41 protein-coding genes are annotated in these 42,902 nt (G+C 52.3%); 28 read left to right on the top strand and 13 right to left on the bottom strand.

Annotated features, from left to right (window positions below; translation table 11 throughout):
* Positions 1–548: 548 nt before the first annotated feature.
* Positions 549–1,796, bottom strand: a complete 1,248-nt coding sequence (locus BS640_RS19325) for an MFS transporter (protein WP_026110542.1) — start codon at positions 1,794–1,796, stop codon at positions 549–551.
* Between the two features lie 225 nt (positions 1,797–2,021).
* Here BS640_RS19325 and BS640_RS19320 point away from each other — a divergent pair, with 225 nt between their 5' ends.
* The 3 genes from BS640_RS19320 to BS640_RS19310 are packed head-to-tail and all read left to right on the top strand — an operon-like array spanning position 2,022 to position 3,590.
* On the top strand, positions 2,022–2,336 hold the full coding sequence (locus BS640_RS19320) for a YqcC family protein (protein WP_017491988.1): 315 nt from the start codon (positions 2,022–2,024) through the stop codon (positions 2,334–2,336).
* A 1-nt stretch (position 2,337) separates the two neighbouring features.
* Positions 2,338–3,108 (top strand): tRNA pseudouridine(65) synthase TruC, encoded by a 771-nt coding sequence (truC, locus tag BS640_RS19315; RefSeq protein ID WP_017491987.1) that lies wholly within the window; start codon positions 2,338–2,340, stop codon positions 3,106–3,108.
* A gap of 32 nt (positions 3,109–3,140) precedes the next feature.
* Complete coding sequence (locus BS640_RS19310; protein ID WP_017491986.1) at positions 3,141–3,590, top strand: flavodoxin; 450 nt, start codon at positions 3,141–3,143, stop codon at positions 3,588–3,590.
* A 104-nt stretch (positions 3,591–3,694) separates the two neighbouring features.
* On the opposite strand, the gene BS640_RS19305 is transcribed toward BS640_RS19310, so the two are convergent.
* The 4 genes from BS640_RS19305 to map form a co-directional block, all read right to left on the bottom strand.
* Entirely contained in the window at positions 3,695–4,084 is a 390-nt protein-coding gene (locus BS640_RS19305; protein ID WP_017491985.1) for a DUF3461 family protein, read from the bottom strand.
* A gap of 95 nt (positions 4,085–4,179) precedes the next feature.
* Positions 4,180–5,001 (bottom strand): 2,3,4,5-tetrahydropyridine-2,6-dicarboxylate N-succinyltransferase, encoded by an 822-nt coding sequence (dapD, locus tag BS640_RS19300; RefSeq protein WP_084913165.1) that lies wholly within the window; start codon positions 4,999–5,001, stop codon positions 4,180–4,182.
* Between the two features lie 57 nt (positions 5,002–5,058).
* Positions 5,059–7,740 (bottom strand): bifunctional uridylyltransferase/uridylyl-removing protein GlnD, encoded by a 2,682-nt coding sequence (glnD, locus tag BS640_RS19295; protein WP_376783576.1) that lies wholly within the window; start codon positions 7,738–7,740, stop codon positions 5,059–5,061.
* Between the two features lie 108 nt (positions 7,741–7,848).
* Positions 7,849–8,655, bottom strand: coding sequence for a type I methionyl aminopeptidase (gene map / locus BS640_RS19290; RefSeq protein WP_017491982.1), 807 nt, complete (start codon positions 8,653–8,655; stop codon positions 7,849–7,851).
* A 410-nt stretch (positions 8,656–9,065) separates the two neighbouring features.
* Here map and rpsB point away from each other — a divergent pair, with 410 nt between their 5' ends.
* From rpsB to BS640_RS19180, 21 genes are all read left to right on the top strand, one after another.
* The gene (gene rpsB, locus BS640_RS19280) at positions 9,066–9,791 is read left to right on the top strand and encodes a 30S ribosomal protein S2 (protein WP_017491981.1); all 726 of its coding nucleotides are present in this window, start codon (positions 9,066–9,068) and stop codon (positions 9,789–9,791) included.
* Between the two features lie 145 nt (positions 9,792–9,936).
* Complete coding sequence (gene tsf / locus BS640_RS19275) at positions 9,937–10,788, top strand: translation elongation factor Ts (RefSeq protein ID WP_017491980.1); 852 nt, start codon at positions 9,937–9,939, stop codon at positions 10,786–10,788.
* Positions 10,789–10,980: 192 nt separating this feature from the next.
* Positions 10,981–11,712 carry a UMP kinase gene (pyrH, locus tag BS640_RS19270; protein WP_017491979.1) on the top strand — a complete coding sequence of 244 codons (732 nt, stop codon included), beginning with the start codon at positions 10,981–10,983 and terminating at the stop codon, positions 11,710–11,712.
* 90 nt (positions 11,713–11,802) lie between these two features.
* Positions 11,803–12,360 (top strand): ribosome recycling factor, encoded by a 558-nt coding sequence (gene frr / locus BS640_RS19265; RefSeq protein ID WP_017491978.1) that lies wholly within the window; start codon positions 11,803–11,805, stop codon positions 12,358–12,360.
* Between the two features lie 234 nt (positions 12,361–12,594).
* Positions 12,595–13,791: a 1-deoxy-D-xylulose-5-phosphate reductoisomerase gene (ispC, locus tag BS640_RS19260; RefSeq protein WP_017491977.1), complete on the top strand. Its 1,197-nt coding sequence runs from the start codon at positions 12,595–12,597 to the stop codon at positions 13,789–13,791.
* A 243-nt stretch (positions 13,792–14,034) separates the two neighbouring features.
* The gene (ispU, locus tag BS640_RS19255) at positions 14,035–14,793 is read left to right on the top strand and encodes a (2E,6E)-farnesyl-diphosphate-specific ditrans,polycis-undecaprenyl-diphosphate synthase (protein ID WP_017491976.1); all 759 of its coding nucleotides are present in this window, start codon (positions 14,035–14,037) and stop codon (positions 14,791–14,793) included.
* Between the two features lie 9 nt (positions 14,794–14,802).
* The gene (gene cdsA, locus BS640_RS19250; protein WP_017491975.1) at positions 14,803–15,651 is read left to right on the top strand and encodes a phosphatidate cytidylyltransferase; all 849 of its coding nucleotides are present in this window, start codon (positions 14,803–14,805) and stop codon (positions 15,649–15,651) included.
* Positions 15,652–15,691: 40 nt separating this feature from the next.
* Positions 15,692–17,047, top strand: a complete 1,356-nt coding sequence (gene rseP, locus BS640_RS19245; protein WP_017491974.1) for a sigma E protease regulator RseP — start codon at positions 15,692–15,694, stop codon at positions 17,045–17,047.
* 37 nt (positions 17,048–17,084) lie between these two features.
* Positions 17,085–19,508: an outer membrane protein assembly factor BamA gene (bamA, locus tag BS640_RS19240; protein WP_017491973.1), complete on the top strand. Its 2,424-nt coding sequence runs from the start codon at positions 17,085–17,087 to the stop codon at positions 19,506–19,508.
* 144 nt (positions 19,509–19,652) lie between these two features.
* The gene (gene skp / locus BS640_RS19235; protein WP_017491972.1) at positions 19,653–20,153 is read left to right on the top strand and encodes a molecular chaperone Skp; all 501 of its coding nucleotides are present in this window, start codon (positions 19,653–19,655) and stop codon (positions 20,151–20,153) included.
* A gap of 2 nt (positions 20,154–20,155) precedes the next feature.
* Positions 20,156–21,178, top strand: a complete 1,023-nt coding sequence (gene lpxD / locus BS640_RS19230) for a UDP-3-O-(3-hydroxymyristoyl)glucosamine N-acyltransferase (protein WP_084913164.1) — start codon at positions 20,156–20,158, stop codon at positions 21,176–21,178.
* A gap of 171 nt (positions 21,179–21,349) precedes the next feature.
* Positions 21,350–21,838 carry a 3-hydroxyacyl-ACP dehydratase FabZ gene (gene fabZ / locus BS640_RS19225; RefSeq protein ID WP_017491970.1) on the top strand — a complete coding sequence of 163 codons (489 nt, stop codon included), beginning with the start codon at positions 21,350–21,352 and terminating at the stop codon, positions 21,836–21,838.
* A gap of 3 nt (positions 21,839–21,841) precedes the next feature.
* Positions 21,842–22,630, top strand: coding sequence for an acyl-ACP--UDP-N-acetylglucosamine O-acyltransferase (gene lpxA / locus BS640_RS19220; RefSeq protein WP_017491969.1), 789 nt, complete (start codon positions 21,842–21,844; stop codon positions 22,628–22,630).
* Between the two features lie 73 nt (positions 22,631–22,703).
* Positions 22,704–23,852, top strand: a complete 1,149-nt coding sequence (gene lpxB, locus BS640_RS19215; protein WP_017491968.1) for a lipid-A-disaccharide synthase — start codon at positions 22,704–22,706, stop codon at positions 23,850–23,852.
* Positions 23,849–24,457, top strand: coding sequence for a ribonuclease HII (gene rnhB, locus BS640_RS19210; protein WP_084913163.1), 609 nt, complete (start codon positions 23,849–23,851; stop codon positions 24,455–24,457). The genes lpxB and rnhB overlap by 4 nt, the downstream gene beginning before the upstream one ends.
* A 66-nt stretch (positions 24,458–24,523) precedes the next feature.
* Entirely contained in the window at positions 24,524–28,006 is a 3,483-nt protein-coding gene (gene dnaE / locus BS640_RS19205; RefSeq protein WP_084913162.1) for a DNA polymerase III subunit alpha, read from the top strand.
* Positions 28,007–28,018: 12 nt separating this feature from the next.
* Positions 28,019–28,978, top strand: coding sequence for an acetyl-CoA carboxylase carboxyl transferase subunit alpha (gene accA, locus BS640_RS19200; RefSeq protein ID WP_017491965.1), 960 nt, complete (start codon positions 28,019–28,021; stop codon positions 28,976–28,978).
* Between the two features lie 231 nt (positions 28,979–29,209).
* Positions 29,210–31,360 carry a lysine decarboxylase LdcC gene (locus BS640_RS19195; RefSeq protein WP_017491964.1) on the top strand — a complete coding sequence of 717 codons (2,151 nt, stop codon included), beginning with the start codon at positions 29,210–29,212 and terminating at the stop codon, positions 31,358–31,360.
* A complete protein-coding gene (locus BS640_RS19190) occupies positions 31,353–31,745 on the top strand; it encodes a VOC family protein (RefSeq protein WP_017491963.1) in 393 nt (130 codons plus the stop codon). The genes BS640_RS19195 and BS640_RS19190 overlap by 8 nt, the downstream gene beginning before the upstream one ends.
* 23 nt (positions 31,746–31,768) lie before the next feature.
* Positions 31,769–33,079: a tRNA lysidine(34) synthetase TilS gene (tilS, locus tag BS640_RS19185; RefSeq protein WP_084913161.1), complete on the top strand. Its 1,311-nt coding sequence runs from the start codon at positions 31,769–31,771 to the stop codon at positions 33,077–33,079.
* Positions 33,080–33,124: 45 nt separating this feature from the next.
* Positions 33,125–33,451, top strand: a complete 327-nt coding sequence (locus tag BS640_RS19180) for a c-type cytochrome (RefSeq protein WP_084913160.1) — start codon at positions 33,125–33,127, stop codon at positions 33,449–33,451.
* Positions 33,452–33,541: 90 nt separating this feature from the next.
* Here the strand turns inward: BS640_RS19180 and rof are convergent, their stop codons facing one another.
* Positions 33,542–33,802, bottom strand: a complete 261-nt coding sequence (rof, locus tag BS640_RS19175) for a Rho-binding antiterminator (RefSeq protein ID WP_017494138.1) — start codon at positions 33,800–33,802, stop codon at positions 33,542–33,544.
* On the bottom strand, positions 33,792–33,989 hold the full coding sequence (locus BS640_RS19170) for a YaeP family protein (protein ID WP_017494139.1): 198 nt from the start codon (positions 33,987–33,989) through the stop codon (positions 33,792–33,794). The genes rof and BS640_RS19170 overlap by 11 nt, the downstream gene beginning before the upstream one ends.
* A 221-nt stretch (positions 33,990–34,210) precedes the next feature.
* Between BS640_RS19170 and BS640_RS19165 the strand changes: the two genes are divergently transcribed.
* Genes BS640_RS19165 through nlpE form a run of 3 tightly spaced genes read left to right on the top strand, consistent with a single transcriptional unit; the run spans position 34,211 to position 35,919 of the window.
* Entirely contained in the window at positions 34,211–34,774 is a 564-nt protein-coding gene (locus tag BS640_RS19165) for a YaeQ family protein (RefSeq protein WP_017494140.1), read from the top strand.
* Between the two features lie 2 nt (positions 34,775–34,776).
* On the top strand, positions 34,777–35,193 hold the full coding sequence (gene arfB, locus BS640_RS19160; protein WP_017494141.1) for an alternative ribosome rescue aminoacyl-tRNA hydrolase ArfB: 417 nt from the start codon (positions 34,777–34,779) through the stop codon (positions 35,191–35,193).
* Between the two features lie 48 nt (positions 35,194–35,241).
* Positions 35,242–35,919 (top strand): envelope stress response activation lipoprotein NlpE, encoded by a 678-nt coding sequence (nlpE, locus tag BS640_RS19155; protein WP_026110826.1) that lies wholly within the window; start codon positions 35,242–35,244, stop codon positions 35,917–35,919.
* A gap of 108 nt (positions 35,920–36,027) precedes the next feature.
* Here the strand turns inward: nlpE and proS are convergent, their stop codons facing one another.
* The 6 genes from proS to metN form a co-directional block, all read right to left on the bottom strand.
* Positions 36,028–37,746: a proline--tRNA ligase gene (proS, locus tag BS640_RS19150; RefSeq protein WP_017494143.1), complete on the bottom strand. Its 1,719-nt coding sequence runs from the start codon at positions 37,744–37,746 to the stop codon at positions 36,028–36,030.
* Positions 37,747–37,916: 170 nt separating this feature from the next.
* A complete protein-coding gene (tsaA, locus tag BS640_RS19145; RefSeq protein WP_017494144.1) occupies positions 37,917–38,624 on the bottom strand; it encodes a tRNA (N6-threonylcarbamoyladenosine(37)-N6)-methyltransferase TrmO in 708 nt (235 codons plus the stop codon).
* The gene (rcsF, locus tag BS640_RS19140) at positions 38,621–39,025 is read right to left on the bottom strand and encodes an Rcs stress response system protein RcsF (protein WP_026110827.1); all 405 of its coding nucleotides are present in this window, start codon (positions 39,023–39,025) and stop codon (positions 38,621–38,623) included. The genes tsaA and rcsF overlap by 4 nt, the downstream gene beginning before the upstream one ends.
* A gap of 260 nt (positions 39,026–39,285) precedes the next feature.
* Entirely contained in the window at positions 39,286–40,101 is an 816-nt protein-coding gene (locus tag BS640_RS19135) for a MetQ/NlpA family lipoprotein (RefSeq protein ID WP_017494146.1), read from the bottom strand.
* A gap of 71 nt (positions 40,102–40,172) precedes the next feature.
* A complete protein-coding gene (locus BS640_RS19130) occupies positions 40,173–40,826 on the bottom strand; it encodes a methionine ABC transporter permease MetI (protein WP_017494147.1) in 654 nt (217 codons plus the stop codon).
* Positions 40,819–41,850 (bottom strand): methionine ABC transporter ATP-binding protein MetN, encoded by a 1,032-nt coding sequence (metN, locus tag BS640_RS19125; protein ID WP_084913159.1) that lies wholly within the window; start codon positions 41,848–41,850, stop codon positions 40,819–40,821. Before metN ends, BS640_RS19130 begins: the two co-directional genes overlap by 8 nt.
* Positions 41,851–42,027: 177 nt before the next feature.
* On the opposite strand from metN, the gene gmhB reads away from it, so the two are divergent.
* A complete protein-coding gene (gmhB, locus tag BS640_RS19120; protein WP_017494479.1) occupies positions 42,028–42,594 on the top strand; it encodes a D-glycero-beta-D-manno-heptose 1,7-bisphosphate 7-phosphatase in 567 nt (188 codons plus the stop codon).
* Positions 42,595–42,902: the final 308 nt, after the last annotated feature.

The following is a 42,902-nucleotide window of genomic DNA, read 5'->3' as shown; positions in this document are numbered from 1 at the left end:
TATATTTACTGCTAATAATTTTCTTTGTAATTATAAAAATCAATTAAAATCATTAAGTTGATTCAATAAGACCTACTGTTTATACGTCCTACCCTGCTGTAAGCCTGAGTGCTAGCCTTGCCTCGGCGGGCAAAATCGACGATTCTAGCTGTGTCGAAAGGAAGACATGAAACTGAACATTAGGATGATGGCGGTTTCATCAAGTAGGGGAAAGGCTCAGGATGAGTCAGGACGGCATCGGATTATGCCAGGATGTTTCAGGACGAAACAAGGGACACCTCCAGGACGGAGATTGAGAGCCAAAACAGGAAGTTTGGTGGGTCAGGAAGACTAAAGGATGAAAGTCAGGACGACTAGGATGATACGTCAGGATGAAAGTAGGACGATGCAACGGATGGCTGGTTAGGATGACCGCAGGACAAGTTTTCAAGGAACGAGCAGGGAGCACACAGGTAGCTGGATTGCTATAAAACGAACCGGGGGTACTGTGAAAACAGTACCCCCAACTTTTTGTCTCTATCTTGCCAATTTCCCTCACTAAGCCACTATTAGCCTATTGCACCCAGCGTGTCTTCTTTCTTACTTTGCGCTTTTGGCAGCAGGAACAGCGTCGCATAGATATCCAGCAGGTAAATTGCCGCCAGCAGCGTAATCGCTGCGGTAAAGGCTATTTGTGACGCCAGCATACCTATCACCAGTGGTCCAAAACCGCCTACGCCGCGTCCAAGATTAAATAATACGTTCTGTGCCGTCGCGCGCGCATTGACCGGGTAGCTGTCAGAAATCAGGCCCCCATAGCCACCAATCATTCCGTTCACGAACATCCCCATCACGGCACCGGCAAACAGCATCGCCGTCGGGTCTTTCAGTTGGGCATAACACACCACCATCACCACCGCACCGACCTGATAAATCACGAAAATCTTCCAGCGTGCAAAGCGGTCTGACAATGCGCCAAACAACCAGATACCGAAGGTCATGCCGATAACGGTGACGGCGGTCCACATGCCGGATTTGGTGAGCGAAAAACCGAAGTTTTTCGACAGATAGCTTGGCATCCAAATCATTAATCCGTAATAGCCGAAGTTTTGCACCGAACAGAGGATCAGAATGCCAATACTGCATCGACGGGTCGCACGGTCCTTGAACAGCAGCGCTAAACGAGTCAATAAAGGCTCCTGCTGCTGCTTAGAGGACTGCTTAACGAATTCCTCGGGCTCGCCCATACTACGGCGGATAAGAAAGGAGGCGAGGGCGGGCACAAGCCCTATCAGGAACATGCCGCGCCAGCCAATAGTACCGAGCAGCAGCGGTGTCAGGATCGCGGCCATCAGCACACCCAGCTGCCAGCCCATGCCAACGTAAGCAGAGGCACGATTACGCTTCTCAATCGGCCAGGCTTCGGCGATTAGCGCCATACCAATACCAAATTCACCGCCAAGCCCAACGCCCGCCAGAGTGCGATAGGTCAGCAGGTCCCAATACCCCTGGGCAACGGCGCACAGGCCGGTAAACAACGAGAACATCAAAATTGTGAAAGTCAGTACGCGTATGCGTCCAAAGCGGTCGCTGATCGGGCCAAAAATCACGCCGCCAATCACCGCGCCGATAAGCGTCCACGTCACCAGCGAACCGCTCTGTGATGCAGTAAGCCCCAGCTCGCTTGAAATAGCGGGCAACATGAATCCGAGGATCAACAGGTCAAAGCCGTCCATTGCATAGCCTGACACGGAAGCGATCATTGCTTTCATGGGCGTGGCGTGTTTTTTGGGCGTTATTATTGAGTTTGCAGGCATCTTTAAAGTCAATTTATGTAAAGTGCGCCTATTTTGCCCGTAGCAATCACACAGTACCAGTATGAAAAACTGATAGTTGATTGATGGAGGCTATGCTTAGTAGAGACAACGAGAGAGTTTCGTCCAGCGAGTTGAAACTTGGGGCGTTGCGGCTTCAGTGCTATGCTTTGCCCCTTTTCGGCGCGCTATCCAAAACCCGCACGTATGCAATGCAGAGAGTGATTGATGAGTACAGAAAACCAGGTCCGCGAAATATTGCTTAATATTGAGCAAGTTATGCGTGAGTTGTCTTTGTGGCAACCTATGCCGCCAGAGCCCGAAGCGTTTGATAGCAAAGAGCCGTTCGCCGTCGATACCATGTCCGCCGAGCAGTGGTTACAGTGGGTGCTTATCCCCCGTATGCATGCTCTGCTGGCCGCCGAGGCCAACCTGCCGACTCGTTTTGCCATCACGCCTTATTATGAAGTGGCGATGCCGGGAATGGAAAAGCTGCATAACGCGCTACAGCGCCTCGACGATTTACTGAATATAGAAGACTGACATGCTGGAAATTTTGTATCAGGACGAGCATCTGATAGCGGTGAACAAGCCCGCCGGTATGTTGGTTCATCGTAGTTGGCTAGACCGGCATGAAACCGTTTTTGTTATGCAGACGCTGCGTGACCAGATTGGTCAGCACGTATTTACCGTACACCGTCTTGATAAACCCACCTCGGGCGTGCTGTTGTTTGCGCTGTCGAGTGACGTTGCACGAATGCTGTCTCAGCAGTTTGAACAGCATCAGATGATTAAGGTTTATCACGCCGTCGTGCGTGGTTATGTGCTGGAAGACGGCACTGTCGACTATGCGCTTACCGAAGAGCTTGACAAGATTGCCGATAAATTTTCGGAAGGGGAAAAAGCCCCACAGCCTGCGGTAAGCCATTATCGGGTGTTAGCGCGTCGCGAGATGCCTGTTGCGATTGGCCGTTATGACACCGCCCGCTACAGCTTGGTTGAGTTGACGCCGGAAACGGGCCGCAAGCACCAGCTGCGACGCCATATGTCCCATCTGCGTCATCCGATTATTGGTGATACCGCACACGGTGATTTGAAGCAGAACCGCGGAATGGCGCAGCATTTCGAATGCCCAGGCCTGATGCTGCACGCTAGCCACCTGCGCCTGACGCATCCTGTCACCGGTGAAGCCCTGTCGTTGACCGCCCCTTGGGACCCTCGCTGGCAGCAGCTGGTCGAGCGTTTTGACTGGAAGGGCTGTGTCAGCGAGCTGGAAAGGGTTGAGTTTCCTGCGCAGGCGAGTCAGGATAGTTGACAATTTTGGGTTAAAGTTAGGGAGTTAGGGTCATGGCTGAGATTGGTATTTTCGTAGGCACTGTGTATGGAAACGCGTTGCTGGTAGCTGAAGAAGCAGAAACCTTGCTCAAAAAACACGGGCATCAGGTAAAGGTCTTTGAAGAGGGTACCCTTGAGGCCTGGCAATATTATCGCCATCACTTCGTGCTGGTGATTACTTCTACTACGGGTCAGGGCGATTTACCTGACAGCATCGCGCCGTTGTTTGATGCCATCCGCGACCAAGTCGGATACCAGCCGGAACTGCGTTACGGCATGATTGCGCTGGGTGACAGCAGCTATGATTTCTTCTGCGGCGGTGGCCACAAGATGGACAATTTGCTCCAGGAGCAGGGTGCAAAACGTATTGGTGAGATGCTGGAGATCGATGCTATTGAGCAGCCGGAGCCAGAAATTGTCGCTATGCCATGGGTAGAAAAGTGGGCCACTCAATTGAGTTAGTTCGCTGCCCATAATATTTCGAACTGCAGATGAACGTGTTTTCCTGCAGCTCGAAATTTTAGGGTATCGATAACGTTGAACATTACAGGCTCTAATGCAACTGATTAGCGGCCGCTGGTCAGTTTTTCCAAATCGGACTCAATCTCGGTAATCTTATTGGCAACCACGGACTCGAGGTGGCGCAGGTCGTCGAGGATTTTACGCTTGAGGTCGACTTCAATCTGCTCACGCTGGCAGATCTGATCCAGTTCATCGATAACGTAGCGCAGGTTTGGGCTAATCTCGTTAATCTCTTTGTAACCCTGACCCGCGTTGTCGGCGGCAATGGTTTTACGCTGGCGTGGGTATTTAAACTTCACGCTCTTGGCAAAAAACTCGCCTTTATCTTTGCGAAAATAAATCTTCAGAATGTCGTTATTTGCTTCCTGACGCAGATTATAACGATCGACGTCATCAGGATTGTTAATCCCCAGGCCTTTCAGGTTGTCATACATAGCAGCACCATCCTTTTGTTTTAAACTTATTGCTCATACGTGAAACGCCGAAAATACCTTAAAAAAAAGCGGGTTAATTAACCCGCTTCTTCAGTTTAGTCGATAGAACGTAATAACTCATTAAGACCGGTTTTGCCTAAGGTTTTTGCATCAACCTTTTTCACGATAACAGCACAGTACAGGCTGTATTTACCGTCTTTAGAAGGCAGGTTGCCGGAAACAACCACCGAACCTGCTGGCACACGACCGTAGTGAACTTCGCCGGTTTCGCGGTCATAAATCTTGGTGCTCTGACCAATGTAAACGCCCATTGAGATTACGCAGCCGTCTTCAACGATGACGCCTTCAACGATTTCTGAACGTGCGCCGATGAAGCAGTTGTCGCCGATGATGGTCGGGTTAGCCTGCAGTGGCTCCAGAACGCCGCCGATGCCTACGCCGCCGGACAGGTGAACGTTTTTACCGATCTGCGCGCAAGAACCCACGGTGGCCCAGGTATCAACCATGGTGCCTTCATCAACGTAGGCGCCGATGTTAACGTAAGAAGGCATCAGCACCACGTTGCGAGCGATGAAAGAACCTTTACGTACGGCAGCAGGAGGCACTACGCGGAAACCTTCACGCTTGAAGCGCGCTTCGTCGTAGTCGGCAAATTTCATTGGAACTTTGTCGTAGAAGCGGTTTTCCGCGCCTTCCATCACTTCATTGTCATTGATTCTGAAAGAGAGCAGTACCGCCTTCTTCAGCCACTGATGCGTAACCCATTCGCCATCAATCTTCTCGGCAACGCGCAGTTCGCCGCTGTCGATCTTGCTGATAACCTGGTTAACGGCGTCGCGTGTTTCGCTGTCAACGTTAGCCGGAGTGATGTCTGCACGGCGTTCGAATGCCTGCTCAATGACGGTTTGTAATTCCATACTGTTCTCTTTATCTGATAGTGATGTTGAAAGAAAAAAAGCCAAGCGTTACTTGTATCATACTTTATCGAACGGGTTGAGCACCTCAGTTAATCTTCGCTCAATTTCTCGACGTGTTTGCTTGTCTAATGCCCGGCGTTCGCTGTTGGCGAGGATAAACAAGTCCTCTACGCGTTCGCCAATGGTAGAGATTCTCGCACCGTGCAGCGACAGCCCAAGATCCGAGAACACCTCACCGACACGCGCCAGCAGCCCGGGTTGGTCAAGCGCGACCAGTTCCATATAGGTTTTGCGATCGGTATGCGTCGGCAGGAAGCTGACCTCGGTCGGCACGCTGAAATTACGCAGTTTTGACGACGGACGGCGCGCGCGTGGCGGTTGATAAGCCTGTAGCATCGCCTGCTCGAGCGCAAAGCGCGTCGTTTCGTGACGGTCCTGTGCCAGCGGCTTGCCGTCCGGCTCCAGCACAATAAAGGTGTCCATCGCCATCCCGTCGCGGTTGGTGAAGATCTGCGCGTCGTGGATACTCAGGTTGCGTCGGTCAAGCTCACCGGCCACGGCGGCAAACAGGTAGGGTTTGTCCGGACTCCAGATGAAGATCTCGGTGCCGCCACGCGTAGCCTGATGGCTGACCAGCACCAGAGGTTTGGTCGAATCATGGTCGAGCAGATGACGCGCGTGCCAGGCCAACTGGTTCGGCGTATGGCGCAGGAAATAGTCGGAGCGGCAACGGCTCCAGATATGGTGCAGCTTCTCTTCGTCGATGTTGTCCATGCGCAGGAGCGCCAACGCTTGCAGACGATGATGGCGCACGCGCTCGCGCAGGTCCGGCGTGTTTTGGGTGCCGCGACGCAGCTGTTTCTCTGTCGCGAAATAGAGCTCGCGTATCAGGCTTTGCTTCCAGCTGTTCCATAGGGTCTCGTTGGTGGCGCAGATATCGGCCACGGTCAGGCAGACCAGGTAACGCAGGCGATTCTCGGTCTGCATTTCAGCGGCGAACTGCTGAATTTCGTTCGGATCCTGAATATCACGACGTTGAGCCGTGACCGACATCAGCAGATGGCAGCGCACCAGCCATGAAACCAGCTGGCTGTCGTTCGAGCTCAGGCCGTGCAGCTCGGCGAATTCCTGTGCGTCGTGCGCACCCAGCACCGAGTGATCGCCACCGCGACCTTTGGCGATGTCGTGGAACAGTGCGGCCATCAGCAACAGCTCAGGCTGCGGCAGACGAGGAAAGAGATCGACGCAAAGCGGATGACGCGGACGGGTGTTCTCATCAGCAAAGCTTTCGAGTTTTTGCAGCACGCGTACGGTGTGCTCATCGACGGTATAAGCGTGGAACAGGTCGAACTGCATCTGACCGACAATCAGCCCCCACTGTGGCATATAGGCCCACAGCACGCTGTGGCGATGCATTGGCACCAGTGCACGGCTGACCGCGCCAGGGTGGCGCAGGATTGCCATGAAAATCTCCCGAGCTTCGGGAATCATGCACAGCGGCGTTTGAAGGTGGCGGCGCGTACGGCGCAGCAGACGCACGGTGGTCGAGTAAATGCCTTTTATCTCGCGGTGGCGCACCATCAGGTAGAACATACTGATGATCGCCTGCGGCTCGCGGTCAAACAGCGTCTCGTCGCGTACGTCAATCAGGTCACCGCGCAGCTGGAAGTTGTCGTCCAGCGGACGCGGTTTCTCGTTCGGGCCAATGGCCAGAATCGCCTCGTCAAACAGTTGCAGCAGCATCTGATTCAACTCGCCGACGCGGCGCGTCATGCGATAGAAGTCTTTCATCATCCGCTCGACCGGCTCGTTGCCTTCGCCCTGATACTGCAAAAGTTGGGCAACGTTGAGCTGGCGGTCGAACAGCAGGCGGTTATCGTAGCGGTTAAGGATCAGGTGCAGGGCGAAGCGAATACGCCACAGAAAGCTCTGGCATTCGTTGATTTCGTTGCGTTCGGCCTTGGTCAGGAAGCCGAAGCTGACCATTTCGTCGAGCGACGTTGCGCCAAAGTGGCGGCGAGCGACCCACAGCAGGGTATGGATGTCGCGCAGTCCGCCTGGGCTGCTCTTAATATCCGGCTCAAGGTTATAGCTGGTGCCGTGATAACGTTGATGACGTTCGTTCTGTTCGTCGATTTTTGCGCGAAAGAAGGTCGGAGAGGGCCAAAATCCGTCGCTAAAGATATGCTTTTGCATGTTCAGGAACAGGGCGACGTCGCCACAGACCAGACGCGACTCGATGAGGTTGGTTGCCACGGTGAGGTCGGCAAGGCCTTCGAGCATGCACTCTTCCAGCGTGCGCACGCTGTGACCCACTTCGAGCTTGAGATCCCACAGCAGGGTAATCAGTTCACCGATGCGCTGCGCCTGGTCGTCGTTGAGGCGTTTCTGGCTCAGCACCAAGACGTCGATATCCGACAGCGGATGCAGCTCGCCGCGCCCGTAGCCGCCAACTGCCACCATCGCCGTCTCGGGGATTTTATCGAAGCCGTAGAAAATCCACAGGCGTTGCAGCATCTGGTCGATGTAAAGCGCGCGCGCGGCAACCAGCTCTTCAACGCGTTGCCCGCAGTTAAACGCCTCTGCCAGCCAAAGCTGGAATTCATCCATGTGCTGTTTTAGAGACTGACGGTTCAGCTCTTCATCGGCATAGGAGGAGGGTGAAGGGGGCTTATCGGGAAACGCGCGAGTTATCTCGACCGGCAGCGGCAAAGCCAGATGAATAAGGTTTTTAGACAGAAACGAATCAGACATAAGTGCGTAGCCCACGGATTTATAAAATAAGACGACAGGACACTCTGATAAAAAAGCCGGCAAAAATAGCCGGCCTGTATGCATTCTTCGGGATTAGTTCGCCGCCGTGGTTTCGTGCGTCAGGACGTTGGGGATAGTCTCATCCTTACGCAGGGTCATGATTTCACAACCGTTGTCGGTCACGACGAGCGTGTGCTCATACTGCGCAGACAGGCTGCGGTCTTTGGTTTTCACGGTCCAGCCGTCTTTCATGCTGCGAATTCGATAGTCACCGGCGTTTACCATCGGCTCGATGGTAAATGCCATGCCCGGTTGGAGAACCACGCCGCCGTCGTCTGCATCATAGTGCAGCACCTGTGGCTCTTCGTGGAAGCCTTCACCGATGCCATGACCGCAGTATTCGCGCACCACGGAGAATTTCTCACCTTCGACGAACTGCTGAATCGCCTTACCTAGTGAACGCAGGCGAATACCCGGCTTGACCATCTTCAGCGCCAGATACAGGCTCTCTTGGGTCACGCGGCACAGGCGCTCGCCGAGAATGGTCGGCTTGCCGGCGATAAACATGGTCGAGGTGTCACCGTGGAAGCCGTCTTTAATCACGGTCACGTCGATGTTCACGATGTCACCGTCTTTGAGAACACGGTCATCGGAAGGAATGCCGTGGCAGACGACTTCATTAATGGAAATACACACTGATTTCGGGAAGCCGTGATAGCCCAGACAGGCCGGAATTGCCTGCTGCTTCACAGTAATATGCTCGTGGCAGATACGGTCAAGCTCAGCCGTGGTGACGCCAGGTTTGACGTGTGGCTCGATTATCTCCAGCACTTCTGCGGCGAGGCGTCCGGCCACGCGCATTTTTTCGATGTCTTGAGGTGTTTTGATTGAAATTGCCATGAAAGAATCCTGCTGGTGTCGAGTTTTTTGACGAGCCTGGTTTAAACAGCCTTTATTTATGCCTGCGGGTCGTCAATAATTAGCTAGGTCTTATGGTATCAGCCCAGTTCTGAGCTGCCAAATTATCATTCTACCGCCGCGCCTTTGTGTAAGTTTAGTTGGTTTCTTACCGTGATTTATGGTATAAAGCGCGCCGGCAATCACTGTATTGTCTTTGCAGACAAAAGGTGGATGAGCCAAATACTCACTCATTTGTGTACTTATTATTCATTCAATAAGTAATAACACACACGTATCGACACCTGCGCCGGGGTGCTCTGGAATCGCCTTCTTCGGATGGCTTTTTACGGGGTCGGTTGCATGGGATACGTGGAGGCATAACCCCAAACATTTACTATAGAGGTTTTATCATGGCAACTGTTTCCATGCGCGACATGCTCAAGGCTGGTGTACACTTCGGTCACCAAACCCGTTACTGGAACCCGAAAATGAAGCCATTCATCTTCGGCGCTCGTAACAAGGTTCACATCATCAACCTTGAGAAGACTGTACCAATGTTCAACGAAGCTCTGGCTGAGTTGACCAAGATTTCTTCCCGTAAAGGTAAGATCCTGTTCGTTGGTACCAAACGCGCAGCAAGCGAAGCGGTAAAAGACGCTGCAAACAACTGCGACCAGTTCTTCGTGAACCATCGCTGGTTGGGCGGCATGCTGACTAACTGGAAAACTGTTCGTCAGTCCATCAAACGTCTGAAAGATCTGGAAATCCAATCACAAGACGGCACTTTCGAAAAGCTGACCAAAAAAGAAGCTCTGATGCGTACTCGCGAGCTTGCGAAGCTGGAAAATAGCCTGGGCGGTATCAAGGATATGGGTGGTCTTCCTGATGCACTGTTTGTTGTCGATGCCGACCACGAACACATTGCAATCAAAGAAGCTAACAACCTGGGTATCCCGGTATTCGCTATTGTTGATACCAACTCTGATCCAGATGGCGTTGACTTCGTTATCCCTGGTAACGATGACGCAATCCGTGCAGTAAATCTGTACCTGAGCGCCGTTGCTGCCACTGTTCGTGAAGGCCGTTCTCAAGATCTGGCTGTTCAGGCAGAAGAAAGCTTCGTAGAAGCTGAATAATAAGGAAGGCTCACAGCAGCCCTTATTAACCAGGTATTGAATATGTTGGTTAGGGGGCCTTAATTGGCCCCCTTTGCTTATCTTAAATGCGAGAAATATCTCAATGCAAAAGCCTTTTTGCACTGGGATAATCGAGGAAACTACAATGGCTGATATTACCGCTGCCCTGGTAAAAGAACTGCGCGAACGTACTGGCGCTGGCATGATGGATTGTAAGAAAGCGCTGGTTGAAGCTAACGGCGACATCGAGCTGTCAATTGAAAACATGCGTAAATCTGGCGCGATCAAAGCTGCTAAGAAAGCAGGCAACGTAGCTGCTGACGGCGTGATCAAAACTAAAGTCGAAGGCAACTACGGTCTGATCCTGGAAGTTAACTGCCAGACTGACTTCGTTGCTAAAGATGGTGGTTTCCAGGCTTTCGCTGACAAAGTGCTGGATGCTGCTTTCGCAGGCAAAATCACTGACGTTGAAGTACTGAAAGCTCAGTTCGAAGAAGAGCGTGTTGCTCTGGTTGCTAAGATCGGTGAGAACATCAACATTCGCCGTATCGCTGCACTGGAAGGCGACGTTCTGGGTAGCTACCTGCACGGTGCTCGCATCGGTGTTCTGGTTGCTGCTACTGGCGCTGAAGAAGACCTGGTTAAGCAAATCGCTATGCACGTTGCTGCAAGCAAGCCAGAATTCGTTAAGCCAGAAGACGTGTCTGCTGAAGTTGTAGAAAAAGAGTACCAGGTTCAGCTGGACATCGCGATGCAGTCTGGCAAGCCAAAAGAAATTGCAGAGAAAATGGTTGAAGGCCGCATGAAGAAATTCACCGGCGAAGTTTCTCTGACGGGTCAGCCTTTCGTTATCGACCCAAGCAAATCAGTTGCTCAGGTTCTGAAAGAGCACAACGCTGACGTGACTAACTTCATTCGCTTTGAAGTGGGTGAAGGCATCCAGAAAGCTGAGACTGACTTTGCTGCAGAAGTTGCTGCAATGAGCAAACAGTCTTAATGCTGGATTGATGTAAAAATGGAACCGCTGAAACTGGCGGTTCCGTTTTATCCGGCCTTAAAAAATACCTCAGAGGTTATCCTCTACTAGTTTAATCAGGCAGATAAGTTGATGTCTGATGACATCACAGGACTTGTGATGCAAAAAAAACGACCATCCCATTACGACACATTGCTTCTTAGGACAGACACCATGGCTACCAATGCGAAACCCGTTTATCAGCGTATCCTGCTAAAACTCAGTGGCGAAGCCCTGCAGGGCAGTGAAGGTTTTGGTATCGATGCGAGCGTTTTGGATCGCATGGCACAGGAAGTGAAAGAGCTGGTTGAGCTGGGCATCCAGGTGGGTGTTGTGATTGGCGGCGGGAACCTGTTCCGCGGTGCTGGTCTTGCTCAAGCTGGAATGAATCGCGTCGTAGGCGACCACATGGGAATGCTGGCCACCGTAATGAATGGTCTGGCAATGCGTGATGCACTGCACCGTGCCTATGTGAATGCGCGCCTCATGTCTGCGATTCCGCTTAACGGCGTTTGCGACAACTACAGCTGGGCAGAAGCCATTAGCCTGCTGCGTAACAATCGTGTCGTAATCTTTGCAGCCGGTACCGGCAATCCATTCTTCACTACAGATTCTGCGGCCTGTTTGCGCGGGATCGAAATCGAAGCTGACGTGGTTCTCAAGGCCACCAAAGTTGACGGCGTCTTCTCTGCCGATCCGGTTAAACACCCGGACGCGACTATGTTCGATCACCTGACTTACCAGGACGTGCTTGAAAAAGAATTGAAAGTCATGGACCTTGCTGCCTTCACGCTGGCTCGCGACCACAACCTGCCGATTCGCGTTTTCAACATGAACAAACCAGGCGCTCTGCGCCGCGTCGTCATGGGTGAGAACGAAGGTACGCTCATCTCCAGCGGCGAGTAACCTGTCGTTTATTAGAAGACCGTTTTGAATATTCACGGACTATAATAAAGTTATGGTCTGCCAAGTAACCCGTTTCCAAAGGTTCGCAACGTGATTAATGAAATCAGAAAAGATGCTGATACCCGCATGTCAAAATGCGTAGAAGCATTCAAAAATAACATCAGCAAAATCCGCACCGGTCGTGCACAGCCAAGCATTCTTGATGGTATCCATGTCGACTACTATGGCTCTTCCACTCCGCTGCGTCAGTTGGCAAGCGTTGTTGCAGAAGATGCACATACCCTGGCTGTTACCGTATTCGACCGTTCCGTTAGCGCAGCGGTAGAGAAAGCTATCATGGCGTCCGACCTGGGTCTGAACCCGATGTCTGCCGGTAGCGTTATCCGTGTTCCACTGCCTCCGCTGACGGAAGAGCGTCGTAAAGACATGATCAAAATCGTGCGCGGTGAAGCCGAGCAGGGTCGTGTTTCTGTGCGTAACGTTCGCCGTGACGCTAACGATAAAGTGAAAGCACTCCTGAAAGACAAAGAGATCAGCGAAGACGAAGATCGTCGTTCCCAGGACGACATTCAGAAAATGACTGATACTTATATCAAAGCGGTAGACAAAGCGCTGGCTGATAAAGAAGCCGAGTTGATGGATTTCTAATCTATCTCTGCGTATTACCTGAAGCGTCGCAAATGCGGCGCTTTATTTTTTTGAAAAAACATTTCTTATAAAAGCCCTACAGTTAATTGTAAATTAAGTATTAATCAATAAAATGGGCCCTATCCCGTCGTTGTGACACATGAAATTTGGTGCTTGAATCTGATAGACAAGTGGCTGAATGAGTAACAGACTGTGTCACCTCCGATAATGACTTTCGCTATATTGAGTACCTTCATGAAGCAACTGACTATCCTTGGCTCAACAGGTTCTGTTGGCATTAGCACGCTTTGCGTCGTGCGGTCCAACCCTGAGGCCTTTGCCGTGCGTGCGCTGGTCGCAGGAAACAATGTTCAGGTCATGGCCGAGCAGTGTCTCGAGTTCTCTCCTTTGTACGCCTCAATGGCGGATGAAAGATCGGCCGCTGCGCTGAGAGAGATTCTAAAAGAGCAGGGGAGCAAGACGCAGGTCATGTCGGGCGTGAATGCCGCCTGCGAACTGGCCGCGCTGGATGAGGTTGATCAAGTCATGTCTGCCATCGTCGGTGCCGCCGGCCTGTTGCCGACGCTTGCCGCCGTCAAAGCCGGTAAACGCGTTCTGTTGGCAAACAAAGAGTCGCTGGTGACCTGCGGTCGCATCTTCATGGATGCAGTACGTGAAAATAAAAGTCAGCTGTTGCCCATCGACAGCGAACATAACGCGATTTTTCAGAGCCTGCCGGAAACTATTCAGCAACAGCTGGGTTACGCATCTCTGCCAGACAACGGCGTGTCGCGCATTATTCTGACCGGTTCGGGTGGGCCTTTCCGTGAACTGCCGCTGTCAGAGTTCGCCGACGTGACGCCTGAACGCGCCTGCGCGCATCCAAATTGGTCAATGGGTCGGAAAATTTCTGTCGACTCGGCCACAATGATGAACAAAGGTCTGGAGTATATTGAGGCTCGCTGGCTGTTTAACGCTTCGGCGGAGCAGATGGAAGTCATCATTCACCCACAGTCGATGATTCACTCGATGGTGCGCTACATCGACGGCAGCGTATTAGCTCAACTGGGTTCGCCGGATATGCGTACGCCAATCGCCCACGCCATGGCGTATCCACAGCGTGTTGCTGCGGGCGTTGAGCCTCTGGATTTCTGCAAAATGGGCGCATTGACTTTCAGCGAGCCAGACTACGAGCGTTATCCGTGTCTAAAATTGGCCATCGAGGCCAGCCGTACTGGTCAGGCTGCAACCACGGCGCTCAATGCCGCTAATGAGATTTCGGTTGCTGCATTCCTGGCGGGGAAAATTCGCTTTACCGATATTGCCAAACTCAATCATCGGGTCATGGATAAAACTTTGCCCGGAGAGCCAAGCTGCGTAGAAGAGGTTTTGGAAATAGACCGCTCTGCGAGAGAGGCCGCATCATTGTTATTACAGTCATTTACTCTGTAAAATTATACGTCAATGAATGAGGTCGTTTGTTCGAACAACGTTGAAATGATATAGTCTGCGCCTCCTGACGACGCGAAATTGCGTTTCATGGCCGTACTACTCATTTTTAAGTACGTTGGTAGTCAGGTGAAGCCGTGCCTGATAGGGTTCACGGCTTTTTTACGCGCACGCTTCATCATGCACGCGAATGCAGGGTTTACAGGTGACGTCGTTAATTCTAGCTGAAGGGAAAGAGTACGGGTTATGTCGCTCGAGAATCAACAAATGACTGATACAACTTGTCTGCTACCGCGCCATGTTGCCATTATTATGGATGGAAATGGCCGTTGGGCGAAACGCCAGGGAAAAATGCGGGTCTTTGGTCATAAAGCGGGAGTAAAGTCCGTTCGCAAGGCTGTCAGCTTTGCTGCAAGCCATCACCTTGATGCGCTCACGCTTTATGCCTTCAGTAGTGAGAACTGGAATCGCCCGATTCAGGAAGTTTCTGCTTTGATGGAGCTTTTTGTCCGTGCGTTAAGCAGTGAAGTAAAAAGTTTGCATAAACACAATGTCCGCTTACGGGTTATCGGCGACGTCAGCCGTTTTAGCTCACGTTTGCAGGACATGATCCGTAAATCGGAAACGCTGACACAAAATAACGATGGGCTTACGCTAAACATTGCTGCCAATTACGGTGGGCGATGGGATATTATTGAAGGCGTAAAGAAGCTGGCAGGCCAGGTTGAAGCTGGTACACTGCGGGCGGACCAAATCACGGAAGAGGCGTTAGGTGCATCGGTCTGTATGAGCGAACTGGCACCCGTCGATCTTGTTATCCGAACCGGTGGGGAACATCGTATCAGTAACTTTTTGCTGTGGCAGATTGCCTATGCAGAGCTTTACTTTACCGACGTCCTCTGGCCGGATTTTGATGAAAATGTCTTTGAAGGTGCGCTGAATGCTTTTGCACAACGCGAGCGTCGCTTCGGGGGGACTACACCTATCGGCGCCAATGCGTCCTAGGGAGAACTTTTGCTGAAGTATCGCATTATCACAGCTTTGATTTTGATTCCCATTGTCATCGCCGCTCTATTTTTACTGCCGCCCGTCGGCTTTGCCGTCGTCACTATCGTCGTTTGCATGTTAGCAGCGTGGGAGTGGGGCCAATTTGCCGGATTTAAATCACGCACCCAGCGCGTGTGGTTAGCTATTCTCTGCGGCTTCCTGCTTGCCGCCATGATGCTAAGTCTTCCGGCTTATCAGCAGTCTGTTCATCTGATTCAGATTAGTGGCTCGCTCTGGCTGTCGCTAGCCTGGTGGATTGCAGCGTTTATTTTGGTCGTTTTGTATCCTGGTTCTGCCGCAGCGTGGCGTAACTCACGTCCGTTGAAGCTGATTTTCGGTTTATTGACCATTGTTCCGTTCTTCTGGGGTATGCTGTCGCTGCGCCTTTACGGCTATGCTGAAAACCATTACAACGGCGCCTGGTGGCTGCTCTACGTGATGCTGCTGGTATGGGGTGCCGACTCTGGTGCCTACATGTTTGGCAAGCTGTTTGGTAAGCACAAGCTGGCCCCGAAAGTCTCGCCAGGTAAAACCTGGGAAGGGTTGATTGGCGGTCTGTTGACCTCGGCTTTGATATCATGGCTGTTTGGTCGTTATGTACCGTTGAACGTTGCACCGGCAACCCTGTTGATTTGCTCCGTCATTGCGACGTTGGCATCGGTTCTTGGCGATCTGACCGAAAGCATGTTCAAACGTGAAGCAGGGATTAAAGACAGCGGTAACTTAATACCCGGCCATGGCGGCATCATGGACCGTATCGACAGCCTGACCGCTGCGGTGCCGGTTTTTGCTTGTCTCATGCTGTTGGTGTATTAACCTTTATGCCTGCGGCAGTTTTTAAGGAATAGTTGGGATTATGATGAACATACTCTGGAGCCTGGCCGCCTTTATTGTTGCATTGGGGGTGCTAATCACCGTGCACGAATTCGGCCATTTCTGGGTTGCTCGTCGCTGTGGCGTTCGCGTTGAACGTTTCTCTGTCGGTTTTGGGCGCGCTATTTTCCGCCGCACCGACAAGCAGGGAACGGAATACGTGTTGGCCATGATCCCGCTGGGCGGCTACGTCAAAATGCTCGATGAGCGCGTTGAGGCAGTCGCCCCCGAATATCGTCATCAGTCCTTCAATAACAAAACCGTCTGGCAGCGCGCGGCCATCATCAGTGCCGGCCCCATCGCTAACTTCATCTTTGCCGTTTTCGCCTACTGGCTGGTCTTCATTATCGGCGTCCCGAGCCTGCGCCCGGTCGTCGGCGAAATCGCCCCACATTCTATTGCCGCACAGTCCAATATTTTGCCCGGAATGGAACTTAAGTCCGTTGATGGTATCGAAACGCCTGATTGGGATTCAGTTCGCATGGCGTTGATCGGCGAAATTGGAGACGCGAAAACTACCGTCGGGATTGCCCCCTTTGGCTCGTCTCAAGTTGTTGTAAAACAGCTTGATCTCACGGCGTGGCACTTCGACCCGGAAAAGCAGGATCCTGTTGTATCACTGGGTATTATTCCCCGTGGTCCGCAGATAGAATCTATTCTGGCTCAGGTGCAGGCTGACTCCGCTGCGCAGAAGGCAGGTTTGCAAGCGGGCGACAGGATAGTTAAAGTTGATGGTCAGGTTTTAGTAAGTTGGCAAGCTTTTGCCATTCAGGTACGCGATAATCCGGGCAAGTCGATGGCGTTGGAAATCGAGCGCAATGGGCAACCTGTGAACTTAACGCTAATACCAGACACTAAATCAGTGGGTAAGGGACAGGCGCAGGGTTTTGCCGGCGTGGTCCCAAAAATTATTCCACTGCCTGACGAGTATAAAACGATTCGCCAGTATGGTCCGTTTGTGGCGTTTTATGAAGCTGGGGATAAAACCTGGCAACTCATGAAATTAACGGTCAATATGCTGGGCAAGTTAATAACCGGTGATGTGAAGCTGAATAATTTGAGTGGCCCTATTTCCATCGCACAGGGTGCAGGTTTATCAGCTGAATATGGATTTGTGTATTACCTGATGTTTTTGGCATTGATAAGTGTCAATCTCGGTATCATCAATCTGTTCCCATTACCGGTGTTAGATGGGGGTCACCTGCTGTTTCTGGCAATAGAAAAGCTAAAGGGTGGGCCAGTTTCCGAGCGAGTTCAGGACTTCAGTTATCGCATTGGCTCTGTATTGCTGGTGTTATTAATGGGGCTTGCACTTTTCAATGATTTCTCCCGTCTTTAACGGCTGGGGATTAGGTTAGGAAGAACGCATAACAACGATGGCGATCAAAAAGTTGCTCATAGCGTCGCTGCTGTTTGGCAGCGCAACCGTATACGGTGCAGATGGATTCGTAGTGAAGGATATTCATTTCGAAGGCCTGCAGCGCGTTGCCGTCGGTGCGGCGTTACTCAATATGCCGGTTCGCGTAGGGGATACAGTCACCGACGATGATATCAGTAATACCATTCGTGCATTGTTTGCCACAGGCAACTTTGAGGACGTTCGCGTCCTGCGCGATGGTGACACGCTGATTGTTCAAGTCAAAGAGCGCCCGACTATCGCCAGCATCACCTTCTCCGGCAACAAAGCCGTGAAAGATGACATGCTGAAACAAAACCTTGAGGCCTCTGGCGTCCGGGTTGGCGAAGCGCTTGACCGTACCCAGGTCTCCAATATCGAAAAGGGTCTGGAAGACTTCTACTACAGCGTAGGTAAATACAGCGCGTCTGTTAAAGCCGTTGTAACGCCTCTGCCTCGCAACCGCGTCGACCTGAAACTGGTCTTTACCGAAGGTGTCTCTGCGCAAATTCAGCAGATCAACATCGTCGGTAATCACGCTTTCAGCACCGATCAATTAGTTTCTCAGTTCCAGCTGCGCGACGAAGTGCCGTGGTGGAACGTTATTGGGGATCGTAAATATCAGAAGCAGAAGCTTTCCGGTGACCTGGAAACCCTTCGCAGCTACTACCTCGATCGCGGTTACGCGCGCTTTAACATCGACTCGACTCAGGTCAGTTTGACGCCGGACAAGAAGGGGATCTACATCACCCTGAACATCCACGAAGGCGATCAGTACAAAGTCACCGGTGTGCAAGTTGCGGGCAACATGCAGGGTCACTCGGCTGAAATCGAAAGCCTGAGCAAAATCAACAATGGCGAGCTTTACAGCGGTGCCAAAGTGACCAAGATCGAAAATGACATCAAAGCGATGCTTGGCCGTTACGGATATGCGTATCCTACGGTGAACACGCAGCCTGAAATCAACGACAAAGACAAAACAGTTATCCTGCACGTCAACGTTGACGCAGGTAACCGTTACTATGTCCGTCACGTTCGTTTCGAAGGCAATGACACCAGTAAAGACAGCGTGCTGCGTCGTGAAATGCGCCAGATGGAAGGCTCATGGCTCGGCAGCGACCTGGTCGATAAAGGTAAAGATCGTCTGAACCGCCTGGGTTATTTCGATACGGTTGACGTCGAAACCCAACGTGTGCCAGGGACAACCGATCAGGTTGACGTAGTTTACAAAGTGAAGGAGCGTAACACCGGTACCTTCAACTTTGGCGTAGGCTATGGCTCCGAGAGCGGCGTGAGCTTCACGGTGGGCGTCCAGCAGGATAACTGGTTAGGTACCGGCTATCAGGCAGGCATTACCGGCACCAAAAACGACTACCAGACCTATACCGAGCTGACCGTGACCAACCCGTATTTCACGGTTGATGGCGTGAGCCTGGGCGGTCGCATCTTCTACAATGACTTCAAAGCAGATGATGCAGACCTGTCCGAGTACACCAACAAGAGCTACGGTATCGGCGGCAACCTGGGCTTCCCGGTTAACGAAAACAACTCCCTGCGTCTGGGTCTCGACTACGTCCATAACGACCTGTCGAACATGGAACCGCAGGTGGCAATGTTCCGTTACCTGAACAGCGTGGGTGTGAACCCGAGCGTTGTGGCCGGTGAAAACACTTCGGATGCAACCTACAGCGCCAACGACTTCTTCCTGACGCTGGGCTGGGGTTATAACGACCTTGACCGTGGCTTCTTCCCAACGGCGGGGAGTAAAGCCAGCCTGACGGGTAAAGTTACCGTGCCAGGTTCGACCAACGAATACTACAAAGTCACCTTCGATGCGACCAGCTACCTGCCTCTGACGCAGAGTCATAACTGGGTGCTGATGGGACGTGCCCGCGCCGGTTATGCCGACGGCCTGGGTGGCAAAGAAGTGCCGTTCTACGACAACTTCTATGCCGGTGGTTCAAGCAGCGTCCGTGGTTTCCAGTCGAATACCATCGGTCCTAAAGCGGCTTATTACAACTGTGCAACCGGTGCAGCCTCATATAAAGATTGTCCAATCGACAACTCTAGTGATGCGGTAGGCGGTAACGCGATGGGACTTCTCAGCGCTGAGCTGATCGTTCCTACGCCATTTGTCGGTGACAAATACGCTAACTCGCTGCGTACCTCTGTGTTCGTTGACAGCGGCACCGTTTGGGATACCAACTGGGAGAACACCCCAGAGACTATCGCTGCCGGTGTTCCTGACTACAGTAAACCAGGTAATATCCGTGTTTCTTCCGGTGTGGCATTGCAATGGCAGTCTCCTTTGGGACCTCTGTCATTCTCTTATGCACAGCCGGTTAAGAAATATGAAGGTGATAAGGCAGAACAGTTCCAGTTTAACATCGGTAAAACGTGGTAATCTGTTACGGAATTATACCCCAGGTATCAGGGTATAAGCCTTAATCAGCAGAATCGCTTGGGCCTGAGTGATAATAATCTTCTCAGGCCCTCTGCGTAATTGACTGTGCCATCTGGCACAAACGGGTGATGGAAGGAGTTTATAGTGAAAAAGTGGTTATACGCCGCAGGCCTCGGATTAGTTATGGCTGCTTCAGCTAGCGTTCAGGCTGCTGATAAAATTGGTGTTGTAAACGTTCAGCAAATTTTCCAACAAATGCCTGCTCGTGAAGCTGTTGCTAAACAGCTTGAAAACGAATTCAAAGGTCGCGCTACCGCACTTCAGGCACAGGAAACTGCTCTGCAGTCTCAGATGCAGAACCTGCAGCGTAACGCTTCAACAATGAAAGCCGCTGACCGCGCCAAACTTGAAAAACAAGTTATGGCTAACCGCGAAGATTTCTCTGCAAAAGCTCAGGCTTTTGACAATGATAATCGTCGTCGTCAGGCTGAAGAACGTAACAAAATCCTGGGCCGTATCCAGGACGCTGTTAAAACTGTTGCAGCAAAAGACGGTCTTGATATCGTCATCGACGCCAACGCTCTGGCTTATGCATCAAACGATGCTAAAGACATCACTGACGAAGTGCTGAAACAGGTTAAATAAGCATGGCTTCAATTCGACTGGCTGATCTCGCACAGCAGTTGGATGCACAATTGCACGGTGATGGCGAACTCGCCATCACCGGCATTGCTTCAATGCATTCCGCACACTCTGAGCAAATCACGTTTTTATCAAACAGCCGTTACCGTGAACAGTTAGCATCCTGCCTTGCAGGCGCTGTAGTGTTGACCGAAGCGGATCTGCCCTTTTGCCAAAGTGCGGCATTAGTGGTTAAAAACCCGTACCTGACTTATGCACGCATGGCTCAAATTCTTGATACTACGCCTGCGCCTGCACAAGACATCGCTCCGAGCGCCGTCATCTCTCCTGAAGCAAAAATTGGGCAAGGGGTATCGGTAGGCGCGAATGCAGTGATCGAATCCGGTGTTGAATTAGGCGACGGCGTTATTATTGGCGCGGGCTGTTTCATCGGAAAAAATGCCAAGATTGGTGCGGGAACGCGCATTTGGGCGAATGTCTCTATCTATCATCGCGTCGAAATTGGTCAGAAATGTCTGATTCAATCAGGTACGGTGATCGGTGCAGATGGCTTCGGATACGCGAACGATCGCGGCAATTGGGTTAAAATCCCTCAGCTTGGTACCGTGATTATCGGCGATTCTGTTGAGATCGGTGCCTGTACCACGATTGACCGTGGTGCCCTTGATGACACGCAAATTGGTAACGGTGTCATCATTGATAATCAATGTCAGATTGCACACAACGTCGTGATTGGAGACAATACGGCGGTTGCAGGTGGTGTGATTATGGCGGGTAGCCTAAAAATTGGGCGTTACTGCCAGATTGGCGGTGCCAGCGTCATAAACGGCCACATGGAAATTTGCGATAAGGCTGTTGTCACTGGAATGGGAATGGTCATGCGACCAATTACCGAACCTGGGGTATACTCTTCCGGGATTCCGTTACAGCTGAACAAAGCATGGCGTAAGACTGCCGCGTTGGTTATGAATATCGACGAGATGAATAAACGCTTAAAAGCCGTAGAGCGTAAAATCGAAGAAGACTAATTCACCAACAATTAACTACTAAAAATCAATAAGTAATGTGATGTTTCAGTTTCACTGTTCATCGTCTTTACGATTCTTAGTCCCTATTTGCGGCCTGCACAATGCTCCTCTTTGAGGGGCACGCAGGCCGTGCTATTGATGATATCAGTAATATTAGACAGGACGAGTATTTTGAGCACTCCTACTCACAACGATCACTCTCATGAAGAAGTTAGCGTAGAAGGTTTTGGTATTGGAGAAATACTTGAGCTGCTTCCGCACCGTTTTCCGTTCTTGCTGGTAGACCGTGTTGTTGAATACACGCCCCACAAAACGCTGCGTGCGATTAAAAATGTTTCTTTCAATGAGCCTTGCTTCCAGGGACATTTCCCGAGCAAACCCATTTTCCCTGGCGTTCTGATCCTTGAAGCCATGGCGCAGGCTACCGGCCTGCTGGCGTTTAAAAGCGTCGGTAGACTTGAGCCAGGCGAGCTTTACTACTTTGCTGGCATCGACAGTGCACGCTTTAAAAAACCAGTGGTTCCAGGCGACACCATGGTTTTGGAAGTCGAGTTCAAGAAGACTCGTCGCGGTGTCACCTGGTTCACCGGCGTGGCGAAAGTCGATGGTGCCGTAGTATGTGAAGCCGAGATGATGTGCGCCCGTAGTCAGGAGAAATAATCCGTGATTGATAAAACCGCCTTTATTCACCCTAGCGCTGTCGTTGAAGAGGGTGCTGTTATTGGTGCAGGCGTTCATATCGGGCCTTTCTGCTATATCGGCTCTCAGGTCGAAATTGGCGAGGGCACCGAGCTCAAGTCACATGTGGTGGTGAATGGCGTGACCAAAATTGGTCGCGACAACCGTATTTTTCAGTTCGTTTCCATCGGTGAAATCAACCAGGATCTGAAATATGCCGGTGAACCTACACGTGTTGAAGTGGGCGATCGCAACAATATTCGTGAGAGCGTCACCATTCACCGTGGTACCGTTCAAGGCGGCGGGCTGACTAAAGTAGGCAGCGATAACCTGCTGATGGTCAATGCCCATATTGCTCATGACTGCATCGTCGGCAATCGTTGTATTCTTGCTAATAATGCGACCTTGGGCGGTCACGTTCAGGTTGACGACTTTGCCATCATCGGTGGCATGACCGCCGTGCACCAGTGGTGCATCATTGGTGCACACGTCATGGTTGGCGGCTGTTCCGGCGTTGCTCAGGACGTACCTCCTTTTGTTATCGCTCAAGGAAACCACGCGACGCCGTTCGGTATCAATATCGAAGGGTTGAAACGTCGTGGTTTTGACAAGCCTTCTCTTCACGCGATTCGTAACGCCTATAAGGTATTGTATCGCAGCGGTAAAACGCTTGAAGAGTCGCAGCCGGAAATTGCAGCTATTGCTGCGGAGTTCCCGGCAGTGCAGCCGTTCAGCGACTTCTTTGCCCGCTCCACGCGCGGCATCATTCGTTAACAGAGCACCGTTAATTAAAGAAACGCTCATCACGGCGAGCTGATTTAGCAGCACAACTGGATTTAAGAAAAAAATGGAAAAGCCCGTTCTGACAATCGGCCTGGTTGCCGGCGAAACATCCGGCGATATTCTGGGGGCGGGCTTGATCCGGGCTCTGAAGGGCCACTATCCTGATGCGCGCTTTGTGGGGGTCGCTGGCCCTCTAATGCAGGCAGAAGGTTGTGAAGCCTGGTTCGAAATGGAAGAGCTTGCAGTGATGGGCGTGGTAGAAGTGCTTGGGCGTCTGCCACGCCTGTTAGAAATCGGCAATGAGCTGACGCGACGCTTTGCCGAGCTTAAACCTGATGTGTTTGTCGGCATCGATGCGCCTGATTTCAATCTCAGGCTCGAAGCCCGCCTCAAAAAGCGCGGTTTGCGCACTATTCACTATGTCAGCCCGTCGGTCTGGGCCTGGCGACAAAAACGCGTTTTCAAAATTGGTAAAGCCACCGACATGGTGCTGGCGTTCTTGCCTTTTGAAAAAGCGTTTTATGACAAATTTAATGTCCCATGCCGTTTTATCGGCCACACGATGGCAGACTCGATCCCGTTGGATCCTGACAAACAGCTGGCGCGTGAGACTTTAGGTATTCCTCGTGACGTACACTGTCTGGCGTTGCTGCCGGGAAGCCGTCATGCCGAGGTAGAAATGCTGAGCGCCGATTTCCTGAAAACGGCGCTGCAATTGCGACAAACTTACCCTGATTTGCACATCGTCGTGCCGCTGGTTAACGCCAAACGCCGTGAACAGTTCGAGCGTATCAAGGCCGAGATTGCCCCTGATTTACCGGCACACCTGCTCGATGGGCAGGCACGCAATGCGATGATAGCCAGCGACGCAGCCCTGCTGGCATCCGGCACCGCGGCGCTGGAATGCATGCTGGCCAAGTGTCCGATGGTGGTCGGTTATCGAATGAAGCCGTTTACCTTTTGGCTGGCCAAGCGTCTGGTAAAAACGCCTTACGTATCTTTGCCTAACCTGTTGGCCGGTCGTGAAATCGTGACCGAACTGCTGCAGGAAGAGTGCGTACCTGACAAACTTTCGGCTGCACTGCTGCCGCTGCTGGCGGGCGGTGAGAAGAGCCACCAGTTGAAACAAACTTTCCTGACGCTGCATGAAAGCATTCGTCGCGATGCCGACGAGCAGGCGGCGCAGGCGGTGATGGAGTTGGCAAGAAAATGACAGACATTTTTGTATACCCGCAGGCGAATCTCATCGCCGGCGTGGACGAAGTCGGACGCGGCCCTCTGGTTGGTGCCGTGGTAACCGCCGCGGTCATTCTGGACTCGTCAAAACCGATTGCCGGTCTGGCCGATTCAAAAAAACTCAGCGAAAAGCGCCGTGAATTTCTGTTTGAAGAAATCAAGGAAAAGGCGCTGGCCTGGAGCCTTGGCCGCGCTGAGCCAGAAGAGATTGATGCGCTCAACATCCTGCATGCCACCATGCTGGCAATGCAACGCGCCGTGGCGGGATTAGGTATCGCGCCTGAATTCGTCCTGATCGACGGCAACCGTTGCCCGAAACTGCCAATGCCTTCGCAGGCGGTGGTAAAAGGCGATAGCCGTGTTGCAGAAATCAGTGCGGCGTCTATATTGGCTAAGGTTACTCGCGACCGTGAAATGGTTGAGCTGGATAGGGAATTCCCTGAGTATGGCTTTGCCAAACACAAGGGCTATCCAACGGCGGCGCATCTCGAACAGCTGGCACGCCTGGGCGCGACCACTCACCACAGGCGCAGTTTTGCCCCTGTCCGACGTGCGTTGGAAGATGCGCTACTGTCGCGTTAAGCGGCCGTCGTATAGACCGATAACACCGTTTTTTCACAGCAACTCTTAGATTTCTGGTAACTGAATATGGCCGAACCTCGTTTTATTCATCTGCGCGTGCACAGTGACTATTCCATGGTTGATGGATTAGCCAAGGTTGGCCCGTTGGTGAAACGAGCGGCTGCTCTCGGCATGCCTGCGCTGGGTATCACCGATTTCACCAACCTCTGCGGGCTGGTGAAATTTTATGGCTCGGCGCACGGCGCCGGGATTAAGCCGCTGATTGGCGCCGATTTTAACGTACACAGCGACATGCTGGGCGATGAGTTAGCCCAGCTCACCGTGTTGGCGATGAACAATCAAGGCTACCAAAACCTGACGCTGCTGATTTCCAGAGCTTACCAGCGCGGCTATGGCGCGGCAGGTCCGATTATCGAGCGTGAATGGCTGGCAGAGCTTAACGAAGGCCTGCTGCTGCTTTCTGGCGCGCGTCACGGCGATATCGGCAAATTCCTGAGCCGTTCTAATCAACCGCAGGTTGAGCAATGCGTTGAGTTTTATCAGCAATACTTCCCAAATCGCTACTATCTCGAGCTGATCCGCACCGGCCGTCCTGATGAAGAAAACTATCTTCACGCCGCAGTCGCGCTGGCGGGCGAGACCGGCTTGCCGGTGGTTGCCACTAATGACGTACGTTTTCTGGTAGAGAGCGACTTCGACGCGCATGAAATTCGCGTGGCTATCCACGACGGTTTCACCCTTGATGATCCTAAGCGTCCCAGGAATTACACCGCGCAGCAGTATATGCGCAGCGAAGAAGAGATGTGCGAGCTGTTTGCCGACATCCCCGAGGCGTTGCAGAACAGCGTCGAGATTGCGAAACGCTGTAACGTTACCATTCGCCTAGGCGAATACTTCCTGCCGCAGTTCCCGACCGGGGATATGTCGACGGAAGACTTCCTGGTAGTGTGCTCGAAAAAAGGGCTCGAGGAGCGTCTCGAGTTCCTGTTCCCTGATCCGGCGGTGAGAGCCGAGCGTCGCCCGGAGTATGACGAGCGTCTCGACGTCGAGCTGCGCGTAATCAACCAGATGGGCTTCCCGGGCTACTTCCTGATAGTGATGGAGTTCATCCAGTGGTCCAAGGATAACGGCGTGCCGGTGGGTCCTGGCCGTGGTTCCGGTGCAGGTTCACTGGTCGCGTATGCGCTGAAAATCACCGACCTCGATCCGCTGGAATTTGACCTGCTGTTCGAACGCTTCCTGAACCCTGAGCGTGTTTCGATGCCTGACTTTGACGTCGACTTCTGCATGGAAAAACGCGATCTGGTGATCGAACACGTTGCCGAAATGTACGGACGTGAAGCGGTATCACAGATAATCACCTTCGGTACCATGGCGGCCAAAGCGGTAATCCGCGACGTAGGCCGTGTACTGGGTCATCCATACGGTTTTGTGGATCGTATTTCAAAACTGGTACCGCCGGATCCAGGCATGACGCTCGAGAAAGCCTTCGCAGCAGAGCCACAGCTGCCTGAGATTTATGAGGCCGACGAAGAAGTCAAAGCCCTGATCGACATGGCGCGCAAGCTCGAAGGTGTGACGCGTAATGCCGGTAAACACGCAGGCGGTGTCGTTATCGCCCCGACCAAGATCACTGATTTTGCGCCGCTGTACTGCGACGCAGAGGGCAACAACCCGGTTACTCAGTTCGACAAGAATGACGTGGAATATGCCGGGCTGGTGAAATTTGACTTCCTTGGGCTGCGAACGCTGACTATCATCGACTGGGCGTTGAATATGATCAACGCGCGTCGTGCAAAAACAGGTCTTGAACCTCTTGATATTGCAGCGATTCCGTTAGACGATAAGAAAAGTTTCGACATGCTGCAACGCTCGGAAACTACCGCGGTTTTCCAGCTCGAATCCCGCGGTATGAAGGACCTTATCAAGCGTCTGAAGCCCGACAGCTTTGAAGACATGATTGCCCTGGTGGCACTGTTCCGTCCCGGCCCGCTGCAGTCGGGCATGGTAGACAACTTTATCGACCGTAAACACGGGCGCGAAGAGCTGTCTTACCCGGACATTCAGTGGCAGCACGAATCCCTGAAGCCGGTACTTGAGCCGACCTATGGCATCATCTTGTATCAGGAACAGGTGATGCAGATTGCCCAGGTGCTGGCCGGTTACTCGCTCGGCGGTGCAGACATGCTGCGTCGTGCGATGGGTAAAAAAAATCCGGTCGAGATGGCCAAGCAGCGCGGCGGTTTTGAAGACGGCGCTAAATCACGCGGTATCGACGGCGAACTGGCGGTGAAAATCTTCGATCTGGTAGAGAAATTTGCTGGTTATGGATTTAACAAATCGCACTCCGCTGCCTATGCCCTGGTCTCGTATCAGACGCTGTGGTTAAAAGCGCACTATCCGGCAGAATTCATGGCGGCGGTAATGACGGCCGATATGGATAACACCGATAAAGTGGTGGGGTTAGTCGACGAATGTTGGCGAATGGGGCTTAAAATTCTGCCTCCGGACATCAACAGCGGCCTCTACCACTTCCACGTCAACGACGACGGGGAAATTGTTTACGGCATCGGCGCTATCAAAGGCGTGGGTGAAGGGCCAATTGAAGCTATCATTGAAGCTCGCAATCAGGGCGGCTATTTTAAAGAGCTGTTTGATCTCTGTGCACGTTCGGACACTAAAAAGCTCAATCGCCGCATTTTAGAGAAACTGATCATGTCCGGGGCGTTTGACCGTCTCGGACCGCACCGCGCCGCATTGATGCACTCGTTGGGCGATGCGCTGAAGGCCGCAGATCAACACGCCAAGGCCGAGGCTATCGGTCAGGCTGACATGTTCGGCGTACTGGCTGAAGAGCCGGAGCAGGTCGAGAAGTCTTATGCCAGTGTTACGCCCTGGCAAGAACAAAAGGTATTGGACGGTGAACGCGAGACTCTGGGACTGTATCTGACCGGACATCCGATCACCCAGTACCTGAAAGAAATCGAGCGTTATGGCGGTGGCCAGCGCCTGAAAGATATGCACCCGACAGAACGGGGAAAAATGACCATCGCAGTCGGTTTGGTTGTGGCTGCGAAGGTGATGATGACCAAGCGGGGTAACCGCATTGGCATTTGTACGTTGGACGACCGGTCAGGCCGTCTTGAAGTGATGTTGTTTACCGAAGCCTTGGAAAAATTTCAGCATTTGTTGGAAAAAGACCGTATCCTGATAGCGACGGGACAGGTCAGCTTTGATGACTTCAACGGCGGGCTTAAAATGATGGCCCGTGATTTAATGGACATCAGTGAAGCGCGTGAAAAATACGCTCGTGGTCTTGCTATATCGCTGACTGACAGGCAAATTGATGACCAGCTTTTGAACCGTCTGCGCGAATCGTTGGAACCTCATCGATCGGGGACGATACCAGTTCATCTGTATTATCAACGAGAAAACGCTCGGGCACGGCTCAGATTTGGTGCAACATGGCGTGTTACGCCAACCGATCGTCTGTTGCTTGATTTACGTTCTCTGGTAGGTACTGAACAGGTTGAACTGGAATTTGACTAAAATAGGAATGCTATGAGTCTGAATTTTCTTGATTTTGAACAGCCGATTGCGGAGCTGGAAGCGAAAATTGACTCGCTGACTGCAGTCAGTCGTCAAGACGAAAAATTAGATATTAATCTGGACGAAGAAGTGGGGCGCCTTCGCGAGAAAAGCGTCGAACTGACTCGTAAAATTTTCTCAGATTTGGGTGCCTGGCAGATTGCGCAGTTGGCTCGCCATCCGCGTCGTCCTTACACTCTTGACTACATCAAGCACATCTTTACTGATTTTGATGAACTTGCGGGCGATCGCGCGTTTGCCGACGATAAAGCTATCGTAGGTGGGATTGCACGTTTGGGTGAGCGTGCCGTGATGATCATTGGTCATCAAAAAGGTCGTGAAACCAAAGAGAAGATCCGTCGTAACTTCGGTATGCCAGCTCCAGAAGGCTATCGCAAGGCGCTGCGTCTGATGGAAATGGCCGAACGCTTCAAACTGCCTATCATCACCTTCATCGACACCCCGGGTGCTTACCCAGGCGTTGGTGCTGAAGAACGTGGTCAGTCCGAAGCTATCGCTCGTAACCTGCGCGAAATGTCCCGTCTCAACGTACCGGTTATCTGTACCGTTATCGGTGAAGGCGGTTCAGGTGGTGCATTGGCTATCGGCGTCGGTGACAAAGTCAACATGCTGCAATACAGCACCTACTCGGTGATTTCACCAGAAGGCTGTGCGTCAATTCTGTGGAAGAGCGCAGACAAGGCGCCGCTGGCAGCGGAAGCTATGGGCATCATCGCTTCACGTTTGAAAGAGCTGAAGCTGATCGACTCCGTGATCCCTGAACCACTGGGTGGCGCGCATCGTGACGTTCCTGCTATGGCCGCATCACTGCGTGCTCAGTTGGAAGCTGACCTCAGAGAACTCGACGCGTTGAACACCGAAGAACTGCGTGACCGTCGTTATCAGCGACTGATGACTTACGGCTACTGCTAATATCCTTCAGTCTTCGCGATGTAGGGGATTGGCTGCGTCTGCTCACCCCAGTCACTTACTCAGGTAAGTTTCTGGGGATTCGTGACGTTGCCGCCGACTTACATCACGGATACTGTGGATATTTGCCAGGCAATTAAAATTTAAAGGGCAGTCTTAGGACTGCCCTTTTTTATTGTCTCGAGGTGTTAGGGTCTATAACCTGTCTTTTAGGAAACCAGAAGGATTTGTCAGATGAATATTCTCGCCATCATGCGCCCGGAAGGGGTTTACTATAAAGATGAGCCCATCCGTGAACTGGATGCTGCCCTGAACGAGTTGGGCTTCAAGACGATTTACCCGCGCGACAGAGCCGATTTGCTCAAGCTTATTGAAAGCAATGCGCGTATCTGTGGCGTTATTTTCGATTGGGATTTGCACAGTTCAGCGCTGTGTTCAGAAATTAACGAGCTGAATGAGTATCTTCCGCTCTATGCGTTTATCAATACCCACTCCACGATGGACGTTAGCGTACACGACATGCGCATGGTGCTGTACTTCTTCGAGTACGCGCTCAATGCCGCAGACGATATTGCTAAACGCATTCGACAGTATACCGATGAGTATATTGACCAGATTACCCCTCCGCTGACCAAGGCACTGTTTAATTACGTCGAGGAAGGGAAATATACTTTCTGTACTCCTGGCCATATGGCAGGGACTGCATTTCTAAAAAGTCCGGTCGGCACGCTGTTTTATGACTTCTTTGGTGCTAAAACGCTGAAGGCGGACGTCTCTATCTCGGTCACCGAACTGGGTTCTCTGCTCGACCACACCGGCCCACATCTCGAGGCCGAAGAGTATATCGCCCGCACCTTCGGCGCCGAGCAGAGCTATATCGTCACCAACGGTACATCGACCGCCAACAAGATTGTCGGCATGTACTCTGCGCCAGCGGGCAGCACGGTGCTGATAGACCGCAACTGCCATAAGTCACTGGCACACCTGATGATGATGACCAATATCATCCCAATCTATCTGCGCCCGCTGCGCAATGCCTACGGAATTTTGGGCGGTATTCCCCAGCGAGAGTTCACCCGTGAGAGCATTGAGCAGAAGGTGGCGCAGACCGAAAATGCCACCTGGCCGGTGCACGCGGTCATCACCAACTCAACCTATGATGGCCTGCTCTATAACACCGATTTTATCAAGCAGACGCTCGACGTGGCCTCTATCCACTTTGATTCCGCCTGGGTGCCTTACACCAATTTCCACCCGATCTATGCGGGGAAAAGCGGCATGAGCGGCGATCGAATCACGGGGAAAGTCATCTATGAAACGCAGTCGACCCACAAGCTGCTGGCGGCGTTTTCCCAGGCTTCGATGATTCACATTAAAGGGGATTATAACGAAAATACCTTTAATGAAGCCTACATGATGCACACGACCACGTCGCCAAACTATGGAATTGTGGCCTCTGCCGAAACCGCAGCGGCGATGCTGCGAGGCAACCCGGGCCGTCGTTTGATCAATCGGTCAGTGGAAAGGGCGCTCTATTTCCGTAAAGAAATTCAGCGCCTGCGTGAAGAAATGGACGGCTGGTTCTATGATATCTGGCAGCCGGAAGGGATTGACGAGGCGGAATGCTGGCCGCTTAATCCGGATAACAACTGGCACGGTTTCGCCAACGCTGACCCGGACCATATGTATCTCGACCCTATCAAGGTCACCATCCTCACGCCGGGGATGGACGAAACCGGCAAGCTAGAGGCAGAAGGCATTCCCGCCGCGTTGGTGGCTAAATACCTCGATGAGCGCGGCGTGGTGGTGGAGAAGACAGGTCCTTATAATTTGCTGTTCCTGTTTAGCATCGGCATCGATAAAACCAAGTCGATGAGCCTGATGCGAGGTCTCACCGACTTCAAACGCGCTTACGATCTCAATCTGCGGGTGAAGAATATGCTGCCGGATCTTTATGCCGAAGATCCTGATTTTTACCGTCATATGCGCATTCAGGATCTTGCTCAGGGGATCCACAAGCTGATCGTCGAACACGATCTTCCTACGCTGATGCTCAAGGCTTTTGACGTGCTGCCGGAGATGAAAATGACGCCTTACGAGATGTTCCAGCATCAGGTACGAGGCAATATTGAAGAGTGTGAACTCGAACAGCTGGTGGGTAAGGTGTCGGCCAATATGATACTGCCTTATCCACCGGGGGTACCGGTGGTCATGCCGGGCGAGATGATTACGACGGAAAGCCGCGCGGTGTTGGATTTCCTGCTGATGCTGTGTTCTATAGGTGAGCATTTCCCGGGCTTCGAGACCGATATCCACGGCGCGAAGCTGACCGAAGAGGGAAAATATCTCGTTAAGGTACTTAAACAAGAGGTGCTCGATGCTTAATTTACGCCGGATCCATCACATCGCGATTATTGCCAGCGATTATGAGGTCAGCAAAAAGTTTTACTGTGAGGTACTCGGCTTGACGCTGCTTTCCGAGGTTTATCGCGAGGCGCGTGACTCATGGATGGCCAATCTAGCCATCGACGGGCACTATCAAATTGAACTGTTCAGCTTTCCTTCGCCGCCAGCGCGCGTGAGTCGCCCCGAGGCCTGTGGCCTGCGTCATCTGGCGTTTAGCGTGGAAAATATTGAGCAGTCTGTCGCGCATCTTCTGGCGGCGGGCGTAGCCTGTGAACCGGTGCGTATCGATGAGCACACCGGCAAGAAATTCACCTTCTTCGCCGATCCCGATAATCTGCCTTTAGAACTTTATGAAATCGATTAAGTTTGCCTACAGCGCGGCCAGCCATGCTGCCTGAACATCTGGTCAAACAGCTGGGAGACAGGCGTCGCCTGTGCGTGGCATTCAGCGGCGGGCTCGACTCGACGGTGCTTCTGCACGCGTTGGTACAGCTGCGGGCCAGTATTCTGCCTGACCTACAGCTGCGGGCTATACACGTTAATCACGGGCTGAGCGCCTTTGCTAACCGGTGGACCGCGAGCTGTCAGGCTCATTGCCAGCGCTGGCAGGTCGAGTTTTTACCGCTGTTTGTGACGGTGGATGCCAGTCAGGGGGGAATAGAAGCCGCGGCGCGCAATGCGCGTTACCAGGCACTGACGCAAAATCTTCACAGCGGCGAGACCTTACTGACGGCACAGCATCTCAATGACCAGTGCGAAACCTTTATACTGGCACTCAAGCGTGGCAGCGGACCCGCCGGGCTGTCGTCGATGGGGGAACGCGCGAAGGTCGGCGGTTTTCCACTGCTAAGGCCTCTGCTTTCGCTCCCCCGCGAGGCGCTGGAGGCCTATGCTGGCCAGCATCAGCTGAGCTGGATAGACGATGACAGTAATCAGGACACGCGTTTCGATCGCAACTTTTTGCGCCTGGAAGTGCTGCCGCTGCTGTATCAGCGCTGGCCGCATTTTGCTGCCGCTACGGCACGCAGCGCTGGCCTCTGCGCAGAGCAGGAGTCTTTGCTCGATGAGTTGTTACAGGAAGACTTAGATAGTCTGACTGATGCGCAGGGCAGCCTGTCGGTCAGCGGATTAGAGCCACTCTCTGAGTCCCGACGCTTTGCGTTGCTCCGTCGATGGCTGGCGGGATGCGGCGCTAAAATGCCCTCACGTGAACAGCTACAGCGAATGTGGGACGAAGTGGCGGTCAGCCGCGCAGACGCTGAACCTCAGATGCGCCTCGGTGCCTTCAGCCTGCGGCGTTTTCGCCAGCGACTTTACTGGCTGCCACCGATGCAGGCGTTGAAACAAACGGTCATTCCCTGGACCGGAGAGGGCATACTCAATCTTCCGGACAATCTCGGTCATTTGACGTTCGCGTCCCAAACGGATGAAGGTCTTTCGATACGCAAGCCGCGTGACGATGAGACGATGAGCATAAGGTTCTATGCCCGTGGCGAGGTGCATAAAGTGGGCCGCGACCGTTCGCGGCAGATGAAAAAACTGTGGCAGGAGCTCGACGTCCCACCCTGGGAACGTGACCGCATTCCTTTAGTGTTTTATAACGAACTGCCGATCGCTGCGGCGGGGCTATTTATTACCCATGATGCATTGACCACAGGTCCGCAAGAGGCTGTCTGGTCGCTGCTTTGGCAAAAATAACAAGACTTAACATTACCGCCGGGGTGAACCGGTTTGGGAGCAATGATGCATTGGTTAACTAAAGGCGCGTTGAGCGCCGCTCTGGCGTGGGCGAGCCTGAGTCTGCCTGCGCTGGCTGACGGAAATATTGCTGACGGTCAGGCTAAGTCGTCAAGCTGTGCCGCTTGTCATGGGGCAACCGGTAAGGCCAGCAACGCGCTTTATCCTAATCTTGCCGGACAAAATGAGGCCTATCTCGCGCTTGCGCTTCATGGCTATAAAAATGGCGGACGAACCGGCGGGCAGGCGGGGGTAATGCAGGCGTTTACTGCGGGGCTTTCCGATCAGGATATCAGCGATTTGTCGGCCTTCTACGCCAGCCAAAAACCCTGATATCAGACCATAAAAAACGGGCAACCTTGAGATTGCCCGTTAACGTTTTGGCTTGGCCCTGTAGGGCAAAGTCTTGTTCTTTACTTGCGACTACTCTGCGCTGACAACGACTGTGCCAATTTTTGGATTACTGAAGCTCTCGATATGGTCAAGCCGCAGTTCCAACTGTTGTCCACCCGAGTCAACAATCAGATATTCCACTTTTTTTCGCATCAACAAATCTTTGGCTTTAGCCTCGACAAGCTCTCCGCTGCGCATCTTTAGCGTCAGAACCAGATGATCCTGACAGGCAAGCTCGAGATTATCGTAGTCATCGCAATTGATGGGTTGGTACTCATCATTAATCGACATAATCGCTCACCAGTAAGTTAGCGGCGGCATAAGCCGCCTGTTCTCGAACGGAAGACGGAAGTTCGGCGTTGGCCGCCACATCGTCTAATGCCTTTAGCACACAGCCCAACGCATCGGGCACATAACCAAGACAGCCACTGCCTATCTCGGAATATTTTTGGCGTACTAATTCAGAGTATTGTTGCATAGGTCCTCCTTTAGAGCTTGTTCGAAATGGCTCTTTACGAATCTTTTCGAATAAGCTCCTTTCTGCTTCCCTCGATAAGCCAAATCCTTTCAGCCAGGGAAATATAAACTTCCGTTATTAAACGACTATAGCACAGAGACGCTGTAGTTATCAGCACAGGTCCAAGCTTTATCTTGTGTCGATATCAAGTACAATGTGCGTCCATTACTTAGAGGTTTACCATGGCGTTAAAAGCAACAATTTATAAAGCCGCAGTCAATATTGCCGATATGGATCGTAATTTTTTCTACGATGCCAATCTTACGCTGGCACAGCATCCCTCTGAAACCGAGCAGCGCATGATGCTGCGTTTACTCGCCTGGATTTGCCACGCCAACGAACGTTTGACCTTTACGCGCGGACTCAGCGCAGAAGATGAGCCGGAAATCTGGCTGAAAAATGACCATAACGGCATCGAGCTGTGGGTAGAATTGGGCTTGCCCGATGAGAAGCGTCTGAAAAAGGCGTGTAATCAGTCGCGCAACGTCGTGCTTTATGCGTATGGTGAGCGTGCTGCCAAGGTCTGGTGGTCGCAGGTTCAGAACAAAGTTAGCCAATACTCGAACCTGAGCGTGCGCTATATTGATGATGAATTACTGACCCAGTTGGTCTCTTTTGGTCAGCGTGGCATGGTATTGCAGGCAACGTTACAAGACGGTGCTATCTGGTTATCTGACGCCCAGAATAACGTGGAGATTCATTTCCACGAGTGGCTGGACGGCGGCTGGAAACAGGCGGAACTTTAAGGGTGTTGATACTCTCCGGCAGGCTCGAGATTCCCGACAGCGAGATTGAACTGACGGCCATTCGCGCACAGGGAGCGGGAGGGCAGAACGTTAATAAAACCTCTACCGCTATTCACCTGCGTTTCGATATTAAAGCCTCAAGCCTGCCCGAATATTATCAGCAACGTTTGTTGGCGTTTAAGCATCATTTAATTACTGCCGAAGGTGTTGTCGTCATTAAAGCGCAGGAATATCGCAGCCAGGAACTTAATCGCGAAGCCGCATTGGCGCGCCTGGCTTCATTAATCGAGCAGGCCATGGTGGTTGAAAAGCCACGCCGTGCAACCAAACCAACGCGGGGTTCCAAGATCCGTCGGGTTGAAAGTAAAGTACGCAAAGGCGCTACAAAAGCATTGAGAGGAAAAATCCGCTCGACCTGATGAGAAACGTCGAGGCCGAGTGAAGATAAAACGCAGTGGGAGAAAACTGTGAAAAAAATAATGATTGCTATGGGGCTGACCTTCAGCCTGTTATCGCTATTCGGATGTCACAACAAGATTTTTGCACAAGAACAACCTTTTGAGGCCATGCAGCAGAGCTATAAGGGCGTGCTGCCGTGCGCAGACTGTGACGGGATCGAGACCTCGCTGTTCTTGCAGCAGGACGGGACCTATATTCTACGCGAAGTCTATGAGGTCAAGCCGAAGGACAATAAGGCCTTCGCTCAGTACGGCAAATGGGCCCGAACCGCGGATAAGCTGGTTCTGACCGAGGCCAACGGCGAGAAACGTTATTTCCGCCCGGTGGGAGATAACCTTGAGATGCTCGATACCCACGGCGAAGTCATACATTCTACCCTCAAGTATCAGCTTAAGCCGGCCGAACAGCATATGCCGCAAACGCCGATGCCGTTGAGCGGAATGGTACGTTACGACGCCAATAACGTGGTCTTTACCGACTGCGCGACCGGTAAAGTCATCCCGATGGCGACCAGCAGCAGTCTGCAAAAGGCCTACATGGATGCGCGTCACAGTCCTGACCAACTGGTTTTTGTCTCGATGGACGGACATTTCCAGGTTGAGCCGGGCGGGGATGAAGGCAAAGGGCATAAACTGCTGGTGGCCGACAGCAATATCAGCCTGGATGCCAACAGGCAATGCCAGTAATCGTGGTGAGATGACCCGATAAAAAACGCCCGCCGTTGCAATGAGCACCGGCGGGCGTTTTGTTATTGATGGCACAGCGGGCAACCTAAAGGTGTACCCGCCGCGCTTTTAGCGTGGGATCTGGCTCAGCAGGTAATCAACGATGTCGTTGATTTTAATCATCTGCTTTTCACCGCTGCGGCGGTTTTTATATTCTAGCTCTTCAGCGTCAAGGTTACGTTCGCCGATAACAACCTGATGCGGCACGCCGATCAGTTCCATGTCGGCGAACATCACGCCCGGACGCTCTTTACGGTCGTCGAGAATAACGTCAACGCCTTTGGCACGCAGGGTGTTGTACAGCGCTTCGGCGGCGTCCTTCACGCGGAAAGACTTGCTCATGTTCATTGGCAGGATAGCCACCTGGAAAGGGGCAATCGCGTCTGGCCAGATGATGCCGCGACCGTCGTGGTTCTGCTCGATAGCCGCTGCAACCACGCGGGTCACACCGATACCGTAACAGCCCATGGTCACAACCTGGTTCTTGCCGTCTTCACCTTGAACGGTCGCTTTCAACGCTTCAGAGTACTTGGTACCCAGCTGGAAGATGTGGCCAACTTCGATACCGCGCTTGATAAGCAGGGTACCTTTGCCGTCCGGGCTTGGATCGCCTTCAACTACGTTACGCAGGTCAGCCACTTCCGGCAGCGGCAGGTCACGTTCCCAGTTAACGCCCAGGTAATGTTTACCGTCGATATTGGCACCGGCGCTGAAATCGCTCATTACCGCAACGGTGCGGTCAATCACGATTGGCAGCGGCAGGTGAACCGGACCCAGCGAGCCTGGACCTGCGTTAACCAGCGCACGAATTTCTGCTTCGGTGGCAAAGGTCAGCGGAGAAGCAACCTGTGGCAGTTTCTCGGCCTTGATTTCGTTCAGCTCGTGGTCACCGCGAACCAGTAGGGCAACCAGCGGATGTGCGCTACCATCGGTGGCGCGAACCATCAATGTCTTAACGGTCTTCTCGATTGGCAGTTGGAATTGCTCAACCAGCTCGGCGATAGTTTTGGCATTCGGCGTGTCGATCAGACGCATTTCTTCAGTCGGGGCGCCACGTGGTGTGGTCGGCGCTACTGCTTCGGCTTTCTCGATGTTGGCCGCGTAGTCAGACTCGGTAGAGAAAATCACGTCATCTTCACCGCTCTCTGCCAGCACCTGGAATTCGTGAGACGCGTTACCGCCGATAGAACCGGTGTCAGCTTCTACAGCACGGAAATCCAGACCCATGCGGGTGAAGATTTTGCTGTAGGCTTCGTACATTGCGTCATAGCCTTCCTGCAGGGATTCCTGACTGGTGTGGAAAGAGTAGGCGTCTTTCATGATGAATTCACGAGAACGCATCACACCGAAACGCGGACGTACTTCGTCGCGGAACTTGGTCTGGATCTGGAAAAGATTCAGCGGCAGCTGCTTGTAGGAGCTGATTTCATTGCGCATCAGGTCAGTGATGACTTCTTCATGCGTAGGGCCGAGTACAAATGCGCGATCGCCGCGATCGACAAAACGCAGCAACTCGGGACCGTACTGTTCCCAACGTCCGCTCTCCTGCCACAGGTCGGCGGGTTGCACGACGGGCATGGAGACTTCGATAGCGCAAGCGTTGTTCATCTCTTCGCGCACGATGTTTTCGACTTTCTTAAGCACACGCAGACCGGTTGGCAGCCAGGTATAAAGACCTGAGGCCAGTTTGCGGATCATTCCCGCGCGCAGCATCAGCTGGTGGCTGATGACTTCGGCGTCGGCTGGCGTCTCCTTCAGAGTGGAGAGCAGATATTGTGTTGTACGCATGATGTGTTGGTTCCGTTAGCACTGCAAATCGTCCGCAGGCCGGGTGCCTGCCAGAACGTGAAAGTATTCGAATAATCGGTCGTCAACCGCCGCTATCATGACCCCAGAAATAGCCTGCGGTCAGCTAGTTTACCAGTCGCCGACGAGAGTCAAAAGAGAACCACCGAATTTTAGTGCTGGTCGAGCGAGATTACCTGATTTTGATCGGCAACTACGCGCCATCTCACGTTAAAATCCAACAGTCGAACGGCATAGTCGCGCTCTAGCTCTTCACCTTTACGGTAAGCGGGGCGCGGGTCCTGGCCTAGTACCTGAGTAATAAAACGACGCAGATGCGGATAGCGGGTCAGATTCGCCGCCAATTGGGTCTCTGCCAGCGTTGAGAAAGTCACCGGCATGTTGGCTTCGGGGGCGTTCTGGGCAAACCCTGCGAGGGCCTGTGGTTGACTTTCGGCGAAGGGAAGATAGGGTTTGATATCCACCACCGGCGTGCCGTCAACCAAATCGAGACTCCCCAGCTCCAGAATGACCTCTTTACCCTGACAGCGGATGCCTTTCAGCTCGACCAGCGACATCCCGAGCGGGTTAGGCCTGAAGGTAGAACGGGTCGCGAAGACGCCAACGCGAGCATTGCCACCCAGACGAGGAGGGCGCACGGTAGGACGCCATCCGCCTTCCATCGTTTGGTGGAATATAAACATTACCCAGAGATGGCTAAACTCTTCCAGTCCGCGCACGGCCTCGGGCTGATTATAAGGCGGGAACAGATGCAGCTCGCCACCGCCGTCTTGCACCAGCCCGGGTTGACGAGGTACGGCAAACTTTTCTTTATAGGGAGAGTGAATTCTCCCTATTTCATTGAAGGTAAATGCTGTCATTTAAAGCTGACGTCGAGCGCGGAGCCTTGGCATATTGCCTGACGATGACAGCCTGCGGTGTCGGCGACAACCTGGCACTGGTGCAGCAGAACGGCGTTGGCCTTCATGGAGGAGGCGTGATTCAGCATTTTTCTGCGCGCGGTCGATAGGCTCGGCGCTGCTTCGTGGCGCGTTATCTGGCAAGACGTACCGGTCACTTCACCCAGATCGCGGAATGGCGTACCTACCAGAGCCTCGGCGTTTTTATACAGTTTCACTGCCACCGGTCGGGGTGCTGGCTTAGGTTTGACGGGTTTTGACTGCTCTACATACGGGTGTTCATTAAAAACAGGCTGCGTTCTGTGAGTCGCGGAACATCCAGCTAGCAAAAGGGCTAACAAACAGAGAGGTAAAGCGCGCATGATATATCCTCTGCTCCATACCCTGAATCGATCAAAATGCTCTGGCTTTGATTTCCTTTCGCGCCCTGTTATTGGTTATATAAACGCTCAGGGAGTCGCAGGGTTGTCATCTAGCGCATTTTAAATGCTGTTGGGTATATTTATAGTGAAAGAAAGAGGCGTTATTGAAGCAAGGTATTGAGGAAATAACAAGGCGGGCATAAGCCCGCCTTAGGAATATATTATGTAACTATGAATATATTTATGACGTTAACCGGTAATTACCAGCCTTTTACCGCACCGCCGTTAAAGACTTTGTTAGCAGCCTGGTATACTTCGTCAGACTCGTAGGCTTTAACAAACTTCTGCACGTTTTCAGCATCTTTATTATCTTCACGCGCGACAATCAGGTTCACGTAAGGTGAATCTTTGTCTTCGACGAAGATGCCGTCTTTCTCTGGCGTCAGGCCAATCTGGCTTGCATAGGTGGTATTGATCACCGCCAGCGCAATTTTGTTGTCATCCAGTGAACGCGGCAGCTGTGGCGCTTCCAGTTCAACCAGTTTCAGATTTTTTGGATTCTCGGTGACGTCCAGAACGGTTGGCAACAGACCCACGCCGTCTTTCAGTTTGATCAGACCCACTTTCTGCAGCAGCAGCAGTGAACGGCCCAGGTTAGTCGGGTCGTTAGGCAGCGCAATTTGGTCACCGTCTTTCAGATCGTTAATGGATTTGATTTTCTTGGAGTAGCCAGCAATCGGATACACGAAGGTATTACCGACCGGAACCAGCTTGTAGCCGCGATCCTTAATTTGTTGATCCAGGTATGGCTTGTGCTGGAAGGCGTTGACGTCGATATCGCCTTTGCTCAGCGCTTCGTTTGGCAGAACGTAGTCGTTAAAGGTCACCAGCTCTACGTCCAGACCGTATTTCTCTTTGGCAACTTTCGCCGCAACTTCAGCAACCTGCTGTTCTGCACCGACGATAACGCCTACCTTGATGTGATTAGGATCTTCTTTCTTCGGGCCACAGCCTGCAAGGGCCAGCGATCCCAGAAGTACACCCGCAACTGCAAGAGATTTAAATTTAATGGACATGTCCTATCCTCTATACATTTTTATATCGAGATTAATTATGGGCGGCGTGAAGCCCTGCCGCCGTTTTTTCTTTACTTATGAGTAACCGCTTTTGCAATGCGGTCACCACAGAGTTGGATTAGGTACACCAATACAACCAGTAATACTAATACAGTATTCATTACCGTGGCGTCGTAACCAATATAACCGTACTGATAACCAATCTGACCCAAACCGCCAGCACCCACCGCACCGCCCATCGCTGAATAACCTACCAGCGTAATCAGCGTGATGGTCGCCGCGTTAACCAGGCCCGGCATAGCTTCTGGCAGCAGGATTTTACGGATGATTTGCATCGGCGTTGCACCCATTGCGCGGGCCGCTTCGACCAGACCGCTTGGGATCTCAAGCATTGCGTTCTCAACCATGCGGGCGATAAACGGCGCTGCACCCACGGTCAATGGCACGATAGCGGCCTGCAGACCAATCGAGGTGCCCACGATAATGCGGGTGAATGGAATCATCCAAACCAGCAGGATAATGAAAGGAATCGAACGGAAGATGTTGACCAGTGCCGACATCACGCGGTACAGCTTTTTATTCTCAGCAATCTGGCCAGGACGGGTAACGTACAGCAGTACACCGATCGGCAGACCCAGCACGAAACCAAAGAAGCCGGAAGTCAGGGTCATTATGACGGTCTGCCAAACACCCTGGCCAAGTAACCACATCATTGCCTCAGACATAACCCAATACCTCTACCTTAACTTGATTCTGGTGCAGGAATTCAATCGCTGCCTGTGTATCTTCAACGCTGCCGTGCATCTCGGTCAGCATGATGCCGAACTTCACGCCACCGGCGTAATCCATCTGCGCGCTAATAATGTTGTTATTGATGTTAAATTTGCGAACCGCATGAGAGAGCAGCGGCGCATCGACCGATTGACCGGTAAATTCCAGACGCAATAAAGGAACACTTCCTTCGCTGTGCTCGGGTTTCATGCGCAGCGCATAGTCGTCTGGAATATCCAGGTGCAGCGTTGACTGAATAAACTGCTGTGCCAGCGGAGTTTTCGGATGCGAGAACATTTCACTCACCTTGTCCTGCTCAATCAACTGACCGTTGCTTATCACCGCAACCTGATCGCAGATACGTTTCACCACGTCCATCTCGTGAGTGATGAGCAAAATGGTCAGCCCCAGGCGACGGTTAATGTCTTTCAACAGCTCGAGGATAGAGCGGGTAGTGGCCGGGTCCAGAGCGCTGGTGGCCTCGTCGCACAGCAAGACTTTGGGGTTGCTTGCCAGGGCACGGGCAATAGCTACACGTTGCTTCTGCCCGCCGGACAGGTTGGCAGGGTAGGCGTCCTGCTTATCTTCCAGCCCAACCAGCGTCAGCAACTCGGTAACGCGCTGCTTAATCTCTTTGGAAGGAAGGTTGTCCAGCTCAAGCGGCAGGGCAACGTTACCGAAGACGGTCCGGGAAGACAGCAGGTTAAAGTGTTGGAAGATCATGCCAATCTGACGACGCGCGCGGGTCAGCTCTTTCTCCGAGAAGGCAGTCAGGTCCTGACCGTCGACCAGCACTTTACCTTCGGTTGGGCGTTCGAGCAGATTAACGCAGCGAATCAGCGTACTTTTACCGGCACCGGAAGAACCGATGACGCCATAGATTTGTCCTGCAGGCACGTGAAGGCTCACGTTGGAAAGCGCCGTGATGTTGCGCTGACCCTGCTTGAACACTTTGGTGATGTTAGAAAGTTTAATCATATTTTTCTTATATCGGCTTTACTGCCGTAACGTATAAAAAGTAACCCTCTGGAATTCATCCCAGAACTTGGCGTGGATGCTAAGGCGTCTAGACGTCCAAGTCAACCAGATAGCATTCTCACCGCCCCCTAAAACATGCGATACTTACGCCGTCAACCAGCCATCAGGAGCAAATACGTGGCACAAACTGTTCCAGCAATATTTTTAGACCGCGACGGTACCCTTAATGTCGATCACGGCTACGTCCATGAAATTGATGACTTCGAGTTCATTGAAGGCACTATTGAAGCCTGCCTTAAACTGAAGGAAATGGGCTTTGCCTTAGTATTAGTGACCAACCAGTCGGGCATCGCTCGCGGAAAATTCACCGAAGAACAATTTTTCACTCTCACGGAATGGATGGACTGGTCGCTGGCCGATCGCGGCGTCGATTTGGACGGCATCTATTTCTGTCCTCACCATCCTGATGCAATAGTAGAAGAGTACAAACAGGTTTGTGACTGCCGTAAGCCAGAACCCGGCATGTTCATTACTGCTAAAGAAGAGCTGAACATCGATATGGCCGCTTCTTATATGGTAGGCGACAAAATTGAAGACCTTCAGGCAGCAATGAAAGCGGGCGTAGGCACTAAAATTCTAGTCCGTAGCGGTAAGCCGGTCACCCAAGAAGGTGAAGAATTAGCGGATTTAGTGCTCGATAGCCTGGCACAACTGCCTGTAGCCATTAAAAACGGCTTAAAATAGAGCGTTGCGGGCGAAAAATAGGCAAACGAAATAAAACTGTATTTATTCGCTTGCCATTCCCGCCAGCCTCCCTATAATGCCGCTCCATCGACAGGGAACAACGCAGCAGCAACGCGGTGTGAACGAGTCGGAAAGAATTAAAAATGATGATGACCGCGAAAATAAACGGTTGACATCAAATGAGGAAAGCGTAATATACGCCACCTCGAGTTAGCAAGCGAAAGCGCGTAACTCACTGCTCTTTAACAATTTATCAGACAATCTGTGTGGGCACTCACAAGACGATATCAGCCACCTCGGTGGCAAAA

It is taken from the genome of Rouxiella badensis, from assembly GCF_002093665.1.
In the GTDB taxonomy this organism is placed as follows: Bacteria; Pseudomonadota; Gammaproteobacteria; order Enterobacterales; family Enterobacteriaceae; genus Rouxiella; species Rouxiella badensis.
This window is presented reverse-complemented; position numbering and strand designations above follow the sequence as displayed.

Coding starts and splice junctions, on each gene's coding strand:
- pyrH (WP_017491979.1), top strand. CDS start 10,981: ATGGCTACCAATGCGAAACCCGTTTATCAGCGTATCCTGCTAAAACTC.
- dnaE (WP_084913162.1), top strand. CDS start 24,524: ATGGCCGAACCTCGTTTTATTCATCTGCGCGTGCACAGTGACTATTCC.
- ispC (WP_017491977.1), top strand. CDS start 12,595: ATGAAGCAACTGACTATCCTTGGCTCAACAGGTTCTGTTGGCATTAGC.
- lpxB (WP_017491968.1), top strand. CDS start 22,704: ATGGAAAAGCCCGTTCTGACAATCGGCCTGGTTGCCGGCGAAACATCC.
- bamA (WP_017491973.1), top strand. CDS start 17,085: ATGGCGATCAAAAAGTTGCTCATAGCGTCGCTGCTGTTTGGCAGCGCA.
- BS640_RS19165 (WP_017494140.1), top strand. CDS start 34,211: ATGGCGTTAAAAGCAACAATTTATAAAGCCGCAGTCAATATTGCCGAT.
- accA (WP_017491965.1), top strand. CDS start 28,019: ATGAGTCTGAATTTTCTTGATTTTGAACAGCCGATTGCGGAGCTGGAA.
- BS640_RS19170 (WP_017494139.1), bottom strand. CDS start 33,989: ATGCAACAATACTCTGAATTAGTACGCCAAAAATATTCCGAGATAGGC.
- rof (WP_017494138.1), bottom strand. CDS start 33,802: ATGTCGATTAATGATGAGTACCAACCCATCAATTGCGATGACTACGAT.
- BS640_RS19305 (WP_017491985.1), bottom strand. CDS start 4,084: ATGTATGACAACCTGAAAGGCCTGGGGATTAACAATCCTGATGACGTC.
- rnhB (WP_084913163.1), top strand. CDS start 23,849: ATGACAGACATTTTTGTATACCCGCAGGCGAATCTCATCGCCGGCGTG.
- tsf (WP_017491980.1), top strand. CDS start 9,937: ATGGCTGATATTACCGCTGCCCTGGTAAAAGAACTGCGCGAACGTACT.
- truC (WP_017491987.1), top strand. CDS start 2,338: ATGCTGGAAATTTTGTATCAGGACGAGCATCTGATAGCGGTGAACAAG.
- BS640_RS19135 (WP_017494146.1), bottom strand. CDS start 40,101: ATGTCCATTAAATTTAAATCTCTTGCAGTTGCGGGTGTACTTCTGGGA.
- BS640_RS19325 (WP_026110542.1), bottom strand. CDS start 1,796: ATGCCTGCAAACTCAATAATAACGCCCAAAAAACACGCCACGCCCATG.
- rpsB (WP_017491981.1), top strand. CDS start 9,066: ATGGCAACTGTTTCCATGCGCGACATGCTCAAGGCTGGTGTACACTTC.
- lpxD (WP_084913164.1), top strand. CDS start 20,156: ATGGCTTCAATTCGACTGGCTGATCTCGCACAGCAGTTGGATGCACAA.
- rseP (WP_017491974.1), top strand. CDS start 15,692: ATGATGAACATACTCTGGAGCCTGGCCGCCTTTATTGTTGCATTGGGG.
- BS640_RS19130 (WP_017494147.1), bottom strand. CDS start 40,826: ATGTCTGAGGCAATGATGTGGTTACTTGGCCAGGGTGTTTGGCAGACC.
- BS640_RS19190 (WP_017491963.1), top strand. CDS start 31,353: ATGCTTAATTTACGCCGGATCCATCACATCGCGATTATTGCCAGCGAT.
- map (WP_017491982.1), bottom strand. CDS start 8,655: ATGGCAATTTCAATCAAAACACCTCAAGACATCGAAAAAATGCGCGTG.
- ispU (WP_017491976.1), top strand. CDS start 14,035: ATGTCGCTCGAGAATCAACAAATGACTGATACAACTTGTCTGCTACCG.
- BS640_RS19195 (WP_017491964.1), top strand. CDS start 29,210: ATGAATATTCTCGCCATCATGCGCCCGGAAGGGGTTTACTATAAAGAT.
- rcsF (WP_026110827.1), bottom strand. CDS start 39,025: ATGCGCGCTTTACCTCTCTGTTTGTTAGCCCTTTTGCTAGCTGGATGT.
- BS640_RS19320 (WP_017491988.1), top strand. CDS start 2,022: ATGAGTACAGAAAACCAGGTCCGCGAAATATTGCTTAATATTGAGCAA.
- dapD (WP_084913165.1), bottom strand. CDS start 5,001: ATGGAATTACAAACCGTCATTGAGCAGGCATTCGAACGCCGTGCAGAC.
- tsaA (WP_017494144.1), bottom strand. CDS start 38,624: ATGACAGCATTTACCTTCAATGAAATAGGGAGAATTCACTCTCCCTAT.
- BS640_RS19310 (WP_017491986.1), top strand. CDS start 3,141: ATGGCTGAGATTGGTATTTTCGTAGGCACTGTGTATGGAAACGCGTTG.
- BS640_RS19180 (WP_084913160.1), top strand. CDS start 33,125: ATGCATTGGTTAACTAAAGGCGCGTTGAGCGCCGCTCTGGCGTGGGCG.
- proS (WP_017494143.1), bottom strand. CDS start 37,746: ATGCGTACAACACAATATCTGCTCTCCACTCTGAAGGAGACGCCAGCC.
- metN (WP_084913159.1), bottom strand. CDS start 41,850: ATGATTAAACTTTCTAACATCACCAAAGTGTTCAAGCAGGGTCAGCGC.
- tilS (WP_084913161.1), top strand. CDS start 31,769: ATGCTGCCTGAACATCTGGTCAAACAGCTGGGAGACAGGCGTCGCCTG.